Source organism: Roseateles sp. NT4 (assembly GCF_051857475.1).
Lineage (GTDB): Bacteria > Pseudomonadota > Gammaproteobacteria > Burkholderiales > Burkholderiaceae_C > Pelomonas.
Window position 1 is genome coordinate 727,053 of record NZ_JBPZGZ010000002.1, and the last position, 54,734, is coordinate 781,786.

At 70.2% G+C, this 54,734-nt stretch carries 57 protein-coding genes (2 of these 57 cut by a window edge); 35 read left to right on the forward strand and 22 right to left on the reverse strand.

Features of this window, described 5'->3' with window-relative positions; all coding sequences use genetic code 11:
* On the reverse strand, positions 1–109 hold the beginning of the coding sequence (locus ACS5PN_RS12940) for a hypothetical protein (protein WP_439464366.1). The gene continues 791 nt to the left of window position 1, outside the view; 109 of the gene's 900 nt are visible here — the first part of the coding sequence; it begins with the start codon at positions 107–109; the stop codon falls past the left edge of the window.
* A 65-nt stretch (positions 110–174) separates the two neighbouring features.
* Positions 175–3,732: a bifunctional proline dehydrogenase/L-glutamate gamma-semialdehyde dehydrogenase PutA gene (gene putA, locus ACS5PN_RS12945; protein WP_439464367.1), complete on the reverse strand. Its 3,558-nt coding sequence runs from the start codon at positions 3,730–3,732 to the stop codon at positions 175–177.
* Positions 3,733–3,820: 88 nt separating this feature from the next.
* On the opposite strand from putA, the gene ACS5PN_RS12950 reads away from it, so the two are divergent.
* Entirely contained in the window at positions 3,821–4,294 is a 474-nt protein-coding gene (locus tag ACS5PN_RS12950) for an Lrp/AsnC ligand binding domain-containing protein (protein WP_439464368.1), read from the forward strand.
* Positions 4,295–4,311: 17 nt separating this feature from the next.
* Here the strand turns inward: ACS5PN_RS12950 and ACS5PN_RS12955 are convergent, their stop codons facing one another.
* Positions 4,312–4,752, reverse strand: coding sequence for a GFA family protein (locus ACS5PN_RS12955; RefSeq protein WP_439464369.1), 441 nt, complete (start codon positions 4,750–4,752; stop codon positions 4,312–4,314).
* Between the two features lie 130 nt (positions 4,753–4,882).
* Between ACS5PN_RS12955 and ACS5PN_RS12960 the strand changes: the two genes are divergently transcribed.
* Positions 4,883–7,948, forward strand: coding sequence for a diguanylate cyclase (locus ACS5PN_RS12960; protein ID WP_439464370.1), 3,066 nt, complete (start codon positions 4,883–4,885; stop codon positions 7,946–7,948).
* A 24-nt stretch (positions 7,949–7,972) separates the two neighbouring features.
* On the forward strand, positions 7,973–8,503 hold the full coding sequence (locus tag ACS5PN_RS12965; protein ID WP_439464371.1) for a hypothetical protein: 531 nt from the start codon (positions 7,973–7,975) through the stop codon (positions 8,501–8,503).
* Here ACS5PN_RS12965 and ACS5PN_RS12970 read toward each other — a convergent pair.
* A complete protein-coding gene (locus tag ACS5PN_RS12970; RefSeq protein WP_439464372.1) occupies positions 8,481–9,086 on the reverse strand; it encodes a uracil-DNA glycosylase family protein in 606 nt (201 codons plus the stop codon). The genes ACS5PN_RS12965 and ACS5PN_RS12970 overlap by 23 nt on opposite strands.
* Positions 9,087–9,090: 4 nt before the next feature.
* Positions 9,091–9,786 carry a dienelactone hydrolase family protein gene (locus ACS5PN_RS12975; protein ID WP_439464373.1) on the reverse strand — a complete coding sequence of 232 codons (696 nt, stop codon included), beginning with the start codon at positions 9,784–9,786 and terminating at the stop codon, positions 9,091–9,093.
* A gap of 86 nt (positions 9,787–9,872) precedes the next feature.
* Here ACS5PN_RS12975 and ribA point away from each other — a divergent pair, with 86 nt between their 5' ends.
* Entirely contained in the window at positions 9,873–10,487 is a 615-nt protein-coding gene (gene ribA / locus ACS5PN_RS12980; RefSeq protein ID WP_439464374.1) for a GTP cyclohydrolase II, read from the forward strand.
* Between the two features lie 93 nt (positions 10,488–10,580).
* On the opposite strand, the gene ACS5PN_RS12985 is transcribed toward ribA, so the two are convergent.
* The gene (locus ACS5PN_RS12985; protein WP_439464375.1) at positions 10,581–10,817 is read right to left on the reverse strand and encodes a hypothetical protein; all 237 of its coding nucleotides are present in this window, start codon (positions 10,815–10,817) and stop codon (positions 10,581–10,583) included.
* A gap of 184 nt (positions 10,818–11,001) precedes the next feature.
* Positions 11,002–11,832 carry a helix-turn-helix domain-containing protein gene (locus ACS5PN_RS12990; RefSeq protein ID WP_439464376.1) on the reverse strand — a complete coding sequence of 277 codons (831 nt, stop codon included), beginning with the start codon at positions 11,830–11,832 and terminating at the stop codon, positions 11,002–11,004.
* Positions 11,833–11,932: 100 nt separating this feature from the next.
* On the opposite strand from ACS5PN_RS12990, the gene bglX reads away from it, so the two are divergent.
* From bglX to ACS5PN_RS13005, 3 genes are all read left to right on the forward strand, one after another.
* Positions 11,933–14,191: a beta-glucosidase BglX gene (gene bglX, locus ACS5PN_RS12995; protein WP_439464377.1), complete on the forward strand. Its 2,259-nt coding sequence runs from the start codon at positions 11,933–11,935 to the stop codon at positions 14,189–14,191.
* Positions 14,192–14,290: 99 nt separating this feature from the next.
* Entirely contained in the window at positions 14,291–16,021 is a 1,731-nt protein-coding gene (locus tag ACS5PN_RS13000) for an ABC transporter permease (RefSeq protein ID WP_439464378.1), read from the forward strand.
* Positions 16,022–16,189: 168 nt separating this feature from the next.
* Positions 16,190–17,488: an ABC transporter ATP-binding protein gene (locus ACS5PN_RS13005; RefSeq protein ID WP_439464379.1), complete on the forward strand. Its 1,299-nt coding sequence runs from the start codon at positions 16,190–16,192 to the stop codon at positions 17,486–17,488.
* Here the strand turns inward: ACS5PN_RS13005 and ACS5PN_RS13010 are convergent.
* The 3 genes from ACS5PN_RS13010 to ACS5PN_RS13020 form a co-directional block, all read right to left on the reverse strand.
* Positions 17,458–18,315 (reverse strand): alpha/beta fold hydrolase, encoded by an 858-nt coding sequence (locus tag ACS5PN_RS13010; protein ID WP_439464380.1) that lies wholly within the window; start codon positions 18,313–18,315, stop codon positions 17,458–17,460. The genes ACS5PN_RS13005 and ACS5PN_RS13010 overlap by 31 nt on opposite strands.
* Positions 18,316–18,397: 82 nt before the next feature.
* Entirely contained in the window at positions 18,398–18,682 is a 285-nt protein-coding gene (locus tag ACS5PN_RS13015) for a hypothetical protein (protein WP_439464381.1), read from the reverse strand.
* Positions 18,683–18,792: 110 nt separating this feature from the next.
* Positions 18,793–19,314 (reverse strand): DUF1697 domain-containing protein, encoded by a 522-nt coding sequence (locus tag ACS5PN_RS13020; RefSeq protein ID WP_439464382.1) that lies wholly within the window; start codon positions 19,312–19,314, stop codon positions 18,793–18,795.
* Positions 19,315–19,450: 136 nt separating this feature from the next.
* Between ACS5PN_RS13020 and ACS5PN_RS13025 the strand changes: the two genes are divergently transcribed.
* The 5 genes from ACS5PN_RS13025 to ACS5PN_RS13045 all read left to right on the forward strand — a co-directional run bounded on the left by ACS5PN_RS13025 (position 19,451) and on the right by ACS5PN_RS13045 (position 24,655).
* Positions 19,451–20,224: a DUF1521 domain-containing protein gene (locus ACS5PN_RS13025; protein WP_439464383.1), complete on the forward strand. Its 774-nt coding sequence runs from the start codon at positions 19,451–19,453 to the stop codon at positions 20,222–20,224.
* A 12-nt stretch (positions 20,225–20,236) separates the two neighbouring features.
* A complete protein-coding gene (locus tag ACS5PN_RS13030; protein ID WP_439464384.1) occupies positions 20,237–21,325 on the forward strand; it encodes a hypothetical protein in 1,089 nt (362 codons plus the stop codon).
* A gap of 61 nt (positions 21,326–21,386) precedes the next feature.
* On the forward strand, positions 21,387–22,040 hold the full coding sequence (locus tag ACS5PN_RS13035) for a hypothetical protein (protein WP_439464385.1): 654 nt from the start codon (positions 21,387–21,389) through the stop codon (positions 22,038–22,040).
* 157 nt (positions 22,041–22,197) lie between these two features.
* Positions 22,198–23,835 (forward strand): TIGR02594 family protein, encoded by a 1,638-nt coding sequence (locus ACS5PN_RS13040; protein WP_439464386.1) that lies wholly within the window; start codon positions 22,198–22,200, stop codon positions 23,833–23,835.
* A 40-nt stretch (positions 23,836–23,875) separates the two neighbouring features.
* Entirely contained in the window at positions 23,876–24,655 is a 780-nt protein-coding gene (locus tag ACS5PN_RS13045) for a hypothetical protein (protein ID WP_439464387.1), read from the forward strand.
* A 21-nt stretch (positions 24,656–24,676) separates the two neighbouring features.
* Here the strand turns inward: ACS5PN_RS13045 and ACS5PN_RS13050 are convergent, their stop codons facing one another.
* The 10 genes from ACS5PN_RS13050 to ACS5PN_RS13095 all read right to left on the reverse strand — a co-directional run bounded on the left by ACS5PN_RS13050 (position 24,677) and on the right by ACS5PN_RS13095 (position 33,981).
* Complete coding sequence (locus tag ACS5PN_RS13050) at positions 24,677–25,390, reverse strand: DUF6683 family protein (protein ID WP_439464388.1); 714 nt, start codon at positions 25,388–25,390, stop codon at positions 24,677–24,679.
* Positions 25,391–25,406: 16 nt separating this feature from the next.
* The gene (locus tag ACS5PN_RS13055) at positions 25,407–27,038 is read right to left on the reverse strand and encodes a hypothetical protein (RefSeq protein WP_439464389.1); all 1,632 of its coding nucleotides are present in this window, start codon (positions 27,036–27,038) and stop codon (positions 25,407–25,409) included.
* Between the two features lies 1 nt (position 27,039).
* Positions 27,040–28,029 carry a hypothetical protein gene (locus tag ACS5PN_RS13060; protein ID WP_439464390.1) on the reverse strand — a complete coding sequence of 330 codons (990 nt, stop codon included), beginning with the start codon at positions 28,027–28,029 and terminating at the stop codon, positions 27,040–27,042.
* The gene (locus tag ACS5PN_RS13065) at positions 28,026–29,063 is read right to left on the reverse strand and encodes a TolB family protein (RefSeq protein WP_439464391.1); all 1,038 of its coding nucleotides are present in this window, start codon (positions 29,061–29,063) and stop codon (positions 28,026–28,028) included. Before ACS5PN_RS13065 ends, ACS5PN_RS13060 begins: the two co-directional genes overlap by 4 nt.
* 49 nt (positions 29,064–29,112) lie before the next feature.
* Positions 29,113–30,087, reverse strand: coding sequence for a hypothetical protein (locus ACS5PN_RS13070; RefSeq protein WP_439464392.1), 975 nt, complete (start codon positions 30,085–30,087; stop codon positions 29,113–29,115).
* Positions 30,088–30,193: 106 nt separating this feature from the next.
* Positions 30,194–30,985, reverse strand: a complete 792-nt coding sequence (locus ACS5PN_RS13075; RefSeq protein ID WP_439464393.1) for a hypothetical protein — start codon at positions 30,983–30,985, stop codon at positions 30,194–30,196.
* Positions 30,986–31,144: 159 nt separating this feature from the next.
* Positions 31,145–31,840 carry a DUF6683 family protein gene (locus ACS5PN_RS13080; RefSeq protein WP_439464394.1) on the reverse strand — a complete coding sequence of 232 codons (696 nt, stop codon included), beginning with the start codon at positions 31,838–31,840 and terminating at the stop codon, positions 31,145–31,147.
* Positions 31,837–32,469, reverse strand: a complete 633-nt coding sequence (locus tag ACS5PN_RS13085; RefSeq protein ID WP_439464395.1) for a GNAT family N-acetyltransferase — start codon at positions 32,467–32,469, stop codon at positions 31,837–31,839. Before ACS5PN_RS13085 ends, ACS5PN_RS13080 begins: the two co-directional genes overlap by 4 nt.
* Complete coding sequence (locus ACS5PN_RS13090; RefSeq protein WP_439464396.1) at positions 32,466–32,759, reverse strand: FliO/MopB family protein; 294 nt, start codon at positions 32,757–32,759, stop codon at positions 32,466–32,468. Before ACS5PN_RS13090 ends, ACS5PN_RS13085 begins: the two co-directional genes overlap by 4 nt.
* A gap of 4 nt (positions 32,760–32,763) precedes the next feature.
* Positions 32,764–33,981, reverse strand: a complete 1,218-nt coding sequence (locus ACS5PN_RS13095) for an EscU/YscU/HrcU family type III secretion system export apparatus switch protein (protein ID WP_439464397.1) — start codon at positions 33,979–33,981, stop codon at positions 32,764–32,766.
* A gap of 308 nt (positions 33,982–34,289) precedes the next feature.
* On the opposite strand from ACS5PN_RS13095, the gene ACS5PN_RS13100 reads away from it, so the two are divergent.
* The 22 genes from ACS5PN_RS13100 to truD all read left to right on the forward strand — a co-directional run bounded on the left by ACS5PN_RS13100 (position 34,290) and on the right by truD (position 52,173).
* Entirely contained in the window at positions 34,290–35,039 is a 750-nt protein-coding gene (locus ACS5PN_RS13100) for a lytic transglycosylase domain-containing protein (RefSeq protein ID WP_439464398.1), read from the forward strand.
* Positions 35,036–37,015 carry an FHIPEP family type III secretion protein gene (locus tag ACS5PN_RS13105; protein WP_439464399.1) on the forward strand — a complete coding sequence of 660 codons (1,980 nt, stop codon included), beginning with the start codon at positions 35,036–35,038 and terminating at the stop codon, positions 37,013–37,015. The genes ACS5PN_RS13100 and ACS5PN_RS13105 overlap by 4 nt, the downstream gene beginning before the upstream one ends.
* The gene (sctC, locus tag ACS5PN_RS13110) at positions 37,012–38,814 is read left to right on the forward strand and encodes a type III secretion system outer membrane ring subunit SctC (RefSeq protein WP_439464400.1); all 1,803 of its coding nucleotides are present in this window, start codon (positions 37,012–37,014) and stop codon (positions 38,812–38,814) included. Before ACS5PN_RS13105 ends, sctC begins: the two co-directional genes overlap by 4 nt.
* 6 nt (positions 38,815–38,820) lie before the next feature.
* Positions 38,821–39,807 (forward strand): SctD/MshK family protein, encoded by a 987-nt coding sequence (locus tag ACS5PN_RS13115; protein ID WP_439464401.1) that lies wholly within the window; start codon positions 38,821–38,823, stop codon positions 39,805–39,807.
* A 35-nt stretch (positions 39,808–39,842) separates the two neighbouring features.
* Complete coding sequence (locus ACS5PN_RS13120; RefSeq protein ID WP_439464402.1) at positions 39,843–40,145, forward strand: hypothetical protein; 303 nt, start codon at positions 39,843–39,845, stop codon at positions 40,143–40,145.
* Positions 40,142–40,540, forward strand: coding sequence for a hypothetical protein (locus ACS5PN_RS13125; RefSeq protein WP_439464403.1), 399 nt, complete (start codon positions 40,142–40,144; stop codon positions 40,538–40,540). The genes ACS5PN_RS13120 and ACS5PN_RS13125 overlap by 4 nt, the downstream gene beginning before the upstream one ends.
* Positions 40,537–41,268, forward strand: coding sequence for a type III secretion system inner membrane ring lipoprotein SctJ (gene sctJ, locus ACS5PN_RS13130; RefSeq protein WP_439464404.1), 732 nt, complete (start codon positions 40,537–40,539; stop codon positions 41,266–41,268). The genes ACS5PN_RS13125 and sctJ overlap by 4 nt, the downstream gene beginning before the upstream one ends.
* On the forward strand, positions 41,261–41,779 hold the full coding sequence (locus ACS5PN_RS13135; protein WP_439464405.1) for a hypothetical protein: 519 nt from the start codon (positions 41,261–41,263) through the stop codon (positions 41,777–41,779). Before sctJ ends, ACS5PN_RS13135 begins: the two co-directional genes overlap by 8 nt.
* A complete protein-coding gene (locus tag ACS5PN_RS13140) occupies positions 41,776–42,417 on the forward strand; it encodes a FliH/SctL family protein (RefSeq protein ID WP_439464406.1) in 642 nt (213 codons plus the stop codon). Before ACS5PN_RS13135 ends, ACS5PN_RS13140 begins: the two co-directional genes overlap by 4 nt.
* Positions 42,414–43,742, forward strand: a complete 1,329-nt coding sequence (locus tag ACS5PN_RS13145) for a FliI/YscN family ATPase (protein ID WP_439464407.1) — start codon at positions 42,414–42,416, stop codon at positions 43,740–43,742. Before ACS5PN_RS13140 ends, ACS5PN_RS13145 begins: the two co-directional genes overlap by 4 nt.
* Positions 43,739–44,209, forward strand: a complete 471-nt coding sequence (locus ACS5PN_RS13150; protein WP_439464408.1) for a hypothetical protein — start codon at positions 43,739–43,741, stop codon at positions 44,207–44,209. The genes ACS5PN_RS13145 and ACS5PN_RS13150 overlap by 4 nt, the downstream gene beginning before the upstream one ends.
* Before the next feature lie 9 nt (positions 44,210–44,218).
* Positions 44,219–44,986: a hypothetical protein gene (locus tag ACS5PN_RS13155; RefSeq protein ID WP_439464409.1), complete on the forward strand. Its 768-nt coding sequence runs from the start codon at positions 44,219–44,221 to the stop codon at positions 44,984–44,986.
* Positions 44,983–45,873: a hypothetical protein gene (locus tag ACS5PN_RS13160; protein WP_439464410.1), complete on the forward strand. Its 891-nt coding sequence runs from the start codon at positions 44,983–44,985 to the stop codon at positions 45,871–45,873. Before ACS5PN_RS13155 ends, ACS5PN_RS13160 begins: the two co-directional genes overlap by 4 nt.
* The gene (locus ACS5PN_RS13165; protein WP_439464411.1) at positions 45,870–46,931 is read left to right on the forward strand and encodes a sensor histidine kinase; all 1,062 of its coding nucleotides are present in this window, start codon (positions 45,870–45,872) and stop codon (positions 46,929–46,931) included. Before ACS5PN_RS13160 ends, ACS5PN_RS13165 begins: the two co-directional genes overlap by 4 nt.
* The gene (locus ACS5PN_RS13170) at positions 46,928–47,569 is read left to right on the forward strand and encodes a response regulator transcription factor (RefSeq protein ID WP_439464412.1); all 642 of its coding nucleotides are present in this window, start codon (positions 46,928–46,930) and stop codon (positions 47,567–47,569) included. Before ACS5PN_RS13165 ends, ACS5PN_RS13170 begins: the two co-directional genes overlap by 4 nt.
* Positions 47,566–48,246, forward strand: a complete 681-nt coding sequence (locus tag ACS5PN_RS13175; protein WP_439464413.1) for a hypothetical protein — start codon at positions 47,566–47,568, stop codon at positions 48,244–48,246. The genes ACS5PN_RS13170 and ACS5PN_RS13175 overlap by 4 nt, the downstream gene beginning before the upstream one ends.
* Before the next feature lie 3 nt (positions 48,247–48,249).
* Positions 48,250–48,909, forward strand: coding sequence for a type III secretion system export apparatus subunit SctR (sctR, locus tag ACS5PN_RS13180; RefSeq protein WP_439464414.1), 660 nt, complete (start codon positions 48,250–48,252; stop codon positions 48,907–48,909).
* On the forward strand, positions 48,906–49,181 hold the full coding sequence (sctS, locus tag ACS5PN_RS13185) for a type III secretion system export apparatus subunit SctS (protein ID WP_439464415.1): 276 nt from the start codon (positions 48,906–48,908) through the stop codon (positions 49,179–49,181). Before sctR ends, sctS begins: the two co-directional genes overlap by 4 nt.
* Before the next feature lie 166 nt (positions 49,182–49,347).
* The gene (sctT, locus tag ACS5PN_RS13190; RefSeq protein ID WP_439464416.1) at positions 49,348–50,130 is read left to right on the forward strand and encodes a type III secretion system export apparatus subunit SctT; all 783 of its coding nucleotides are present in this window, start codon (positions 49,348–49,350) and stop codon (positions 50,128–50,130) included.
* A gap of 89 nt (positions 50,131–50,219) precedes the next feature.
* Positions 50,220–50,444 (forward strand): hypothetical protein, encoded by a 225-nt coding sequence (locus tag ACS5PN_RS13195; protein WP_439464417.1) that lies wholly within the window; start codon positions 50,220–50,222, stop codon positions 50,442–50,444.
* Positions 50,437–51,039: a hypothetical protein gene (locus tag ACS5PN_RS13200; protein WP_439464418.1), complete on the forward strand. Its 603-nt coding sequence runs from the start codon at positions 50,437–50,439 to the stop codon at positions 51,037–51,039. Before ACS5PN_RS13195 ends, ACS5PN_RS13200 begins: the two co-directional genes overlap by 8 nt.
* 120 nt (positions 51,040–51,159) lie before the next feature.
* Complete coding sequence (gene truD / locus ACS5PN_RS13205; protein WP_439464419.1) at positions 51,160–52,173, forward strand: tRNA pseudouridine(13) synthase TruD; 1,014 nt, start codon at positions 51,160–51,162, stop codon at positions 52,171–52,173.
* A gap of 92 nt (positions 52,174–52,265) precedes the next feature.
* Here the strand turns inward: truD and ACS5PN_RS13210 are convergent, their stop codons facing one another.
* Together ACS5PN_RS13210 and ACS5PN_RS13215 are read right to left on the reverse strand one after the other, a co-directional pair.
* Complete coding sequence (locus ACS5PN_RS13210; protein WP_439464420.1) at positions 52,266–52,484, reverse strand: hypothetical protein; 219 nt, start codon at positions 52,482–52,484, stop codon at positions 52,266–52,268.
* Positions 52,485–52,671: 187 nt separating this feature from the next.
* Positions 52,672–53,814 carry an SRPBCC family protein gene (locus ACS5PN_RS13215; RefSeq protein ID WP_439464421.1) on the reverse strand — a complete coding sequence of 381 codons (1,143 nt, stop codon included), beginning with the start codon at positions 53,812–53,814 and terminating at the stop codon, positions 52,672–52,674.
* Between the two features lie 78 nt (positions 53,815–53,892).
* Here ACS5PN_RS13215 and bsrA point away from each other — a divergent pair, with 78 nt between their 5' ends.
* A protein-coding gene (gene bsrA / locus ACS5PN_RS13220) for a LysR family transcriptional regulator BsrA (RefSeq protein ID WP_439464422.1) crosses the window boundary here: on the forward strand, positions 53,893–54,734 show its 5' portion. 88 nt of this gene lie beyond the right edge of the window; 842 of the gene's 930 nt are visible here — the first part of the coding sequence; it begins with the start codon at positions 53,893–53,895; its stop codon lies off the right edge, out of view.

Here is a 54,734-nt window from a genome sequence, read left to right on the forward strand (position 1 = left end):
CGGCCGCCCAGGTCGGCAACAGACTCCCGGCCGCCAGGCCCAGCAGACCCCGGCGCCCGAGATGGGTCGTGTCAAACAGGCAATCAGCGATGGCGGACGGGGCGCTCAAGGGCGGGCCTCTTCTCTCGGGGCATGTTTGCCACCGAGGATACGCCCGCCACGCTCATTCGCGGCTCAGTGAACGCCCGCCAACAACGCGGCGTTGCCCCCTGCTGCTGCGGTATTGACGGTCAGCGTCTGCTCGGCCGTGAAGCGGTAGAGCTGGCGCACATGGCCGGCCGCCGTGACCAGCGGCAGGATGGCGCCGGGGCGGGCGGCCAGGGCCTGTGCCAGCACATGGGCCGCCGCCGTGTCTGACGAGGCCAGCGCCACACCGGCGAGCTGAGGCGCGGCGAGCAGGCCCGGCAGCGTGGCGTCGGGCAGCAGCGTCAGGGCGCTGGTGGGCAGGCCGGCACGCAGCAGGGCCTGGCGGGCGCGTTCGTCGCCGCCCAGCCAGATGGCGCTGTTGCCGGCCAGCAGGGCGCTGACGACGGCAGCCAGACCAGCCTCGCCACGGCCGAGCACGGCAAAGACGCCGCGGGCGTGGTGGCGCAGGGTGTTGCTCTCACCGGTGGGGCCGGGCAGGACCAGATCGGCGAGCTGCGTCTGCGCGGCGGTGAAGAGGCCGCGCAGCGTCAGCGATGCGGGCGCATCCAGCGTGTCGGCAGCACGGCGCAGCGTGGCGATGCGGTCGGCCAGCGGCGTGTCGCGCCAGCCGGCGTCGGCGCCGACGGCCAGGGCCTCGCTGCCGCCATTCATGGCCAGCGTGGGCAGCGGTGCGTCGAGCTGCGGCTCGGCGCAGAAGCGACGCAGATAGTCGGGGCCGCCGGCCTTGGGGCCGGTGCCGGACAGGCCTTCGCCGCCAAAGGGCTGTACGCCCACCACCGCGCCGATGATGTTGCGGTTGACGTAGACATTGCCGATGCGGGCCTCGTCGGCCAGGCGCTGGGCGCGGCTGTCGATGCGGGTCTGGATGCCCAGGGTCAGGCCATAGCCCAGGGCGTTGATCTCCTGGATGACGTCGTCGACCGAGTCCTCGAAGCGCACGACGTGCAGCACCGGGCCGAAGATCTCCTCGCCGAGGTGGGCGATGCGCGGCAGCTCGAAGGCGACCGGGCGGATCTGGCGCGGCATGGGCTCGGCCACCGGCGCCTCGGCCAGCAGCTTGGCCTCGCGCTTCAGGCGCTCGACATGCTTGCTGATGTTGGCGTGGGCCTCATCGTCGATGACGGGGCCGACGTCGGTGGCCAGGTGGGCCGGCTGGCCGACGTGCAGCTGCGACAGCGCGCCCTTGAGCATCTCGATGACGCCTTCGGCGATGCTGGACTGCACGCACAGCAGGCGCAGGGCCGAGCAGCGCTGGCCGGCCGAGCGGAAGGCCGATTGCACGACGGCATCGATGACCTGCTCGGGCAGGGCCGTCGAGTCGACCACCATGGCATTCAAGCCACCGGTCTCGGCGATCAGCGGGATGGGCGAATTGGGTTTCTTGGCCAGCGCCTTGTTGATGATCTGGGCGACCATCGTCGAGCCGGTGAAGCAGACACCGGCCGTGTGGGCATGGGCGACGAGGCCGGCGCCAACGGTTTCGCCGGGGCCATGCAGCAGGGCCAGCGCGTCGGCCGGCACGCCGGCGGCATGCAGCAACTCGACCATCTTCAGCGCGACATAGGGCGTCTGCTCGGCCGGCTTGGCGGCGACGCTGTTGCCCACCACCAGCGCGGCGACGACCTGGCCGGCAAAGATGGCCAGCGGGAAGTTCCAGGGGCTGATGCAGACGAAAACGCCGCGGCCTTGCATCAGCGCGGGCTCGGCTTCGGCCTGGTCGGCGTAGTAGCGCAGGAAGTCGACGGCCTCGCGCACCTCGGCAACGCAGTCGGCCTGGGTCTTGAAGGCTTCCTTGACCAGCAGGGCGCAGAACTCGGCCAGGCGGGCGTCGAGGTCGTCAGCGGCGCGGCGCAGGATGGCGGCGCGCTGGGCGACAGGCGTGGCGTTCCACGCACTGAAGCCGGCGTGCAGACGCGTCATCGCGGCGTCGACATCGGCGGCCGAAGCCTCGGGCACGGCACGCACGGGCGTGGTCTCCAGCGCCAGCTGCAGCGGCGCGCGCTGGGCCGGGGCCGTCAGGTCGGCGCCGGTGGAGTTGGCGCGGCCACGGCCCTCGGCGTCGCGGTACAGGTCGGGCGGCAGGGGCAGGGCGCTGCGGGCGCGCACCTCGGTCAGCGGAGAGCCCAGCAGCTCGGGCACCTGCACCGTCGGGTCGGCCAGCTGATGCACGAAGGAGGAGTTGGCGCCGTTCTCGAGCAGGCGGCGCACCAGGTAGGCCAGCAGGTCGCGGTGCTCACCCACCGGGGCGTAGACGCGGCAAGGGATGGAGCCGTCCTTCAGCACCTCACGGTAGACGCCTTCACCCATGCCGTGCAGGCGCTGCATCTCGAAGGGGGCGCCGGTGGCGCGGGCCATCTGCACGATGGCGGCGATGGTGCCGGCGTTGTGGCTGGCGAACTGCGGGTAGATGACGTCGGCGTGCTGGATCAGCGCGCGGGCACAGGCCAGATAGCTCACGTCGGTGTGCTGCTTGTGCGTGAACACCGGGTAGGCGTTCAGGCCCAGCTCCTGGGCGCGCTTGATCTCGCCGTCCCAGTAGGCGCCCTTGACCAGGCGCACCATGAAGCGCAGGCCGTGCTTGCGGGCGATGGCCGCCACTTCGTCGATGACGGCCAGGGCGCGGGTCTGGTAGGCCTGAACGGCCAGGCCGAAGCCGCGCCACTGCGGGTAGGCGACCGCGATCTTGGCGGCCAGCACATCCAGCACGTCCAGCGACAGCTCCAGGCGGTCGACCTCTTCCGCGTCGATGGTCAGGTTGATGTTGGCGCTGGCGGCCAGCTCGATGAGCTGCCACACGCGCGGCAGCAGCTCGGCGAAGACGCGCTCGCGCTGCAGCACCTCGTAGCGGCTGAACAGCGCGCTGAGCTTGATGGAGATGCCGTCGGAAGCCTCCGGCGAGTTCGCGCGCTGGCCGGCGGCGATGGCCTTGATGGCGCCGACATAGGCAGCCTGGTAGCGGCGCGCGTCGTCTTCGGTGCGGGCGCCTTCGCCCAGCATGTCGTAGCTGAAGCGCAATTGCTTCTGCGCCTTGCGGGCGCTGTCGGCCTCGCTCATGGCTTCCTGGATATTGCGGCCCAGCACGAACTGCCGGCCCAGCAGCTGGATGGCACGCACGGTGGCGGCCACCACGGTCTGGGCGCCCAGGCGCTTGAACAGGCCGTTGTCGTCTTCGGCGCCCGGCAGGAAACGCTTGGACATGGAAATGGCCGAGGCCGACAGCGCGGCCAGCATCTTGTGCGGGCTGCCTTCGCTGGCACCGTCGAAGTCGGCGCGGCCCAGTTGGTCAGCCGTCAGCGCAATGGCCGTCGGCGCGTCCGGCACGCGCAGCAGGGCTTCGGCCAGGCGCATCAGGGCCAGGCCCTCGGCGCTGGTGATGGGGTATTCGCGCAGCAGCGATTCCATGGCCCAGAAAGGCGCCGGGTTCTTGCGCACCTGCTCGACCCAGGGGCTGGCCATGGCGATGACGCCGGGCCAGTCCAATGCACCGCCGACGCGTTCGGCCAGGGCCTGCACGACCCCATGCTCGGGCCGGTAGGGATCGGGCAGGCGCGGTTGCTCGGTCGGGGCGGCGAAGGGCGTGGGCATGCGGGTCTCCTGGTGAGGTTTCGCACTCTATCGGCGTGTCACTTGGATTAAATTCCAAGGATTGACGTCGACGCAGAGAAAAATCCAGATGAGCGATGAAGCAGCCAGACTCGACAAGATCGACGAACGCATCTTGCGCGTGTTGCAGGCGGATGGGCGGATTTCCAATCTCAAGCTGGCGGAAACGGTGCATCTGTCGCCGACTGCCGTGCTGGAACGGGTCAAGCGCCTGACGCGCGACGGCTTCATCCTCGGCTACGAGGCGCGGCTGAACCCGGCCAAGCTGGGCGCTGCCATGCTGGTCTTCATCGAGGTGCACCTGGACCGCACGGTGATGGACGTCATGGACAACTTCAAGGCTGCCGTCCAGGCCCGCGCCGAGATCCTGGAATGCCACCTCGTGGCCGGCGGCTTCGACTACCTGCTCAAGACCCGGGTGCGCGACATGGGCGCCTACCGCGAGTTCATCGGCAGCGTGATCTGGACGCTGCCGGGGGTGCGGGAGACGCGCACCTATGCGGTGATGGAAGAGGTCAAGTCGACCAACGCGCTGCCAATCTGACGGCGCGGGCCACCCGCCTACGAACCTTCACCCGGCGACCGGCTGAACAACTGGCTGCCCGCATTGGGCGTCACCCATGCCAGCTTGCTCTCGCAAAAGATGTTCATCCTGGGCTCGTAGCGCTTCGGGTCCTCGGTCGTTCCAACGTAGAGCATGGCCAGGCCTTGATAGGTGGCCGGGTTGGCATTGAAGACCGGTGTGCCGCAGGAGCCGCAGAAATGCTTGGTGGTGCGGTCGGTGGCCTGATAGCGGCTGGTTGCTCCGGCGGTCAGGCGAAAGTCTTTCTCCCGCACCACGACATAGACGCAGAACGGGCCGCCGCTCATGCGCTTGCAGAGGTCGCAGTGGCAGGCCACGACCTGCAGGGGGCGTCCGGCGACTTCATAGCGAAGCTGGCTGCAGGCGCAGCTGCCGCGAAATGCGTTCAGGTGATCGGAGGCTGAGGCGGGTGAAGTCATGGGTCAATCTAGCAGCTGGTGCGGAATGGCCCCCCAGGACGGCCGCGTCGGCGTTTTGAGGGCGGGTAAACATGGCGCGGGCGCCCCGGGTCTGGCTCGGAGAATGCGCGTTTTCAGGACCGTGTCGCCCATGATCCCCCGCATCCCTGCGCTGGTCGCCTGCCTGCTGGCCGTCCTGGCCGGGGCGGCCATGGCACAGCCGGCGTCCAGCGCTCTGGAGCCCCAGTTCGCCACCGTCGCCGTGCCGCGCGACGTGGTGGGCAGCCTGGCCCAGGACCGCCAGGGCCTGATCTGGGCTGGCACCAGCGACGGTCTGGCGCGCTTTGACGGCTACCGGCTGCGCCCCATCGAGCGCGAAGGCGCCACAGCCGTGCAGCGCAACCTCGGCTGGGTGCGCTCGCTGGCGCCAGCCGCCGACGGTGGCATGTGGATAGGCACCGAGGTCAACGGCCTGGCCCGCTACGAGCCCGCCTTCGACCGCGTGCGCATGCTGGGCAGCGGCAGCGAACACCCGACGCCCATCCGCGCCCTCGCCGAGGACGGTGCCGGCCGCGTCTGGGTGGGCACCCTGGGCCAGGGCCTGCTGCGCTACGAGCCCAAGGCGGGTCGTTTCGAAACCGAAGCCCTGCTCGTCGACGGCGAGGCCGAGCGGCGCGTGCTGGCCCTGACCGTCGGCCGCGACGGCTCGCTGTGGGCCGGCCACTGGCGCGGCCTTGCCCACCGGGGCGCCGACGGCCATTGGACGGTCCTGCCGCTGCCCGACGGCCCGATCGGCATCAGCACCCTGCTGGAGGATCGCGACGGCCGGCTCTGGTTCGGCAGCGTGGACGGCCGCGTCGGCCGCATTGACGCCGGCGGCGAACCGCATTGGCTGGCGGCGCGCTTCAAGGGCGGCGCCCAGGCCCTCGCCCAGGGCCAGGACGGCATGGTCTGGGCCGGCCTGACCGACGGCATCGCCTGGCTGGACGGCGCCAGCGGCACCCTGTTGCGCCAGCTGCGCCACAACCCCCATCTGCCCGGCGGCCTGGCCGGCAACGACGTCAATGTGCTGCTGCGCGACCAGACCGGCGCCATGTGGGTGGGCGGCTATGGCGTCGGCCTGCAGCGCCATCAGCAGCACCCGGCCCTGGCCGTGCGCGGCCCCGATGCCGACCCGAACAGCCCGCTGGCCAGCAGCGACCTGCGCGGCCTGCTGCCCCGCCGCGACGGCCTGCTGATGGTGGCCACCCACAGCGGCCCGGTGGCCCTGCTGGACGAGCAGCTGCGCACCGTCGGCCGCTGGCCGCGCGAGGCCGACACGCCGGTGGACAACCTCGCCGAAGGGCCGGACGGCAGCGTCTGGCTGGTGGCCAACGGCCGCCTGGAGCGCCGCGAGCCGCGCACTGCCCGCCTGCTTGCCGGCTGGACGCTGGAAGGCGGGCGGGCCCATCGCGTGCTGGCCTTGCCGGGTGGCGAGGTCTGGGTCGGCATGCAGGACGGCCTCTACCGCCTGGCCTCGCCCCAGGCTTCACGCGTCGAACGCATGCGCCGTGACGATGGCGAGCCGCTGCGCGGCGGCGTGCATGCGCTGCGGGTGGACCCGCGCAACGGCCAGCTCTGGGTGGGCGCCCTGGCCGGCCTGTTCCGCTGGGATGGCCAGCACCTGGCCGAAGTGCACAGCGCGCCGGGCGAGGCCCTGGGCTTCCCCGCCGTGCTGGGCCTGCTGCTGACGCGCGACGGCAGCCTCTATGTGGACACTGCCGTCAGCGGCCTGCACCGCCTCAAGGGCTATGACGAGCAGGGCCGCGCGCGCTTCGAGCGCATCAGCGAGCGCATGGGCGCGCCCGGCCGACCCTTCGGCGTCAACCTGCACGAAGACAGCAAGGGCCGGGTGTGGAGCCAGCAGTCCGTCTACGACCCCATCGCCAACCGCCTGGACGAGCTCAGCGGCTCCGAAGGGCCGCCCATGGGCACGCCGCGCTTCTTCGCCGACGCTGCCCTGCCCGACGGCCGCCTGCTCTTCAGCGGCAGCCGCGGCCTGCTCGTCATCGAGCCGCTGGCCTTCATGCCCTCGCGCTACGCGCCGCCGGTCGTCGTCAGCAGCCTGCGCCGCAACGGCCAGCTCTTCCAGCCCGAGCAGGACCTGCAAAAGGGCTTGCAGCTGCCGGCGGGCACGCGCAGCTTCGCCGTCGAATTCGCCGCCCTGGACTACATCGACCCGGCCAAGCTGCGCTACATGATGCGGCTGGAAGGCTGGGACTCGGAATGGACCTTCACCGATGCCAGCGCCCGCTTTGCAAGCTACGGCGGCCTGCAGCCGGGCCGCTACCGGCTGGAGGTCTATGCCACCAACCACCACGGCATGTGGGGCGACCGCCCGCTGCTGCTCGACATCGAACTGCTGCCGGCCTGGTGGCAGATGCGCTGGGCCCAGGCCGCGGTGCTGCTGGCGTTGGCTGCCCTGGCCTGGCTGCTGCTGCGCTGGGGCGTGGCGCGGCGCACCTTGCAGCTGAGCCGCCGCGAGGCCGACCTGCAGGCCCTGGTGGACCAGCGCACCGCCGAGCTGCGCGAGGCCAGCACCACCGACCCGCTGACCGGCCTGCGCAACCGCCGCTACCTGGACTCGCGCGTCGCCTCCGACCTGCAGCTGTCCCTGCGCCACTACACCGAGCCGCGCCACAACAGCCGCGACGACGAGGCCGACCTCCTCGTCATGCTGATGGACCTCGATCACTTCAAGCGCATCAACGACCGCCATGGCCACGCGGCGGGCGACCAGGTGCTGGTCGAGTTCGCGCGCCGCCTGCGCACGGTCTTCCGCGAGAGCGACGTGCTGGTGCGCTGGGGCGGCGAGGAGTTCCTGGCCCTGGCCCGCGGCGGCGCGCGCGACGGCGCCGCCGAGCTCGCGGCACGCTTCTGCGCCACCGTGCGCGAGCAGCCCTTCACCCTGCCCGACGGCAGCACCCTGCCTGTCACCGTGTCCATCGGCTTCGCGGTCTTCCCCCTCGACCCCGATGCGCCGCGGGCCTGGGACTGGGATGCCACGCTGAGCCTGGCCGACGCCGCCCTCTACGCGGCCAAGGCTCAGGGTCGCGACGGCTTTGTGGGCACGCTGCGCGCCGAGGGCCTGCGACCCGACGAGCTGGGCGCCGACACCGAAACCTGGTTGAACGAGAGGCGGCTGCAGGTGAGGCGCGGCACGGCCGAGACCGTCTGACCGCTGCGCCGAGAATGCGCAGCCATGAAGAACACCCGTCTCCTTGCGCTGGCCGCCTGCCTGCTGGCCAGCTCCGCCGCGCAGGCGGCATCCCTCACCGCCCAACTCACCGCGCGGTCGGCCCTGATCGGCCTGCAGATCGCCGCCAAGAAACGCGAGGCCAAGGGCGTGCTGCCGGCGGTTCAGAACGCCTGCATCCAGGCCCTGCAGCCCGACGAGCTGTACCCGACCACGGAGAAGGTCGTCGCCGAGTCCCTGAGCGCCGACGAGCTGGCCGCGGCCGAGCAGTTCTTCAACGCGGTTTCCGGGCGCAAATACGCCCTGCACGGCCTGCTGGGCATCTACACGACGCTGGGCGAGCAGCCGCCCGAGCCCTATCCCGCCATCACGGCCGAGGATGGCAAGGCCATCGAGGCCTTCACCGCCTCACCGGCCGGCCAGGCCCTGCTCAAGCGCCAGGTGCTGCAGGCACCGGCGGCCCAGCTGGCCTATGAGGCCCGCATCCAGGAGCTGGTCAAGCGCTGCCAGGCCATCAAGCCGGAGCGCGCGGACTAGGGCCTGTCAAAGCCTGAGCCACGGCCAGGCGCAGCGCCGGCAGCACCTCGGCCTCGAACCAGGGCCTTCGCTTCAGCCAGTTCTGGTTGCGCGGGCTGGGATGGGGCAGGGGCAGCAGGCCACGCGCCAGGCCTTCGCGCCAGCCGGTGACCGCCTCGTCCACCGAGGCCTTGCGCTGCAGATGCCAGGACAGGGCGTACTGCCCGATGGCCAATGTCAGCCGGATGTGGGGCAGGGCATCCAGCACCTGCCGTCGCCACAGCGGCGCACATTCAGGCCGCGGCGGCAGGTCGCCCGAAGCGGCCTTGCCGGGGAAGCACAGGCCCATGGGGAAGATGGCAAAGCAGGCGGGGTCGTAGAAGGTCTCTCGCGACACGCCCAGCCAGGCGCGCAGGCGGTCGCCGCTGGCGTCGTCGAAGGGCCGGCCCTTTTCATGAGCGATGCGGCCCGGTGCCTGGCTGGCAATCAGGATGGGTGCACGGTGGTCGAGCTGGAAGATGGGCTTGGCGCCCAGCGGCAGTGCCGGTTCGCAATGCGTGCAGGCGCGCAGTTCAGGCAGCAGGCGCGCGAGCGACGTCGCCACCCGTTCAGGCCAGGTGCTGCCCGAAGAAACGCATCGCCCGGTCCCAGGCCTGCCGGGCCCAGGCGGCGTCGTACTGGGTCTTGGCGATGCGGCCCGGCCCCTGGGCCTCCTCGTTGGCAAAACCGTGATGGGCCAGGTAGCGGTGGGCCTCGTAGCGCACGCCGGACTCGGCCAGCTTGGCCTCGAGGGCGTCCACGCCGGCGATGGGGAAGAACTCGTCCTGGGTCGCCCAATGGGCCTGCAGGGGCAGCTTGATCTTGCTGGCGTCCACATACTCGACCGGCGGCATGCCGTACCAGACGACGGCCGCGTCGGCCTCGGGCACGAGGGTGGAAGACAGCACCGTCAGGGCGCCACCCATGCAATAGCCGGTGATGCCGACCTTGCCGCTGCCGAGCCCGAGGCTCTTCAGATGGGCGACGGCGCCCCGCACGTCCTGCGAGGCAGCGTCGCCGAAGTTCAGGCCCGTCATCAGGTGGTGGGCCTCTTCCTCCTCGACGGTGTGCTTGCCGCGGTAGAGGTCGGGCACCAGGGCCGTGAAGCCGGCCGAGGCGAAACGCTCGGCGACGCCACGGATCTGGTCGTTCAGGCCCCACCACTCCTGGATGACGACCACGGCGCCCAGGGGCTGGGCGGCCTCGGCCAGATAACCGGACACGCTGGCGCCATCGGGGCGCTGGAACTGGATCGTCTGGGCCATGCAAACCTCCTGGAAGCCGGTTGGGGGCGACAGCCTAACCCGGGCGACAGCGGGTTTTCCCCGCGAGGGGGACAATGGCACCCGTCATGAAGATCGAACGCATCGTTTCCACCCGCCTGCCGACGCCCTATGGCGAGTTCGCCATCCACGGTTTCCGTGAGGACGACACCGGCCAGGAGCATGTCGTGCTGAGCATGGGCGACCTGACGGGCCAGCCCGGCGACGAGCCGCCGCTGGTGCGCGTGCACTCCGAATGCATGACGGGCGAGGTCTTCGGCTCGCTGCGTTGCGACTGCCGGCCCCAGCTGGAAAGCGCCATGAAGCGCATCGCCGCCCAGGGTCGTGGCGCCATCATCTACATGCGCGGCCACGAGGGCCGGGGCATCGGCCTGGTGCAGAAGCTGCGCGCCTACGCCGAACAGGACGCCGGTGCCGACACCATCGAGGCCAATGCCCAGCTCGGCCTGCCCATCGACGCGCGCCGCTACGACGCCGCCGCCTGCATGCTGCGCTCCCTGGGCGTGCAGCGCATCCGCCTGCTGACCAACAACCCGCTGAAGATGGCCGCCCTGGCCGAATTCGGCATCGACGTGGTGGAGCGCGAAGCCTCGCTGACGCGGCCCAGCCCCGAGAACGAGAAATACCTGCGCACCAAGGCCGAGTCCATGGGCCACCACGACCTCGGTCATCTCTTCGAATAAAAGGCCAAGGCCGCGCGAAAGCGGCCCTGGCCTGTGGCTCGGCTAGACCGGGCTTGGCATCTCGCGACGCTTCACCCGCAAGCCCTTGCGCAGTCAGCGGTTCTTGGAGCCCTGCTGCTGGCCGGACTGACCTGACTTGTCGCGCTGCTGGTCCTGCTGGCTGTCACGGCCAATGGACTGGCCACTCTGACCGCCTTGCTGAGGCGAATTGCTGCCCGAACCCTGCTGGTTCTGTTGGCCGGGGCTCTGATCGCGCTGCTGACCGCCTTGCTGGACGTTCTGTCCGCCCTGGGACTGTTGCTTGTCGCTGGATTGACGTTGGTTGGCCATGTCGTTTCCTTCAGAAGATCGGCGGCACACCGTGCACCGCCGTCTTCACTACCTTAGGCTTCTGACGTTCCATGCCTGTAGGAGAAGACGCCGGATACAACCGTGAAGCGCAAGCTGGGGAGACGAGTTGTGCCGTTAGGCGACGAGACGGCCACGAGCCACAAGAACTGCAACGAGTCGTTGTTCAGCTGCGTTTGTGCTGGCCGCGATAGCCACTCGGGCTCAGGCCATGGCGGCGGCGAAAGCGCTGCGTGAAATAGAAGGGGCTGGCAAAGCCCACCATCTCGGCGATTTCGGCCACGGGCTGGCCGGTGGTGCGCAGATAGTGGGCCGCCATTTCCAGGCGCCGGTCTTCCATATAGGCCTGGGGCGAACGGCCGGTGCCGCGGCGGAACAGCAGGCAGAACTGCGAGCGCGACAGGCCCGCGATCTCGGCCAGCTGGTCGACATTCACCGAGGTGGCCAGATCGCAGTGGAAGTATTCCAGCACGCGCTCGATGCGGGGGTCTACCGGGCTGGCGCCGCTCGGGCTGGTGGCTGCTGACGCCACCCGCAGCACAAAGGCTTCGAGCAATGCCTCGACGATGGCTTCACGCTGAGGCAGGTCGGGTTCGGTGAGATTGAAGCGATGCGCCGCCTCCAGCTGCGAGGCCAGCTCGACACGCAGCGACACGTTCGTCACGCCGTGGGACTGCCAGGGCCGCGAGGGCTCGAACCAGTCCAGCTGCTCGCCCAGCCGGGGCGTCATCCGAAAATGCAGCCAGTAGAACTCCCAGCCCATGCGTGGGTCGGGGATGCGGTAGTTGCGCCGGTGGCCGGGCGCGAGCAGCAGCAGCTCGCCGACGCTGGTCTGCACCGTCTCGTTGGCGAAGCGGACCTCGCCTTTCCCTCTGAGCGTGAAGTAGCCGTTCCAGTGCGCGAGATTGCCTTCCACCCACTGGCGCGGCTCGGAGCGGCTGTTGAAATAGCCCGTCATGGGCATCATGGGCCCGGTCGATCCGATCACACCTCGCATCGGCCGATGTTATAGGTGGATCGCCCGCGCGGCGATTCACGCCCGTCCCGGCCGTCCCTAGAGTCGCCGTCGCTCACAACGACAACAACGGAGACTCCCGATGGCCCGACTTCTCCCGCTCGCAGCCGCGATCAGCCTGCTGGCCGGCACCGCGTTCGCCGCGCCGCCCGATCCCGTGGCCCAACGTGCCCAGGCCCTGCTGGCACGCATGACGCTGGAAGAGAAGATCGGCCAGCTGACCCAGCTGGGCGCCGAAGTGCCCGGCCCAAACCAGGAGAAGCCCGAGGAGCTCATCCGTGCCGGCAAGGCGGGTTCGGTGCTGTGGACCATTGACTCCGACCTCATCGCCCGACTGCAGCGCGTGGCGGTCCAGGAGAGCCGCCTGGGCATCCCGCTGCTGTTCGGCTACGACGTCATCCACGGCTACAAGAATGTCTTTCCCGTGCCGCTGGGCATGGCCGCGACGTGGGACCCGGCGCTGGTGGAACGCTCGCAGGCCATCGCGGCCAGGGAGTCGTGGACGGCCGGCATCAACTGGACCTTCACGCCCATGGTCGACATCGCCCGCGATGCGCGCTGGGGCCGCATCGTGGAAGGTGCGGGTGAAGACACTTTTCTGGGCATCGCCATGGCGCGCGCCCAGGTGCGTGGCCTGCAGGGGCCGGCGCTGGGCACGCCCGAGCGGGTGCTGACCAGCGTCAAGCATTTCGCGGCCTATGGCGCGGCCGACGGCGGGCGCGACTACGACTCGGTCTATGTGCCCGAGGTGCTGCTGCAGAACGTCTACTTCCCGCCCTTCCGCGCCGCTGTCGAGGCCGGTGCCGGCACCGTCATGTCGGCCTACATGACGCTGAACGACGTGCCCGCCTCGGGCAACCGCTGGCTGCTGCGCGACGTGCTGCGCCAGGACATGGGCTTCAAGGGCTTTGTCATCAGCGACGCCTTCGCCGTGCAGTCGTTGGAGAACCATGGCTATGCGGCCGACAACGCCGATGCCGCCGCCCGCGGCCTGCAGGCCGGCGTCAACATGGACATGGCCAGCAACAGCTATATGCGCCAGCTGCCGGCCCTGGTGAAGGCCGGCAAGCTGCCGCAGCGCGTGGTGGATGACGCCGTGCGCGATGTGCTGACGGTCAAGCTGCGCATGGGCCTGTTCGAGAAGCCCTACGGCGACCCGGCCCGCAAGGAAGCCGTCTTCAACGACCCCGCCCACCGCGCCGCCACGCGCGAGGCCGCACAGCGCTCCATCGTGCTGCTGCGCAACGAGGGCCGCGCCTTGCCCCTCGCGGCTGCGCTGAAGCGCATCGCCGTCATCGGCCCATTGGGCGACAGCGGCGAAGACATCAAGGGCTCGTGGACGGTCGAGAAGGGCGCGGGCGTCACGGTGCTGGAAGGCATCAAGGCGCGCTGGCCCCAGGCCGAGGTGACGTTCTCGCGCGGCGGTGACATGCAGCGTGCCTACGCCCTGCCCTGGGACGCCAACGACGGCAAGCCCGCTCCGGCCCTGATGCCCGCTGCCGAACAGCAGGCCGAACTGGCCCAGGCCGTGGAGGCCGCGCGCCAGGCCGACACAGTGGTCATGGTGCTGGGCGAGCGCGCCAACATGAGCGGCGAGGCCGCCTCGGTGGCGTCCCTGGCCCTGCAGGGCAACCAGCAGGCCCTGCTGCAAGCGGTGGTCGCCACGGGCAAGCCGGTGGTGCTGGTGCTGTTGAACGGCAGGCCGCTGGACATCGCCTGGGCCGACGCCCATGTGCCGGCCATCGTCGAGGCCTGGTTCCCGGGCAGCGAAGGTGGCCATGCGATTGCCGACGTTCTCAGCGGCGCCGTCAACCCGGGCGGCAAGCTGCCGGTGAGCTGGCCGCGCAGCACCGGCCATGTGCCGGCCTACTACAACCACAACCTCACCCACGCCAACGAGGCCGACCGCAATTTCACGTCGCGCTATTCGACCGACGCGCCCTCCTCGCCCCTGTACCCCTTTGGCCATGGCCTGAGCTACACGACGTTTGCCTATGGCGCGCCCACGCTGGACCGCACGACGGCCCGCGCGGGCGAACCCGTGAAGGTCAGCGTCAAGGTGCGCAACACCGGCGCGGTCGCCGGCGACGAGGTGGTGCAGCTCTACATCCACCAGCGCGCCGGCAGCGCCGCGCGGCCGCAGCGCGAGCTCAAGGGCTTCCAGCGCGTGAACCTGCAACCGGGCGCCGAGCAGACCGTGAGCTTCACGCTGGGCCGCGAAGAGCTGAAGTTCTGGAGCCCGGCCACCATGGCCTGGGGCGTCGAGCCTGGCGCCTTCGATGTCTGGGTGGGTGGCAGCTCGACCGCCCAGGCCCACGCAGAGTTCCGCTTGACGCGCTGATCGGCTGCACTGCAAGCTGGGCGCAAGCCCCGGCACTGCAGGCTTCACACCCGGCTAACGAAGCCGGGCTAGGCTGCGCGGTTCCGCTCCGCTGCAGCCATGACCGAACGCCGCTTCTTCTTCACCCGTACCGCCGTCGAGGCGGGCATCAACCGCTGGGACTGGGCCTTGCTGCCCCTGGTCCTGGCGGTGCTGGTGCTGCTCGCCATGGCCGCGGCGGCCATGGCCCGGCCCTTCCATCTCGGCCAGCCCCTGCCGCTGAGCCTGGACGTCGCCTACCTGCCCTACTACCTGCTGCGCACCACGCTGCGCATGTTCCTGGCCCTGGCGGCCTCGGTCGTGTTCGCCTGCGTGTTCGCGGTACTGGCGGCCAAGGTGAGGGCGGCCGAGAAGGTGCTGGTGCCGCTGCTGGACATCCTGCAGTCCATCCCCATCCTGGGCTTCCAGGCCATTGCCGTCGCGCCCTTCATTGCCCTCTTCCCGGGCAACCTGCTCGGCGTCGAGCTGGCCGCGCTGTTCGCCATCTTCACGTCCCAGGCCTGGAACATGGCCTTCAGCCTCTACCAGTCGCTGCGCACCGTGCCGGGCGAGCTGCAGGAAGCGGCGCGCATCTTCCAGCTGTCGGGCTGGCAGCGCTTCTGGCGGCTGGAGCTGCCCTTTGCCATGCCAAATCTGCTGTGGAACATGATGATGAGCATGAGCGGCGGCTGGTTCTTCGTCGTTGCGTCCGAAGCCATCTCGGTGGCCGGCCAGGACATCAAGCTGCCGGGCGTGGGCTCCTACATCGCCGTCGCCATCGAGGCCCGCGACCTGGGCGCCATCGGCTGGGCCATCCTGGGCATGCTGGTGGGCATCCTGCTCTACGACCAGCTGTTCTTCCGGCCGCTGCTGGCCTGGGCCGACAAGTTCCGCTTCGAGGGCGCCAGCAGCGACAACGCACCGCAGTCCTGGCTGCTGACCTGGCTGCGCCGCACCCAGCTGCTGCAGAAGTTCGGCGAGTGGCCGGGGCGCTGGATCACGGCCAGCTTCGCGCCGCTGAAGAAGAGCTACGACGGCCGCTCCATCCGTGCCAAGCCCCAGCCGCCCAACCCGCTGTGGGCGCGTGCCTGGGATGCGCTGATCGCAGCCCTGGTGCTGTTCGCCATCTGGCGCCTGGTCAGCTTCATCCACACCGAGGTGGGCTGGGGCGAGGCGGCCCATGTCTTCCAGCTGGGCCTGTACACCCTGGCCCGCGTGCTGGTGCTGATCGCCGTCGCGTCGCTGATCTGGGTGCCGGTGGGCGTGTGGATAGGCCTGAATCCGCGCATCGCCGGCCGCGTGCAGGCCATCGCGCAATTCCTCGCCGCCTTCCCATCCAACCTGGTGTTTCCGGTCGCCGTCCTCGTCATCGTCAAGTACAAGCTCAACCCCGACCTGTGGCTGTCGCCGCTGATCATCCTCGGCACGCAGTGGTACATCCTCTTCAACGTCGTGGCCGGCGCCTCCACCATCCCGACCGAGCTGCGCCTGGCCGCCCAGAACCTGGGACTGAAGGGCTGGCTGGCCTGGAAGCGCTATCTGCTGCCGGCCATCTTCCCCAGCTTTGTCACCGGTGCCATCACGGCCAGCGGCGGCTCCTGGAACGCCAGCATCGTGGCCGAGTACGTGACCTGGGGCGACACCCAACTGCAGGCTGCGGGGCTGGGCAGCTACATCCAGCAGATGACGACGGCGGGCGACTTCCCGCGCATCGCGCTGGGCATCGGCGTCATGTGCGTCTTCGTCATGGCGATGAACCACTGGGTCTGGCGGCGGCTGTATCGCATCGCTGAAGAAAGGATGCATTTCTGATGACTGTCTGCCCCTCGCCCAGTCCCGCCGCGCTGAACGCCGGCGTGCCCGGTCGGTCCCCCGCGGGGACGGCGATGCTTGCCGTATCGACCGGTAAGCACATCGCCAGAGCGGGCCGGCTAGGGAGCGGCCCGTCGCTCGGCCCGCAAAACACGAGGTTCAACTGACATGACCACACTCATCGAATTGAAAGACGTGGCCAAGGGCTTCAAGTCCTCCGACGGCAGCCTGCGCTCGGTGCTGGAGGACGTGGACTTCACCCTCGCCAAGGGCGAGATCGTCGCGCTGCTGGGCCAGTCGGGCTCGGGCAAGAGCACGCTGCTGCGCATCATGGCCGGCCTGATCCCGGCCGATGCCGGCGACGTGCACTACCGCGGCCAGCCGCTGTTCGGGCCGGCGGCCGGCATCGCCATGGTGTTCCAGAGCTTCGCCCTCTTCCCCTGGCTGACGGTGCAGCAGAACGTCGAGCTGGGCCTGGAGGCGGCCGGCGTGGCCGCAGCCGAGCGGGCCCAGCGTGCCGAGGCAGCCATCGAGCTGATCGGCCTCGCCGGCTTCGAGGGCGCCCTGCCGCGCGAGCTGTCGGGCGGCATGCGCCAGCGCGTCGGCATGGCGCGGGCCCTGGTCATGCAGCCGGCCGTGCTGCTGATGGACGAGGCCTTCTCGGCCCTGGACGTGCTGACCGGCGAGCGCCTGCGCAACGAGATCCTGGAGCTGTGGGACGGCGGCCAGATGCCCACGCAGGCCATGCTGGTGGTCTCGCACAACATCGAGGAGGCCGTCATGATGGCCGACCGCGTGCTGATCTTCGCCAGCAACCCGGGCCGTGTGCGCGCCGAGCTGCCCATCACGCTGCCGCGGCCGCGCCGCGCCGACAGCGCCGAGGTGCGTCTGCTCATCGACGAGGTCTACAAGCTCATGACCAGTGCCGCACCGACAGCGGGCGCTGCCGAGGAGCCGGCCAAGCCGCATCTGTCCGACCGCCTGCCCGAGGCCGACGTGGGCCGCATGGAAAGCCTGTTGGAGCTGCTGGTGGCCGACCCCTTCCGCGGCCGCGCCGACCTGCCGCAGCTGGTCGAGGAGAGCGAGCTCACCGACGAGGAGGTGCTGCCCCTGGCCGACGCCCTGCACCGCCTGGGCCTGGCCCAGCTCAGCGGCGGCGACCTGCTGATGACGCCGCTGGGCCACCGTTATGTCGACGGCAGCCACGACTTCCGCCGCCAGCTCTTCGGCCAGCAATTGCTCGAGCATGTGCCGCTGGCCGCCTTCATCCGCCACAGCCTGGAGCAGGAGGCCGACGGCGAGCTGAAGGAAGAGCCCTTCCTGAAGCTGCTGATGGACAGCATGGACGCCGCCGAGGCCGAGCGCGTGCTGCGCGTGGCCATCGAATGGGCGCGCTACGGCGAGGTCTTCGAGTACGACTTCCACACCGGCCTGATTCACCTCCCCGAATCGGACGAGCCGGCCTGAGATCGCAGCGCCAGCGCTTCGCGGATGGCCGCGACGACGAGCTCGGGCTTGTCGGTCTGGATCTGGTGGTCGGAGTCGACGATGTGCTTGCGGGCGCGCGGGTAGAGGCCTTTCACGAAGGCCACCGTCGCCGGGCTGTCGTCGACGACGCCGAAGTCCACGGCCACGGCCGTCTTGTCCTTGGGCACGTTGAAGAGCTGCACGATGCGGGAGTCGTCGAAGGCCGGCAGGGCCAGCACGGCCTCGCCGGTGGCGTGGATCTGGTCGACCTCGTCCGAGACGGCGCGCGACATCAGCAGGCGCTTGCCCCAGCGCGCATACCAGGGGAAGTCCTCGGGCTTCTTGATGATGCGCGGGTAGACGGCGTCCACCAGCACCAGGGCCTGCACCTCCTGCGGGTAGCGGCGCGCAAACCACTGCATGTACAGGCCGCCGAGGGAGTGGCCCACCAGCACATAGGGCGGCTTCAGCCCCTGGGCCGCAAGCAGGGCACGCAGCTCCTCGACGACGGCCTCGCCGCTGCGCGGCCCTTCGGCCGGCTCGCTCTGGCCATAGCCCGGGCGGTTGTGCGTGAGGACGGTTGCGTCGCGCGACAGCGTCTCGACGACGGCGGTCCAGCTGTCCAGCGTCATGCGCGCACCATTCTCGAAGACGACGACGGGTGCGCCCTTGGGCGGCCCGGCCTTCAGGAATTCGACGCGATGGCCCTGCACGGACTCCAGGGCGGCGGTGGGTGAAGCCGCCAGCGCAGGCGCGAGGCTCAGGCACAAGGCCAGGCCGGCCAGGGTGCGGCGAAGGACGGGGGAAGGGGTGGAGGGTTTGAGCATCCGGCCATGCTCAATGGCCGGGTCCAGCGATTCAACGGCGATGCGACAGGCTGCACGCCGGAAGGAACAGGCCGTCCAGCCCTCAGTGCTGGGACAGCAGATGGCTCACGCCCGCCCGGGCGTAGACGGCCAGCACCGCGTCGCTCACCACGCGGGCACCGCCGGGCGCGGTGCCGAGCACCCGCTCACCCCGCTCGACGATCTCGCGCAGCTCGTGCGCCCGGGCGATCTGCTCGGCGCGGGTGTGCGCGGGGTCGGCGAAGGCGTCCAGCAGCGGGAATGTTTCGGCCCACCACGGTGCCGGATACCAGCTCGCGTCACCGGCCTGCAGCCAGAACCTGGGCTTGAAACGGATGGCGCTCGTCATGGTCCTGCTCCCTTCGACAACTCTGGCTGCCATTCTGGCCAGCCGGGGGCGTCCGGGCAGGTGAAGAAGAACGTCGCGCCCCCCGCAAATGGGGAGTTCCGCCCCGCGCTTCAGGCGTGGGCGCAGCGGGTCACCGTGTCCACCGTGCGCGTCGTGATGGCCTTGCCGAAGGTCTTCTCCAGCAGGTGCATGAAAACCGGCCCCTTGGCCTCGGGCACATAGCTGCACAGCACCTCGCCGCCGTTGACGGCCAGGATGCGCGCCTCGCCGCAGAGGGCCGGCAACTCGACGGGGCTGGCATCCAGCGGCTCGGGCAGGAAGGTGATGACGCGCTTGGAGCCGGCCGGCAGCTTGAAGCCGCCAAAGGGGTCGCTGTCCAGCAAGGCCTGCAGATAGGCCGTGGAGCGCACCAGGGTCATAAAGCTGTGGCCCTGGCCGTCCCGCATGGCTTTCTCGCAGCGTTTGCGCAGCGTCGGGAGAGATGCCGAGCGAGCTGTCGAGAACACGACATTGCCGCTGCTCAGCAGCGTCTTCACGTCGGTGAAGCCGGCTTCCTCGAAGCAGCGCTTGAGTTCCGGCATCTTGGCGTTCATCGGGCTGACGCCACGCAGCAGGGCGACATAACGGGGCATGGGGGCGAAGTATGGCTGCGCTTGCGGCCAACCCTAGCTGCGGCTGCCCCGAATTGCGGGTGGCCGCAGCTAGCGACTTCGGGCCAGTCCGCATGCAATGGCCACGCGACTGAAAAACCCCTCCGAGGAGAACCCCATGACCAGCATCCAGACGGCCGGCACCACGTCGCTGACCGCCACCTCCGCTCTGCCGAGCACCAACCCCACGCACGCCAGCACCTCGATGCAGGGCGGCCGGGCGGTGTTCGAGAACGACAACTATCGCATCACCGCCGGCGACGACAACACCGTCAACATCTTCAACAAGAAGACCGGCGAGAACTACAACATCTGGGGTGACCCGCACGTCAACATCGACGGCGCGCACGCCTTCGACTTCTGGGGCACCACGACCTTTGCGCTCGAGGACGGCACCAAGGTCACCATCGAGACCACGCCCTGGAACGCCGGCAACGGCATGACCCTCGCCAGCAAGGTCGCCATCACGAATGGCGACTACGGTGTCGAGATCAGCGGCGTGGATACCAACACCGTCGGCGACCTCAAGATCAACGAGGCCGCCGGCTGGGGCAGCACGCTGGACTGGACGCATGCCGATGGCAATGTGCTTCAGGAAAACCCGGCAGGCAAAGGCTTCCTGGCGGTGGATGGCAACGGCCAGATCCAGAAGGTCGACCAGAGCTACATCAACAAGACCGACCTTCAGAAGAACCCGGGCCTGGACCCCAGCACGCAAAAGCAGGCGGTCAACTTCCTGCACCAGGTCTTCAACGCCTTCTCGGGCCTGCTGTCGGCCTCGCTGAGCGGCGCCTTCCTGCATGCCCTGGGCAACCACGGCGGCGAGAACCGCGAGCCCGCCACGCGCGACGCTCACCGTTTCTCGCTGACCGTGGCGCGCCTGGAGTTCTGAGCGGAGGCCGCCATGCTTGCCGCTGTTGATTCAGTCTCGGGCAGCCGTTCGGCGCCCCCGCCCGCCGGCAACCCGGCGGCGGACGTCGTCGGCCGCGCCACCGACCCGCGCACCGGCGTCGTCGACACCCAGCGCCTCTCGCACTGGGTCGTGGACGCGCGCCGCAGCGACCCGCAGGGCGCCGAGACGGCCCATGCCGCCATCGAGCAGCACCTGCTGGCCTCGGGCCATCCCGGCGACGTCGCCCACTACCACCAGGACCTGCTTCAGGCGGCCCGTGAAGCCGTTCCCGGCGGCCTCTGGGCCGCCGGCCAGGCCTGGACCCGCCAGGGCAGCCAGCTGCTGATCGACAACCCCATCCTGACCAAGCGCTGGGAGGCGACCACCAGCGCCTGGACGGGCAAGGGCGGCTTCACGCGCGGGCTGACCGAGCTGCTGCAGAGCAACGGCATCGACGTGGGCCAGGCGGTGCATCCCTCGCCGCCGGGTTCGCTGACGCGCAGCTCGGGCGTGCCCTCGGCCGTCGCCAACAACACCAACGGCGCCCTGGCGCGCGATGCCATCGCCGACCGCTTCCGCGCGGCCGGCGTGCCGGCGCGCACCGAGGTGACTGTGCAGGGCGGCGCGCGGCGCGTGGACGTGGTGGCCGAGCCGGCCGCCACCGACCGGCGCATGCGCCAGCGCATCGACGTGGAGTCCAAGGTCGGCCGCACCGGCCTGGACAGCGAGATCCGCGGCCAGGTGGCCCGCGACGCGGAGGCCCTGAGCGCCAACCGCATGCTGCGCGGCTCCGGCCGCGTGCTGGAAGGTGTGGGCAAGGTCGCGCGGCCGGTCGGCCTCGTGCTCGACGCCATCTCGCTGGGCCAGGCCTACCACGCCGACGGCGGCCGCATCGGCGAGAACACCGGCCGCACGGCCTCGGGCATCACGGGCGGCGCCCTGGGTGGCTGGGGCGGCGCGGCAGCGGGTGCGGCCATCGGTACGGCCATCTTCCCGGGCGTCGGCACGGTGGTGGGCGGCATCATCGGTGGCATCGGCGGCGCCCTGGCCGGTGATGCGGCGGGCCGCGGCGTCTTCGATACGGTAAAAGGCTGGTTCTGAGATTGGCCTGTTGCCAAGGGCGGCCTCTCGGGGCCGCCCATCTTCATTTGCGCGAGTGACCATGCTGAACCTGATCCAGCGCTGGCTGGGCGGCAGCGCAGCCGCCCCCTGGGACCTGAGCGACTACCCCGCCTGGGAGCTGCCCCATGCCGGGTCGGGACGTGCGCTGAGCGAGAGCCAGGCCGAGGCCAACCTGGACTGGTTCCAGGCCACGCTGGACGAGCGCCAGCGGCGGCTGCGCGACTGGCTGCTCGCCCATCAAGGCCCCGATTCGCAGGCCCTGCACGGCACCGCCTATGCCAAGGCCTTGAACACCTGGGCCAAGGCGCACTGGCCGCAGCTGCCGGCCTTCAACCGCCTGCCCCGCCACAAGCCCTGGCCCGACTGCCCGCGCAGCGGCCCCTTCATCGTCAACAGCCTGCTCGGCGACCTGGGCACCAGCCTGGGCGAGGCCATCCGCCACGCCAACGGCGACTGGCACTGGGGCCTGAACCTGGATGCCGGCGACCTCGCCGACGACATGCACACGTCGCGCCGCGTCGTGCTGCTGGCCGAGCTCAAGCACCCGACGCCCGAGACGCATCAAGCCGTGCTGGACCCCGAGGCCCTGCTGTTCGGCGCCCACCGCTTCCCGGACTCGGTGGATTTCGTCCATCTCGACACCTGGACCCGCATGGTCGCCGACGCCGTCTCCGGTGGCTACCACGCCAACTGAGCGTGGCGGACTCGATCTTCAATCGCTGCAGCCCGAGGCGTTGCGGCCGACCCTAGCTGCGGCTGCCCCGAATTGCGGCCAGCCGCAGCTGGCGCGATGCGCGGCTTGCGTCTGAAATGGAAGTCAGCCCGCCAGGCTTGGCGGAGAAGGACATTTCATGACCGCCCTGCAGAACTACCGCGTCCAGAACGGCGACACCCTCACCGGCATCGCCCACCGCCTCGGCATCTCGCCTGAGGCCCTGATGCGCGCCAATCACATGGACGTGGCCCAGGCCGACGGCCGCATGGGCCGCGGCAGCCACGACCCCGACAAGCTGCAGGTCGGCCAGCAGCTGGTCATCCCCGTCGCCACGCCGGGCCTGGAGCGCGAGCACCACGTCGTCGCCGGCGAGACCCTGGCCGGCATCGCCGACCGCTGGGGCATCAGCGTCAAGGAGCTGCTGGCCGCCAACCCGCAGTTCGACGCCGGCAAGCTCGGCGCCCACGCCGGCCACGGTCGCGGCCAGGATCCCGACCTGCTGCATGTCGGCGACCTCATCCATCGCCCCACGCATGCCGCCACGCCAGCTCCCGCCGGAACGGGCGAGGCTGCGGTGCGCTCCGGCCTGCGCACGGCCCAGGGTGCGGCCATCCAGCAGGCGGCAGCGCCACTGGCCGGCCAACGCGCCCCCTCGCTGGACCTGCAGCGCTTCACCGATCCGGCCCTGGGCTCCAACGCGCCGGCAGCCATCGTCATCGGCAGCGCCGAAGGCACGCGCCGCCCCGACGGCAGCTTCACCGCGGCCTATGGCGGCCACACCGACCCCGGCAACGCGGCCCACAACCGCGGCTCTTTTTCCTATCAGCACGCCGCCACCAGCGCGACGGATGCCGACAGCCGCCAGCTGCAGAAATTGAGCGGCCAGCTGCCCGCCTACGAAGCCGCCGCGCGCCGTGCCGGCCTGGACCCCAACAACGCCCGCCTGGCCTCGGCCTATCTCGACCTGTTCAACCAGTCGGAGTCGGCGGCCGGTCGCTTCCTCGACCAGCTCGGCACGCTGCGCGGCCAGCCCATCGACACGGCGCATCTGACGCAGCTGCGTGTCAACAGCTTCGTCGATGCGTCCACCGGCGAGCGCTTCCCGCTGCAGCGCGGCGGCCTGGCCGGCAGCGGCTTCGCCACCATCGCCCAGAACCAGCTGCACGGCCGCACGCCCACCGAGGCCCAGGTGCAGGCCGTCATCCGGGCTGACCAGCTGCGCCGCAGCAACGCCCTCGAAGCTGCCCTGCAGCGCCAGGGCCTGCTGGCACCCGCTGTCGCCACGGCCGCCCCGGCGGCGGCACCGAACGCCGGCATACCGCGCCACCTGCAGATCGCCCGCGCCGAGATCGGCACGCACGAGATCGCCGGCAGCGGCGACAACCCGCGCATCGTCGAGTACCACCAGGCCACGACGCTGAAGGCCCGGGACGACGAGACCTCCTGGTGCTCCTCCTTCGTCAACTGGACGATGCAGCAGGCGGGCGTGCAGGGCACCCGCAGTGCCGCCGCGCGCAGCTGGTTGAACTGGGGCCAGGCCGTGCCCCGGGACGCCCAACATGTGAAGCCGGGCGACGTCATCGTCTTCCCGCGCGGCAACAACCCGGCGCAAGGCCATGTCGCCATCGTGTCGGAGGTGCTGGACGGCGGCCGTGTGCGCGTCGTCGGCGGCAACCAGCGTGGCGAGGTCCTGGCCGACGGCACGCGGCCCGATGCGGTGACCGAGTCTGTCCGCCGTTTGAGTGACGCGATCGGCGTGCGCCGCGCGCCCTGACTGCGGATACTGCCAGGCCCCCGGCCTCCCATTCGCGCCCATGCTGCTGCGTCCCCTTGCCGCCCTCCTGATGCTCGCCGGCCTGTCCGTCGCAGCGCGGGCAGATCTGCCGACCCTGCTGGCCTGCGCGCCCGACGACATCCATCGTGCCGCGCTGACGCTGGACGAGCAGGGCGCGCCGCTGGGCGCCAGCGTGTCGATCGCGGCGGGCACCCGCGAATGCGACCTGTCCACCGAGGGTGCACCCATCCAGCAGCCCGACGGCAGCTGGCGCTTCACGTGGCGCGACCGCAGCGAAGGCGGCGACCACGCCCTGCGTGTCAGCCGCTCGGCGGCGGGCTATGCCGTGACGCTGCAACCGGCCGCCTGCGGGGCCCTGGTCCTGCCGTCGACCTTCATGCTGGCTGCGGCAGGCAAGGGCTGCCAATCCAGCGTGGACAGGCATGCGGCCTTCGTGCAGTTCTGGCGCAGCCTGCGCGAGGCCATCGCCCGCGATGACGGCGCGGCCCTGGAGAAGCTGTCACTGCCGCAACTGCTGTTTGTCGAGGGGCCGGACGATGTGAAAGCGCCCGCCAGCGTCATGCGCCACGCGGCACGCTGCCTGCCCGACGTTCCCGCGCCGGTGCAGCGCACCGACCTGCGCGCCATCCTGATGGCCACCGACAGCCCGCGGCTGGACATGCCGCCGCTGAGCAACCGCCGCAACCAGTGGGTCAGCTTCGCGGGAGCGATGACGGCGGCGTGGACGCCTCAGGGCTGGCGCATCGAGGGCTTCAACGCCTCACCCTCCGTCATGCGCGACTGCAAGGCCGGGCGCTGAGCACCCGCACCAAGCCAGGCCTCAGCGCGCGACCAGCCCCTGCCGGCCGATCTGGATGCGCTCCACCGGCAGCCCCAGCGCCACTTCCAGATTCGCCTTGGCGGCGTTGCGGAAGTTGATCTCCTCGTTGGCGCTGGGCTGGCGGTTGAGGTGCTCACGGTAGACGACCATGAAGGTGCCCACCATGGCCAGCTGCTCGAACATCGCGCGCTTGGCAGCCGGGCTGCTCTGCGTGAAGCCGGCATTGCGAGACAGCATGCCCTGCATCTGCAGCACCAGGGACTTGAAGTCCTCGTCCGGCACCTGCTGCTGCATGAAGGCGCTGTAGTTGCCGGCGATGAAGGCGGCCACGCCGGCGGCGACGTCGTTGGGCGTCAGGCCGAGCTGCGTCTCGAGCTTCTGCCAGAACACGAAGGATTCCTCATAGGCCTTGGTCATGGCGCCACGATGCTGGGCCGGGAAGCGCAGCGCCAGCTCGGTCGCGGACTGGCGGACCTGGGCCGGGCCGTTGACGACCAGGGGCGCGTTGAGGGCCGCCAGCGCGCTGGCCGACGTGACCGCAGGCGCGGGGCTGAAGACCGGCGCGGTCGGTGCAGCGGCGGTCGCCGTGGCCGGCGGCTTGCTCAGCATGCCGCGCATCTGCTCGGCCAGGCTGAGGGAAGGGGCGACTTGGGCGAAGACCGGCGCGGCGGCGCAGGCGACTGCAAGAACGAGGGTGCGGGAAAGTCGTTTCACGGTTGACTCCTGAAGTTCATTTGTCGAGGCTGAGGCTGCCGTTGCCCACATAGACGGTCTTGTTGTCGTCGTGCACGGGGAAGCTGAGCAGGCGCTCCTGGTGGCCGTCGTCGTAGTCCAGCAGCAGCACATAGCCGCTGAGCTGGTAGCGGCCGCGGCGGCTGGCGCCGTCGTCCTGCTTGCGCGAGCTCACGGCGCCGGCCGTGCCGAAGGGACCGCCGACGGTGCCGCCACCGCTGCTGCTGCTGCCTTTGCCGTCGCCATGGGACGAGGCGGCGATGTTGACGTTGTTCATCGTGGCGGCCAGCGTGCCGGAGCCGGAGAACGAGCTGTAGCTGCGCTCGAAACGGCCGTCGCGCGTGAAGCGGAAGCTGCGCGTGGCCGAGGTGCCGCCCAGCGCCAGGCTGCCGCTGAAGCTGCCACGGCTGAAAGACCCCTCCAGCCGCGCGCCCTGGGGCCAGGGCTTGACGGCGTAATGCTTCTCGGCCTTCCAGTCGTCCTTGGGCCGGCCGTTGTCGTCCTGGGCCTGCATCTCGTAGCTCCTGCCACTGGCGCGCCAGCGGCCCCAGCGCTGCGGCTCGAGCTGGCGCGAGGCGGCGACATTGAGCTGGTCGGGCGGCATCTCGGTGCGCCGGTATGCCGTGCCGTCGCGCAGCAGGAAACGCACGTCCTCGTCCCAATGCGTGCCGTTGTTGAAGTTGCTCTCGCCGTGGATGACGACGGCGGCGAGCTCCTTGTCGGGCAGGCCCTGTCCGGGTGCCTTCAACACCCGCTGCAGCAGCACCTCCTTGCGCTCCAGTGCCGCCTGCGGCAGTGGGGAGGGCGTCAGGCCCGAGGGGTCGCCGACCACGGCGGCGGCCGACAGCTTCACGTAGCCGGCGCTGAGCGATGTGACCAGGCCGCGCATGACGACCTCGCGGCCGACCCAGGGTTCGGCATCGATGCCCAGGGTGACACTGAGCCGGGCGCGCCGCTCGCCCTGCTCCTGCACGAGCTGGAAGCGGTCCCCGTCCGCGCCCCAGCGCTCGACGCGGCCCTTGATGTAGACAAAGCCCAGCGTGCGTTGGGCTTCCTCGTCGGAGATGGCGCTCCAGGTGTGCTTCTGTTGCGCCGCCAGCGCCGCCATCTGGCTGGGCAGAAAGACCTGGCCGCGCACGGCGCCGGGCGCAAGCGCGGGCATCTCCGGCGCAGACACCATCTTGGCCCTCACCAGCGTCATGGCCGCGGCACGCGCCTGAGGGAACTGGGCCGAGGCATCCATACCTGCGCCCTGCCAGTCGTTGATGAGGCCGGCACAGACCTTGTCGGGCGCCGGATCGGCCAGCACGCGCTGGCGCATGGGCTCGGTGATGGTCGTCCACGGCGGCACGCTGCTGCCCTGGCGGCGCTTCAGCTCCATGACCACCATGCGCAACGGCGCGATCTGGTGCTTGTCGCGCCAGGCCACCCAGGCGCTGCGCATCTGCGGCGTGGACGCCGCACCGATGTCGTCGCAGGCTTCGAGAGCGGCCTCGGACATCACGTCCAGGCTGACGGCGTTGACGAGTTCTGTCAGGGCTGCAGCATTGGCTGCCAGGTCAGCGGGCGGGGTTGCGGCCGCGGCCAGACCGGCACTGCAGGCGAAGGCGGCGACAGCGGCGGCCTTCATGTCAGGGCGTCCACGCCAGCACATGGCAGTTGAGTTCATGGGGCTGGCCGCTCCGGTTGCTGACCTGGAAGGCCTCGGCGCCCGGCGTGCCCTTGAAGCCCCTGACCTTGCGCAGGCCGACGGGCGTGTACCACTGGTCGCAGCTGCCCACGCAGTAGCCGCCCCCGGCGCCAATGCCGCAGAAATGCCCGGTGTCGACGGTGTAGGCCACATAGCGGCCGTCCGGCGACCACAGCGCGGAGCCGATCGCCCGTGCTTGCGTCAGCTGCTCGAAGCGCGAGCCGTCGATGCTGCCTATCCACAGGTCGGCCTCCTTGGGCACGGCGTTGCGCAGCGGCAGCTTCATGATGAATTCGCGGCCCGTCGGGCTGATGGCGAACTCACCCATCCGACGCTCGGGCGGGATGTCCAGGCGACCGACCAGCGTCTCGGGACCACCGTCCAGGCTCGCGATGCGCATGCGGCCGGTCTTGATGCTGATGAGCATGAAGCGGCCGTCGGGCATCCAGGAGAAATGGTCATCGTCCGCGATGCGGTAGCGCGATTTCAGCGTGGCCAAGTCCAGCACATGCTCTTCGAAGGCGGTCAGCGAAGTCTCGCTCAGGCGCGCCTTGGCCAGGCGCCGGTCGGTGGGCGAAGGCGACAGATCGCTGACATGGCCGTCGAGCGTGCCGCTGTAGACCGCCTTGCCGGTCGCGGGGTTCATGACCACGAACGTGGTGGTGCGGTCGCGCGCGTCATAGCGCGTCGCGGCCACCTGGCGACCGTCCGGCCAGACGGCAATGTCCATGTCCTTGTTGTTCGTGATGGCGACGGACGGGCGGCCATCCAGCGGCGACGCCTGCACGCCGCGGTGATAGTCCAGCGTGTAGCTGTCGTGCCAGAGCATGCCGGCGGGGCGGTCGTCGCGCGCGAAGGCAGCGCCGCCCCAGAACGCCAGCAGCGACAGCAGGGCGAAGCGGCGGTGGTATCGCCGAGAACCCAGCTTCACGGCGTCCAGGCCAGCACCGAGCAACCCAGGCGCGTCGTTCCGCCGGAACGGCTGCGCACGGTGAAGATGTCGCTGCCAGGCGTGCCCACCATGCCCTTCACCTTGCGCTGGTCGACCGCCGAGTACCACTGCTCGCACACGCCCTGGCAGGTGCCGGCGCCGCAGGAAATGCCGGTGTCGGTGACGTAGGCAACATAGCGCCCGTCCGGCGACCACGCCGCCCCAGCGAACACCTTGGTGTCGGTGAACTGCTCGAAGCCCGTGCCGTCGATGTTGCCGATCCACAGGTCGGTCTCGTTGGTGGCGCTGCCGCGGCGGGTCAGCGGCATCAGGAAACGCTTGCCATCCGGGCTGACGCCGAACTGGCCCGTGCGCCGGTCCGCCGGTACCTGCAGTTGTCCGGCGACCGTCTCGCCGGTACCGCCGAGGCTGGCGACGCGCATGCTGCCGGTGCCCAGGCTGATCAGCATGTAGCGCCCATCGGGCATCCACGCAAACCAGTCGCTGTCGGCAATGGCCAGACGCGATTGCATGGTGGAGAGGTCAAGCACATGCTCTTCGAAGGGGGAGGCCGAGTTCTCGCCCTGGCGCACCTTGACAAGGCGCTTGTCGGTGGGCGAGGGCTCGACGCCGCGCAGATAGCCGGTCGCCTGGCCCTGGTAGACGGCATTGCCGGTGGCGCGGTCGATCACCGTGATGTCGGTGACACCCCGCGCAATGTCGCGGCGCGTGACGATGTACTGCTTGCCATCGGGCCAGACGGCAATGTCGCTGTCGGTCTGGTTGGTGATCTGCGTCGGCGCGTCGCCATTCAGCGGCGACAGCTGCACGCCGTTGCGCAGATCCAGCGCGAAGTCGTTGTGCCACAGCGAACCGGTCGGTCCGGTGGGCTGCGTCGGCGGGTCGACGGGCGTGGTGGGCGGCGTGGTCGGCGTCGTGGGCGTGTCGCCACCGGAGGAGCCGCCGCCGCCGCATGCGGTCAGCAGGGCGGTCAGGGCAGAGCAGAGAAGGAATGCGGCGAAGCGTGGTTTCACGGTTGGTCCTCGAGTCGGAAATCAAAATCCCATTGGCGGGTGGCAGCCATCAGCGCTCCCATCCAACGACTTTGCAGATGCGAGACGCCGACGCTCCCTCGGCGCTCACGAGAAATTCGGTGGCCACCGGGTGGACCTGCTGGGAAGCGATGCCGGACACACCGGTCGCTTCGGCCGGGACATGCCAATAGCCGCACTGCCCCGTCAATCCACCGCCTTGCAGCCCCGCGCCGACCATGCTGGAGCGGGTGTCGACCTGGAAGGCGATCCGGCGGTCGTCGGGCGACCAGAGGGGGAACTTCATGTCCCATTGGTTGGTCAGGCGGTACTGGCCGCTGCCGTCGATCCGAGCCACCCAGATGTCGGACCGGTAGACGCCGATGCGATCCACCCTGCCGTAGGAGATGGCCAGCTTGTCGCCTGCATGGCTGAGCTTCCAGGTGCCGATCTTCAGCTCCGACGGTGGCCGCAGCATGCCGATCTCGCGCCATTCGCCGTCGGCGCCCGCCACGGCGATGCGGCCCGTCTTGCCGTTGATGCGGTAGATGCGGCCGTCGGGCAGCACCTCGATCGCATCCGGCGTGCCCTGTGTCGTGAGGGTGCCCAGCAGCGCGCCGGTGCGCAGATTGACGACGAATGCCTTGCCGTTGTCGGTGGCACCGACGAAGGTCCGCAGCAGAAAGGTGTCGGGATCGCCGAACAAGGGCCCGGCAATGTCCGTGTGCGCCGGCACATCCTGCGAATACTGCAGACGCGCCGTTGCCATGTCGTAGACGGCGACAGTGTCCAGGCGCGACGACTTGGCTTGGAACACGGCGTATTGACGGCCGGCGGCAAGCACCGCGATCCGCACCTTGTCATCCAGCCGGGAAGACAGGACGCCGGCACTCCGGCCGTCCGGTGTGCTTCTGACCAAGGCGCCCTGGGCGTCCCGGAACAACACATATCCGGAGGCGGCATCCGAGACCGGTTGCGCCGACGCCGCCACGCCGCTCAGGAGGCTGAGCGTCAGCAGCGCGGACAAGGCCGAAATTCGCATCGCGGGTTGAGGGCCGATCGGGACGGGTTTCCAAAATGAGGAAACCGCGCGGCCGCAAAAAGCAGCCGCGCGGCCCTCGCAGAGGGAAGGATTACTGCTTGCGTGCCATCGAAGACAGCGATTCGCCCAGAGCCTTGATGGCCGTGGAGAACACGTTGTTCAGCATGCTGTATTCCTGGCTGGTGGCCTGGAACTGGGTCATGGCCATGTTGAAGTCACGGGCGTTCTGCTGGTCCTTGCTTTGTGCACCTTGCAGGGCCGCGCTGCTCTGGGCATCGTCGTTCTTGACGTTCGCCGCTGCGGTCTTGACGGCGTCGCTGCCGGTCTTGGCCTGGGCATTCAGCGTCGTCATCTGCTCGGACAGCGACACCATCTGGGCAGCCTTGTCGCCCAGGGCCTGGCCCATGGCGGCAGCGATGGCCTGCAGCCAGCCACCACCGGCAGTCTTGCCACCCTTGCCGCCGACGGCGCCCGTCGAGCCTTCTTCGCCACCGGCCGCCTTCTTGCCCAGGGCTTGCAGGATCAGCGAGCTCAGGTCGTTGGCGAAGTTGTGGGCCAGTTCGTTGATGGCCGGGCCGAAGTGGTCCTTGGCCGCCTGGGTGGCTTCGTTGGGAATGCCGCCGTGCATCAGGCCGCCCAGGGTTTCACCGGCCTTGGCCTTGACCTCGTCGCCCAGGAACTTGGGCATGCCGTGGTTGCTGACCATGTCGTCGACGACGTTGTTGAAGGCCTTGCCGAGGGCGTCGTTGAGCAGGTTGCCGACGGCCTGGCCGATCATCGAGCCGATCGGGCCGCCGAAGATGCCACCGACGATGCCGCCCACGGCACCCAGGATGCCACCGGCGCCGCCGCCACCGAAAACGCTGCTAATTGCTGATCCCATGTCGATCTCCAAAATTTGAGGGGTCTTGCGGCAGACCCTGCCGCAGTGGTTGGTTGAGTGCGAGGCATCTGGATCCGGTGGCGACTGAAAAACACCGAATCCGCTGCGTGTCTTGTCGCTAAGGTTTCGAACCAAACTCTGCGGCGTTGACAGGTTTCATTAAACGGGGTCCCGCTTGGCTTGCCTATATGCGGCTGCTCCTATTTCTGCATGGGCAGCGCTAGGGTTGGCCGCAGTCGCGCCGTCCAGCTGGCGCAGCACCGCGCACAGGGCCGGCAGGTCCAGGCCCAGCTGACGCGCCAGGCTGTTGCGGGCCATCCAGGTGGCCGACGCCTGCTGGGCGCTGCCCTGGCGGCTGGCCTGCACCGTCCATTCGCCTAACGCCACGGTCAGTACGGCAAAGCGTTCGAAGCAGTCCTGGCGCTGCGCCAGGGGAGCGTCGTCCCAGGGCAGCTCGTCGATGACCCAGGCCTTGACCCATTGCGTGATGGCCTGCCAGCGCTGCGGCGTCAGCGCTTCGTGGTCGAAGGCCTGGCGGCAGGCGCCCAGATAGGCGGCCAAGGCGACGCCCAGGTCGTCCTCGGCGCGGCCCTGGGCCAGCTGGTTGCGGTAATGCTGCAGGCAGTGCGTGGCGAGGCCGGCCTGGGCGGACATGCCCAGCATCTCGTTCAGCACGGCCGCGGCCACGGCGGGCTCGGCGACGCGGGAGGGCAGGCGCCAGCGCGTGGCGTCGGCCTCGTGAGCCGGGGCGCCATCGGCCTGAGGCGCATGCGCGAAGCGTGACTGCTCCAGGGCTTGTGCCAGGCGTTGGCCGAGGGCGGCCTGCCAGCGGTTGGGGGAGGCGGTTGAGGTCATGACGAGGGCGGGGCTGGGGCCGGGGCGGCACGCCGGGTCTGGCGCAGTCGTTCACGGCGGCTGAGGGTCCGGACGGCCGACCAGGTGGCGGCGTCCAGGGCGTGGAAATCGGAGGGTTGGCCTTCGTAGAAGGAGCGGCCGCGCGGCGTGAAGCCCAGGGCTTCGAGGCAGACACGGGCGCCGCGGTTGTCGGGGTGGCAGATGCCCCAGACCGTGCCGAGGGCCAGCGTCTCGAAGGCATGGCGCAGCAACACTTCGCCGCCGCTGAGGCTGATGCCGCTACCCCAGTACTCAGGCCTGAGGCGGCTGCCCAGCTCGGCATCGCCCATCCCGACTTCGATGCCAGGACTGGCCTGCATGGGCATGAGGCTGAACCAGCCGGCGAACTGCCCGGTCGCGTCGTCCAGCGGCACGTCGCAGCGCCAGATGCCCAGGCCGGGATGGCGGCGGTAGAAGCCGGACAGGCAGGCGGTGAAGGCCTCGGCCCACGGCGCCTCGTGCAGGGGCTGTTCGTCGGGCAGCAGGGCGCGTACACGCGAGTCGGCGTGCAGGCGCTGGATGTCGGCGGCGTCGCCTTGGACGAACTCGCGCAGGCGCAGCTTTTCGCCGTGATGTGAGAAGGCCATCATGGCTGCCGCTCCGCCGCGGTCTCGCCCTGGGGCCAGCGCGCCAGCAGGCTGATGCCACCGGCCGTGACGCCCAGCATCCAGCGCTCGCCGGCATGGTCGAGCAGCACGACGCGCTCGCGGGCGCCGACCGGCAAGGCACGCACGAAACGCAGCGCGTCGCCGTCGTTCGCCGGGCTGCGCCCGCCCAGGGTCTGCAGACGCCGCCAGCCGCGGATCAGCACCCAGGCCAGCAGCAGCACGAAGGCCAGGGCCACGACGGTGCTGGCGAGGTTGAGCATCAGGTCCTGCATGGCTTCAATGGGCTGCGACGGGGACGACCCGGGGGTCCACGTCGGGATGGCGGGTCAGGTCTTCACCCGGCGCGGGACGGGCGCGCGGTGGTTCGGCGGGAACCTCGTTGCGGCGATGCGGGTCGGCGCGGTCGGCCTCCCACTTGAGCTGCTCGCGCACGCCCTCGGCCCAGAGGATGACCTCGGCCAGCACGTCGAACAGGTCGGGCGGAACGACCTCGCCCTCCTCGCAGCGCGCCAGCAGCTCACGCGCCAGCGGCACATTGCGCACGATGGGCACGCCGGCCTCCTCGGCGGCCTCGCGCATGGCGCGGGCGACATGGTCCTCGCCCTTGGCGCTGACGGTGGGCACGGGGCAGCGGCCAGGCTCGAAGTCGATGGCGATGGCCACATGGGTCGGATTGACGACCAGGGCGTTGGCGCCGCGTGCCGCGGCCTGCTGGTTGCGCTGGCTCCATTCGGCATGGGCCTGCTTGCGCTGCTGCTTCAGATGCGGATCGCCTTCGCTCTCCTTCATCTCCTGCTTGATGTCGCGCATGCTCATGCGCATCTTCTTGGTGAAGCGATGCCGGGTCCACAGCGTGTCGAGAAAGGCAACGCCGAAGAACACGCCCACCGTCCAGGCCAGGGTCTTGACGGTAGCCTCCCAGACCAGGCCACCGAAGTGCTGGGCCGGGCGGTCGGCGCCAGAGGCCAGCCTCATCGCATCGGGCAGCACCAGCTTCGCCACCGCCCAGCCGATGCCGACCAGCAGGGCCGTCTTCAGGATGCCCTTGATCAGCTCGACCAGGTTGTCCAGAGAAAACATGCGCTTCAGGCCTTCGGCCGGATTCAGGTGCTCGAGCTTGGGCGCCACCTTCTCGAAAGCCAGCACGGGCCCGGCCTGCAGGAACTCCACCAGCGTGCCCAGGGCCGCCACCGGGATGACCAGCAGGGCCACCATCAGCAGGGCCAGCTCCACGCTCTGCCAGCCCAGCAGGGCCGCGACATGGCCGAAGCCTTCCTCGCGCCAGCCCACTGACACGCGCGCGAACAGGCCCTCGCACAGGGCCGCGACACGCTCGCAGCCCATGCGCAGGCATAACGCGCCCATCACCAGCCAGACCAGCAGCGTTGCCGTGCTCGTCAGCTCCTTGCCCTTGGCGATATCGCCCTTCTTGCGGGCGTCCTGCAGGCGCTTGTGTGTGGGCTGTTCGGTCTTGTCGCCGCTGTCCTCGGCCATGGCTCCCTAACACCTATTTCTAGGGGGTGCAAACGGGGTTTGTGAAAACTTGTTTGCAGCGCCGCCCTATTTCTAGGGGGCTGAGCGACCCACTGGTATGGGCGCAGGGCGCTGCGGATGTGAACGATGCCCGGTCCGAGAGGGGCGCGACGCAGCAAATGTTTCCACGCGTAAACGTGGGGGGAGGTGGACTGCATACAAAGGAGCAATGTCTACTGGTCAGTCAGTTACGTCTACTTGCAACCGTCAACCTCTCGGAGGACCTTGCCCCCATAGTCCGCCCGTCCAAAAAGCAGGGAAGACAAAAGGTGTTCGGACTCCAACGGATCTGCCAGGTCATGGCGACCGGTGCATTAGGTGGCGTGCTGCTCGGCGCGCAGGCCGGCGCACCGAACTGCCCATCGCCGTCCGCGGAAGCCCTGCTGGACGCCAACCCGGCCGCCGGCGCCAGTGGCTTTGCGCTGACCGAGAAGCTCTGCGGGGCCACCCTGGTCAGGAGCCGCTCGGCACCGATGGAAATGCCGGCCGAACCCGAGCTCCTGCCGGTGGACGTGCAGCCGGCCGCACCTGTCGTTACGACTTCGCCTCCCGTCTCGGTCCAGCCGCTGTCAACACGTGACCCCGCCGGCCAGGCCCGCATCCGCTCGCTGGCCCCGCTGATGGCCCAGGTGGCCCAGCGCCACGACATCGACCCGCTGCTGCTGCATGCCCTGGCCCACATCGAGTCGCGCCACCAGAGCCAGGCCATCTCACCGGCCGGGGCGCGCGGCCTGATGCAGCTCATGCCGGCCACCGGCCGCGGCCTGGGCGTGGCCAATGCCGAGCGCGAACTGCTGAGCCCCGAAGCCAATCTCGACGCCTCGGCCCGCTATCTCAAGCAATTGCAGGCCCGCTTCGGCAACGACCTGCGCCTGGTGCTGGCCGCCTACAACGCCGGCGAGGGCGCCGTCGAACGCCACGGCCGCCGCGTGCCGCCGTTTGCCGAGACCCAGGCCTATGTGCGCGACGTGATGGCGGTCTACGCCGAACTGCGTCGCCGCTTTGGAGCGCATGCATGAGCGCCAAGGAAGGCCTCTCGGGCTACTTCGCCGCGGCCGACCGGCCGCGCGAGGGCCTGATCGCGCGCTTCAGCGACCTCTTCCTGGTCGCCGGCATCGTCGCCATCGTGGCGTTGATGGTGCTGCCGCTGCCGCTGTGGCTGATCGACCTGCTGGTGGCCGTCAACATCGCCTCGGGACTGGTGCTGATCCTGATCGCCGTCTACGTGGCCGGGCCGCTGGAGTTCTCGGTCTTCCCCAGCGTGCTGTTGATGACGACGCTGTTCCGCCTGGCCCTGTCCATCGCGACGACGCGCCTCATCCTGCTGCATGCCGACGGCGGCCACATCATCGCCACCTTCGGCAAGCTGGTGGCCGGCGGCAACCTGGTGGTGGGCCTGGTGGTCTTCCTCATCATCACGGTGGTGCAGTTCATCGTCATCGCCAAGGGCGCCGAGCGCATCGCCGAGGTGGCGGCGCGCTTCTCGCTGGACGCCATGCCGGGCAAGCAGCTGTCCATCGACTCCGACCTGCGCTCCGGCCTCATCGACAAGGACGAGGCCAAGCGCCGCCGCCGCACGCTGGAGCTGGAGAGCAAGCTGCACGGCAGCCTCGACGGCGCGATGAAGTTCGTCAAGGGCGACGCCATCGCCGGCATCGTCATCATCCTCATCAACCTGCTCGGCGGCCTGGCCATCGGCGTGCTGCAGCAGGACCTCAGCATGGCCGACGCCGTGCACCGCTACTCCATCCTGTCCATCGGCGAAGGCATGGTGGCGCAGATCCCGGCCCTGCTCGGCGCCATGGCCGCCGGCCTGCTGGTCACGCGCATCAACGACGACGAGAACGACCGCCACCTCGGCGACGCCATCCGCAAGCAGCTCGGCGCCAAGCCGCGCGTGCACATGATGGCGGCGGGCATCTGCGTGCTGCTGGCGGCGGTGCCGGGCTTCCCGCCGCTGGTCTTCGGCCTGCTGGCAATCGTCTTCGGCGCCGCCGGCGTGCTGCTGACGCCCTGGGGCCGCGACTGGATGGCCCAGCACATGCCCGACTTCGGCACCAGCCGTCGCCAGCCCGAGCCCAGCGCCTTGAAGACGGCCCAGCCGCGCGTGCGGCCTTCCGTGCCGCTGCTGCTGGAACTGCCCCAGCCCCTGCTCGGCGACGGCGGCATCGCCGTGACGCGCGCCATCGAGGCCATGCTGGACGAGCTGCAGCTCGACCAGGGCCTGCCGCTGCCGCGCGTGGCCCTGCATGGCCGCCTGGGCCGCGAAGGCTGGCGCCTGCTGGCGCATGAAGTGCCGCTGTCCGAGGGCGAGCAGGCCGGGCAGGACCCGCAGCTGCTCGCGGAGCAGGTGCGCCAGGCCCTGCGCCGCCAGGCCGGCCTCTTCATCGGCATCCAGGAAACCAGCGAGCTGCTGACGCGCGCCCAGGCCGAGCTGGCCGACGTCGTCAAGGAGGTGTTGCGCGCCCTGCCGGTGCAGAAGGTCACCGAGGTGCTGCGCCGCCTGGTGTCCGAGGAAGTCTCCATCCGCAATCTGCGCGACATCCTCGAGGCCCTGGCCGAGGCCAGCCAGCGCGAGAAGGACGTGCAGGCGCTGACGGAGATGACGCGCATCGCGCTGCGCCGCCAGACCCACCACCGCATCTGCCCGAACGGCGAGCTGCAGGCCCTGATGCTGTCGCCGGAGCTGGAGCAGCTGATGCGCCAGAACCTGCATGTCAGCGGCGGCGTCACTCAACTCGCCATCTCGCCCGACGTGGCCCGCCAGTTCGCGGCCGAGGTTCAGGCCCAGGTTCAGGCGCTGCGGCCGCAGGCCATCGTCTGCGCCATCGACCTGCGCTGGCATCTGCGCAAGCTCATCGAGAACGAGTGCTTCGACACCCCGGTGCTGTCCTTCCACGAACTGCTGCCCACGCTGCGGCTGACGCCGCTGCACCACCTGCCCCCACCCCGTCTGGACGCGCCTTCACCGCAAGCCGCGCTGCTCGCCGCATGACCTCCAAACTCAAGATCGCGGCAGCCGCCACGCTGCTGCTGGCCCAAGCTCTGCCCCTCGCGGCTGCTCCGCTGCCGGAGGGCCTGCGCGCCGTCAAGCTGGAGGCCCGCGACCAGCCCCTCGAGCAGTTCCTGCAAGGGCTGTTCTCGGGCAGCGACATTCCCGTCGTCGCCAGCGGCGTGCAGGGCCAGGTCAACGGCCGCTTCGAAGGCACGCCCGCCAAATTGCTGCGCGACCTGGGCCGCGCCTACAACCTGCTGAGCTATTACGACGGCGGCGTGCTCTATATCGCGCCGGCCGGCGAGACCCAGACACGCAGCTATCTGCTGACGCCCGCCGCTGCCGCCCAGGTGCAGCGCGCCGCCCAGGCTCTGCAGCTGCCCGATGCCCGCAACACGCTGAAGTTCGGCGAGGACGGCGCCCTGCTGGCCGTGGGCGCCAAGCGCTTCGTGCAGCAGGTCGACGAGCTGGTGCGCCAGGTGCGCCCCGGCACGACGGGCGCGGCCATGAAGTCCTGGGCGCCGCAACAGCAGCAGCCCCTGCCCGACTACCGCATCTTCTACCTGCGCTACGCCTGGGCCCAGGACGTGCCGATGAGCTTCGGCGGCCAGCAGACGACGCTGCCCGGCGTGGCCAGCATCCTGCGTTCCCTGGTGGGCCAGCCGAAGCAGGCCCGCGCCGCCGCCGTGACCACCGACCCTTCGCGCGCCCAGGGCAGCCAGCGCGTGCGCAGTGCGTCCGCGCGCAACACGACCACGCTGGGCCTGGTCGATGAGGCGGCACCGAGCGTGCGCGGCACCGACACCCTGGTGGCGGCTCTCACCCAGGTCGGCTATGGCCAGCCCGAAGCGGCCGAGCCCGCGACGCCTCCCGACTTCGCGCCGCGCATCGAGGCCGACCCGCGCCTGAACGCCATCATCGTGCGCGACCTGCCCGAGCGGCTGGACCGTTATGCCGCCCTCATCAAGTCGCTGGACGTCGAGCCCCAGTCGCTGGAGATCGAGGCCACCATCATCGACATCAACACCGACCGCATGCGCGAGCTCGGCATCAACTGGCGCTACAACCACGGCCTGAACAGCCTGATGTTCGGCAACGGCACGGCCAGCGACCTGCGTCTGAACGGCCAGCAGGACCCGACGCCCGCGGCGAAGGGCGGCGTCATCTCCGCCGTCATCGGCGACCGCTTCCCTTTCGTGGCCCGCATCACGGCCCTGCAGAGCGACGGCGCGGCCAAGGTCGTCAGCAGCCCCCAGGTCGTCACCCTGTCCAACGTCGAGGCGGTGTTCGACAACAGCTCGACCTACTACGTGCGCGTCGCCGGCCGCGAGGACGTTGACCTCTTCAACGTCACCGCCGGCACGCGGTTGCGCGTGACACCTCACGTCTTCAAGGAAGGCGAGGAACCCGCGCGCATCAAGCTGCTGGTGCAGATCGAAGACGGCGGCCTGACCGGCCAGAGCGTGGACAACCTGCCCATCGTCGAGCGCTCGGGCATCAACACCCAGGCCCTGATCTCCGAGGGCGAAAGCCTGCTGATCGGCGGCATGGTGCGCGACAGCTCGACGGCCGGCGTCGACAAGGTGCCGGTTCTCGGCGACATCCCCCTCCTCGGCAACCTCTTCAAGACGCAGCGCAAGGGCGGCCAGCGCGTCGAACGCATGTTCCTCATCACGCCCCGCCTGGCCAACAGCAAGGCCACGGCCGATGTGATGGAAAGAGCCCGCCAGCCGCTCGCCAATCCGGCCGCTCCGTCGGGCTCTGGCGGCGGCGGCGAAGGCGCCGCCCAGCAGGAGTAAACCGCCATGAAGTCCCTCCTCCCTGCTTCCGTCCTCGAACTGCGTGTGCTCGCGGGCCGGCAGGCTGGCGCCCGCGCGCGACTCGATGCGCAGCAGGACCTGCTGGTCTGCGGCGTCAACGCGTCCAACCAGGGCGACACCCAATTCGCCGACATCCTGCTCGCCAGCGATGGCGACTTCCAGCTGCGCGTGGTGCCCACGGGCATCGGCCGCGTCGGCCTGCAGCTGATCGCCGGCCACGCCGTGCTGGCCGAACGCCCGCTCGATCCCAGCGACGCCATCCAGGCCTGGGCGCCGGGCCAGCCGCTGCGCCTGGGCGACACCGTGGTGGCCTATGGACCAGCCGACCAGGACGAGTGGCCCGAGCCCGTCATGCACGACGGCCCCGAGGCGCCGGAACCCCGGCGCGCCCTCGCGCCCCAGCCCGCATCGCGCTCCATGCTCGAAGGCGTGCTGACGGCCCTGGGCCTGGTGATGGTCATCGGCGGTGCATCGCTGGCCTGGCGTGGCGGCACCTTGCGCGAGGCCGGCCAGGTCGTCGCCAAGGTCGTGCCGCCTGCCCAGGCGGCCACACCGGCCACGACGCCGGATCTGCTGGCCAGCACCGTCGAGGTCTTCCGCCTCCACGGCATCGCGGCCCAGGCCAGCTGGTCGCCCGAGGGCGAGCTGGTGCTGCGCACCCAGGAGCGCGATGCCGCCAAGGTGCAGACAGCCGCCGCGGCCGCGAGGCGCGACATCGCCCGCCTGCCCGCGCTGCGCCTGGACAACCAGCCACCGGCCACCGCCGTCGCCGCGGCCGCACCGCCGGCGGAAGACCCCGCCAAGCGCCTGGTCGCCGTCATCGACAACGCCGACAGCCCCTACTTCATCACCGCCGATGGCAGCCGCTACTTCAGCGGCGCCCTGCTGCCCAGCGGCCATCGCGTCGTCGAGATCGCCGGGCGTGCCGTCGTCGTCGAACGCGACGGCCAGCGCACGCGGTTGACGCTCTGAACCTGCTCCCCCAACCCTCCCTCAAGGAGATTCCCATGTCCAACACGCTTCTCAACACCCTCGCCGCAGCACCCGTAAACGGTTCCACGGGCGGCAAGACCAACAGCAGCGGCGGCTCCTGGTTCGAAGCCATGGCCGACGCCTGGGGCAAGGCCCTGGACAAGCAGGCCGGCGACATCGAGACCGCCTCGGCTGCGATGAACAACGGTGGTGACACGCCGGCCGCCGTGACCGAGCTGACCGCCATGTCGCTGAAGATGAGCTTCCTGGCCAGCAGCTCGCACACGGCCGTGTCCACGGTCGGCTCCGCCCTCGAAACGATGGCTCGCAAGCAGTGACACCCGGCATCGCCCTCGCGGCGCCCGTGCAGGACGTGCAGCTCGGCGCGGGCGCCTCGCTGTCCAGCCTGGGCCAGCTCTCGCCCGCCGCCGATGTGGCGGGCTTCGAGCGCGCCATGGCGGGCGCGGTCCAGCGCCTGGACGCGAGCTCGACGTCCGCTCATGCCCTGGGCATGCAGCGCTTCGTGCAGCCGCTGGACCACATCAACGCCGAAGCCGCCTCCCTCGGGCAGGACGCCCGCGCGGCGGCGGCCTCGGGCCAGGAGCTGACACCGGGCGAGCTGGTCAACCTGACCGTGCGCTGCCAGGAGTTCATGTTCCATTGCCAGCTGACGTCCAACATCGCGAACCGGACTTCAGAAGGCCTTCAACAACTGTTCCGCCAACAGTCATGAAGCAGCTTCGAAGCCTTCTCCCGCTCGCCATGGCCGTGCTGCTCGCCGGCTGTGGCGACCAGACCCTCTATGCCAAGCTCGACGAGCGCCAGGCCAACGACATGGTCTCGGCCCTGCGCCTGGCCGGCGTGCCGGCGCAGAAGGCCTCGCGCGAGGACGGCTTCGAGGTGGTCGCGCCCGAGGCCGACTTCGCCCGCGCGGTGCAGATCCTGAAGGCCCAAGGCCTGCCGCGCGAGGACTTCGACAGCCTGGGCAAGGTCTTCAAGCGCGAGGGCTTCGTGTCCACGCCGGTCGAGGAGCGCGCCCGCCTCATGCATGCGCTGTCGCAGGAGCTGTCGCACACGTTGACCAGCATCGACGGCGTGCTGCAGGCCCGCGTGACCCTGGTCGTGCCGGAGCGCCATCCGCTGTCCGACAAGGTCCAGCCCTCGTCGGCCTCGGTGATGATCAAGCACCGCCCCGGCCTCAACGTCGACACGCTGCTGCCCAAGGTGCGCGCCCTGGTCGTCAACAGCGTCGAAGGCCTGCCCTACGAAAGCGTCTCGGTCGTCGCCTTCGCGGCCGAGCCCACGCCCACCCTCACGCCGGTGCCCGAGAGCCAGCCCGGCGCCGTCTTCGCCCTGGCCATCGCCCTCGGTGGTGCCAGCCTGGGCGCGGCTGGCTGGCTGGCCTGGCGCCGCCGCCGGGCCACGGCCCAGCTCGCACTGGAAGGCGGTCGCCATGACTGAACGCCGACTGCGCGCCCAGGTCGCCCGCCGACTGCTGGCCGAGGCCCCCGCCGAAGCACGCACGCTGAGCTGGGCCCAGCTCGACGCCGCCCCGGCCTGGCTGGCCCTGGAGCGCGATGAATTGCTGACTCTGGCGCGCCGCTGCGGCTCCGTGCTCGCCGCACCGGCCCTGCGCCTGTGGATCGCCGGCCCGCTGCGCGACCTGGCGCGCAGTGCCCTGGGTGCGCCATGGTGGCGCGCCTTGCGCAGCACGCAGGATTGGCCGGCGCTTCCTGCCGGCCTGCCGGCGTCCTTGAGCGACTGGCCCGAGGTGACGACGCCCGAGGCCCTGAGCCAGCGCTTCACCGAGGCCGGGGCCGCCGTGCTGCTGGCCGGCCTGCCGCATGGCTCGCTGCGCCATGCCGCCAGCCGCCGCCTCGGTCCCGTGGCCGCCTGGGTCATGCCGCAGGCGACGGCCCTGGCGGTGCTGCGCGAGACCCTGACCCTGCAGGACCAGGTGGTGTCGGCATGAGCAGCAACAGCTTCATGCTCTGGCACCGCGAGCCCGAGGCGCGCCTGGGCATCGCGTCGGACCGGCGCGTGCTGCGCGCCGCCGAGGTACCCGCCTTGCAGGACGCGCACCAGGTCCTCGGCGAACTGCGTGCGCTGTTCGAGCAGGAGCAGGTGCGCGTCGAGGCGGCCTGCTCTCGGGCAAGCGAGGAAGGCCTGCGCGAGGGGCTGGCCCAGGCCGAGAGCCAGGCGCGCGCCCAGGTGGCCGACACCCTGGCCCGGCTGACCCACGCCTTCGAGGCGCAATGCCAGCGCCAGCAGCGCGATGTGGCGCGACTGGCCCTGGAGGTGTTCCAGAAGCTGCTCGGCCCGCTGCCGGCCGACGAAGGCCTGGCGCGCCTGGCCACCCAGGCGGCGCGCGAGCTGCTGCCGGCCCGCACCTGGCGGCTGCACGTCCACCCGCACCAGATCGACGACCTGCGCGCCGCGCTGGGCGTCATCGATCCCGACGACAAGGCCGGCCTCGCCAGCGCCGAGATCGTGGCCGATGCCGAGCTGGCCGAAGGCGACTGCCGCCTGACGACGGAGTTCGGCACGGCCGACGCCAGCCTCGCCACGCAGGTGCAGAGGCTGGCCCGTGCCTGGGGTCTTGCGGCATGACCTTGAGCCTGGACGCCGAGACCGACACGCTGCGCCGCAGCCTGCAGCGCGCCCGCACCGTGGCCACGCTGGGCCGCGTCGTGCAGGCGGGCGGCACGCTGATGCGCGCCACCGGCGTGCAGGCCCGCGTCGGCCAGAGCTGCCGCGTCTTCGATCCTTCGCGTCCGCTGGACGACGGCCTGCTGGCCGAGGTCATCGGCTTTCAGGGCCACGAGGCCGTGCTGGCGCCACTGGGTTCGCTGCAGGGCCTGCCCGTCGGCGCCGCCGTCGAGGTGCTGAACGAAGCCGCCAACCTGCCCAGCGGCCCCGGCCTGCTCGGCCGCGTCATCGACGCCTTCGGCCAGCCGCTGGACGGTGGGCCGCCGCTGGACCAGCTGCCGCGCGTGCCGCTCTACCGCGACGCGCCGCCGCCGCTGCAACGCCGCCCGGTGCATGAACCCCTGGTCTGCGGCGTGCGTGCCATCGACACCCTGCTGACCGTTGGCGAAGGCCAGCGCGTCGGCATCTTCGCGATGGCCGGCGGCGGCAAATCGACGCTGCTGGGCATGCTGGCGCGCAGCACGCGGGCCGAAGTGAATGTCATCGGCCTCATCGGCGAACGCGGCCGCGAGGTGCGGGAGTTTCTGGAAGACAGCCTGGGCGCCGAGGGCCTGGCACGCTCCGTCGTCGTCGTGTCGACCTCGGACCGGCCGGCCCTGGAGCGCGTGCGCGCGGCCTATGCGGCGACGGCCATCGCCGAGGGCTTCCGGGCCGAGGGCGCGCGTGTCGTGCTGATGATGGACTCGGTGACCCGCTTCGCGCGCGGCCTGCGCGAGATCGGCCTGGCGGCCAACGAGCCGGCCGTGCGGCGCGGCTATCCGCCCTCGGTGTTTGCCGAGCTGCCGCGGCTGTTCGAGCGGGCCGGCAACGATGCCCACGGCAGCATCACCGCCTTCTACACGGTGCTGGCCGAAGACGAGGACGGCAACGACCCCGTGGCCGAGGAAGTGCGCTCCATCCTCGACGGCCACATGGTGCTGTCGCGCGCCCTCGCCCAGGCCCAGCACTACCCGGCCATCGACGTGCTGGCCAGCGCCAGCCGCGTCTTCACCCGCGTGACTTCGCCCGAGCAGCAGCGCGACGCTGCCCAGGTGCGCGCGCTGATGGCCCGCCACCAGGAGGTCGAGTTCCTGCTGCGCGTCGGCGAATACCAGGCCGGCAGCGACCCCCTGGCCGACCAGGCCATCGAGCGCATGCCGCAGATCAAGGCCCTGCTGCAACAGGCCACCCACGAGCCCAGCGACTGGGACGGCGGCCTGCAGCATCTGCGGGAGATCGTCACGTGAGCCTCTCTACCGCCGAAGGCCGCCAGTGGCTGCGCCTGCGCCAGCTGCGCGTGCGCCGCGCCCTCCAGGCCCTGCAGCAGGCCCAGTCCCGGGAGATGCAAGCCCGGCTGGCCGTCGACATCCGCGAGGCCGCCATCGACTTCGGGCGCACCCGTCTGGCCGAACTGGCCCAGCACTGGGGTGGCCCCGGCAGCGTCGACATGCCGCGCTGGGGCGAGCAGCTGAAGATCCACCGCGAGGTGCTGGCCGATCGGCTGGAGCGTGACGAATACGCCCTGCTCGAAGAGCAGGAGACGCTGGAGCAGGCCCAGACCGAGGTGGCTCGCTGCCGCACCGACCTGGCCCGCGCCCAGGCTCGCGAGGACGCCGTCGACGCCACGCTGAAGGACCAGCGCCGCCAGGACCTGCAGGCCCGCGAGCAGCAGGCCGAGCTGGACGCCGAGGACGCCCGCCGGGCCCTGCACTAAGCCGCCATCGTGAAGCTGTTGCTGCCCCTGCTCCTGACCCCGCTGGCTGCGCTGCAACGCGCGCGCCTGGTCGCGGCCGAGCCCTCGCTGGTTGGTCAAGACCCTGTGCCTTCGGACTGGAGCCACGCCTATCAACGTCTGCGCGACCAGACCTTGGGCGAGGCCAGGCCCTCCGTGGGCGGCGAGGCCGAGCCCGTTGCTGTCGACGCCGCGCCGCCCGGCCCGGTTTCCCCATCGCTGCAAGGCACGCGTCGAATGGTGGAGGAATCCCCGGCCACGGCCGAGGCGCTGCCGATTCCGCAAGAAAGCGGGGCCTGGGGCTGGCGCAACGCCGGCTCCGGGCTGCGCAACGAAAGCGAGACCGCCGCGATCGAGCCCACACCGCCCGCAACCGTGGGCCTCCTGCCCACCCCAGGCATGCCGGAACCCGCGCTCACGCACATCGCCCCGCTGTCACCGACGGCCCTGCGGGTGATCGAAGCGGTGCAGCAGGTCGCCGAGCCGGCACCGGCGTCGACACCGCTGGCGCGGGTCTGGCAGGTTGAGCTGCCGTCCACGGGTCCTGCTTGGCAGCTGCGTGTCGAGCAGGCCCAGCCTCAGGCGCCGCTGCAATTGGAGCTGCGCGTGCCTCCGGTCGTGCAGGCCCAGGCCCGCCAGCAGCTGACCGACCTGGACAAGCGCCTGCGCGACGCCGGCCACGAGGTGTTGCGGCTGCGCCTGAAGCAGGCGTCGCGATCGGGCAAGTCGCGCGGGCCGCTTGACGAGGTGACGTCATGAGCGGCATCAGCGCCATCCAGGCCCTGAACCCCGGCGAGGCCTGGCAGGCCTTCCTGCAGGCCGCTGTGAACGAAGCCGAGGCGCCACCCGTGGCGCAGTCGGAGGCCACGGCCGAAGCGCCCCAGGCCGCTGCGCCCCTGCCCGCACAGGCCGCGCCGCAGACGCGCCCCGCGGACATGCCCGCCAGCCTCATGCAGCGCAGCGAAGCGGCCGCCGTGGTCATTCCTGCGGCCCCCGTGCTGATGCAGCCACTGAGCCTGCAGAACGGCCCGGAGCTGCGCTGGCGCGTGCAGGATGCGCCGGCCTGGCGCCAGCTCTTCGACGAGGCCGGCAGCGATGCTCAGGAGGAGAGCGAAGCCGAGGCCGCGCCGCCACCCGCCTTTGCTACCGCCGAGGAGATCCCGGCCTGGGCGCGCGCCCTGTTGGCCCAACTGCGCGAGGCGGCTGCCGACGCGCCGTCCTCGGCCGCGCTGCGGCCCGCCCTGCAGGCCTGGCGCCTGGGGCTGCCGGTGCTGCTGGCCAGTCCCGTCGGCCTCGCCAGCCTGCAGCCCAGCCGCGACGCCACGACCTGGTTGTGGCGGCGCTGGCCGGCGCATTGGCGCACCGCCCGCCCCACCGTGGACGAACGCTGGTGGGCCGTGCGCGTGGGCCTCAGCGCCCAGGGCCGGCCGCGCACGCTGCGTGAACTGGCCGGCAGCACCCGCCTCGCACCCGGCCAGGTCAGCTGCGAGCTGCGCCTGGACGACGTGGCGCCGGGCATCTCGCAATGGGCCGAGGTGCTTGTCCAGGCCCAGGCCAGCACCAGCCTGCGCGCGCTGCTGGGCGCGCGCAACTCCCTGACCTGGCTGCTGTGCAGCGAACCCCTGTGGCCGAAGGAGGGCCCATGAACCGTGTCGACGCCGACCTGCTGCACGCCCTGGGTGAACTGGGCGAGGCCCTGGCCATCCTCGACGGCGACTTCCTCGTCGCGTTGAACGCCCCCATGCAGGCGCTGCTGCCCGGCGAGGTCGGTGGCCTTGCCGAGGACTGGGCGCAGCCCCTGCACGGCCTCGCCAGCGCCCTGCTGGCGCCGCTGGGTGCACGCACGCGCTGTGGCGTCAGCGGTGAGTACACGGCCCAGCGCGTGGCCCTGGATGCCCGCCATGTGCTGCTGCGCCTGGACGACGAGCGCGAGCGCCTGCACCATCTGCAGCGCCAGCTCGACGACCGCGAGGGCCTGCTGTTCACGTCGCGCTCGCTGACCGTCAGCGAGATGGGCAGCGTGCTGGCCCACGAGCTCAACCAGCCCATCGGCGCGACGGCCAACCTGCTGCGCGGCCTCAAGCTGCGCCTGGCGCGCCGCCATCCCGACAGCACCGACGAGCTCGCCGCCCTGGACAAGGCGGTGCAGCAGGTCACCTATGCCAGCCAGATCATCGGCCGGGTGCGCGAGTACACGCAGTCGCGCCAGCCCAAGACCGAGACCCTGGACCTGGTGGAGCTGGTGCACCAGAGCCTGGCCCTGCTGGACTGGGACCTGCAGCGCGAGGCCGTGCACCTGGCGCTGCGCCTGCCACGGCAGGTCGTGCCCGTACAGGGCGATGCCGTCATGCTGCAGCAGGTGCTGATCAACCTGCTGCGCAATGCGCTGGACGCGCTGCGCCTGGACCGGCCGGCCGAGCCGCTGATCGAACTCGAACTGATCGTCGACGGCAACCGCGCCGAGCTGCGTGTCAGCGACAACGGTCCCGGCATCACGCCGCAGACCGAGGCCCGACTCTTCCTGCCCTTCAGCTCCACCAAGCCCAACGGCATGGGCCTGGGGCTGTCCATCTGCCGCTCGCTGATCGAGATGCACCAGGGCCGGCTCTGGTTCACGCGGCGCGACGCGGGCGGCTGCTGCTTTCACTTCGCACTGCCGGTCATGGCAGCCACGACCCAACCCATGCTGGAGAAGACGACATGACGCCCAGACAGATCTATGTGGTGGACGACAACCACGAATTCCGCGACTCGCTGCGCTTCTGGCTGGAGGGCTTCGGCTGCCAGGTGCGTGACTGGGGCGACCCGCGCGACGCGCTGCAGTCCCTGGCCCGCGTGGCCGTGGGCACGACCTGGCCCGAGGCCACCTGCCTGATGCTGGACGTGCGCATGCCCGAGCTGTCCGGCCTGGACCTGCACGACGCGCTGCGCGAGCGCGGCATCCACCTGCCCGTCATCTACATGAGCGGCCATGCCGATGTGCCGCTGGCCGTGGCCGCGATGCAAAAGCGCGGTGCCGTGTCGCTGCTGGAAAAGCCTCTGGACGACGTGGCCCTCAGCGCGGCCCTGGACCGCGCCTTTGCGCCGACCGATGTGGACAGCGGCATGGACACCGAGGTGGAGGGCTCGCGCGAGGAGTTCGAGCGCCGCTCCCAGACCCTGTCGCCGCGCGAGCGCCAGGTGCTGTCCCTGGTCGTCAAGGGCCTGATGAACAAGAACATCGCCGACGAGATCAAGCTGTCGCTGAAGAGCGTGGAGCTGTACCGCTCGCGCGGCATGCGCAAGATGAAGTGTCGTTCAGTCACCGAGCTGACCCGCATCATGGTGAGCCGCCGCGCATGAGCTTCATTCCCCAGCCCCTGACCCAGGCGCTGAGCTGGCACTATCTGTGCGGCCCCGCCCGCCTGAGCCTCAGCACCGACGACTTCGAGCTCGGCGAGTTGACGCCCTGCGCCGCCGAGGCCGCCGTCGTGCTGGACTTGGCGGGCGAGCTGCTGGACGGCCTGGCGGCAGCAGGGCTCGTGGCCGCCGCAGACTGGCAATGGGTCGCGCAGTCGGGCGGCATCGGCACAGGCCTGGCCCAGGCCCATTGGCGCGGTGCCGAAGTGCAGGCATGCCTCTCCCTGCCCTGGCCGGCCCTGCGCGCGCTCGGCAGAGCCGCCGAGGTGCCGGGCCTGCAATGGCAGGCCACGGCCGCGGAATCCGTGCTGGCGCAATGGCGCCTCGCCGACGAGGAGCTGGCGGCGCTGGAGCCGGGCGGCGTGCTGCTGCTGGAAGCGCCCGTCACCCACCACTTGCGGGCGCGCAGCGAGGCGGCGGCGGGCGACAGGCCCTGGCAGCTGGTCGCCCGCTGGGAATCGGCACTGCCCGTGGAAGTCGTCATGGGCTGGAGCGATACCGTTCCAACCCTGCCCGTGCAATGCCAGCTCATCGACGTCACGCGCCCCGATCAGGTGCGCGCCCGCGGCCGGCTGATTCCCTGGGGCATGGGCCAGGCCTTTCGAATCGATGCGATCTGAGCGATGGACCTGAGCACCTTCACGCCGGCCTCGGCCCTCATCACCGTCATCCTGCTGGCCCTGGCGCCCTTCGTGGCCGTCATGGTCACGTCCTTCACCAAGCTGGTCGTCGTGCTCAGCCTGCTGCGCAATGCCATGGGCCTGCAGCAGGTGCCGCCCAATGTCGTCATGAACGGCCTGGCCCTGGTGCTGAGCATCTACGTCATGTACCCGGTGGGCGTGGAGATGCAGGAGAGCCTTGCCGCCGCACCCACCACCGCCAAGGCCTCCACCAGCCAGATGCTGGCCGCGGCCGACACCGCCAAGGAGCCGCTGCGCGAATTCCTCATCAAGCACAGCCGACCGCTGGAGCGCGCCTTCTTCCTGAAGACGGCCCAGCGCAGCCTCAAGCCCGAGCAGGCCAAGGAGCTCAGCGAGCGCGACTTCCTCGTCATCGTGCCGGCCTTCACGGTCAGCGAACTGACGGTGGCCTTCGAGATCGGCTTCCTGATCTTTCTGCCCTTCCTTGTCATCGACCTCGTCATCTCCAACATCCTGATGGCCATGGGCATGCAGATGCTGTCGCCCACCACTGTGTCGCTGCCCTTCAAGCTGCTGCTCTTCGTGCTGATCGACGGCTGGGTGAAATTGACCCACGGCTTGGTCTTGACTTACCAGACATGAACAGCGAAGTCATCCAGCTCACCCAGCAGGCCCTGTGGCTGGTGCTGCTGCTGTCGGCGCCGCCCATCCTCGTGGCGGCCATCGTCGGCCTGCTGATCGCCTTCATCCAGGCAGCCACCCAGCTGCAGGAGCAGACGGTGCAATACGTGGCCAAGTTCTTCGCCATCGTCGTCACCATCTTCATCACCGCCTCGCTCTTGGGCGGCAGCCTCTACCGCCTCGGTGACAAGGTCTTCAGCGAGTTCCCCGGCTTGGTCAAGATAGAACGGTGAAACCCCTCGTCCAAGGATTGCCTTGGCCGGTCCCCCGAGGGGACGGCGATGCTTGCGGCGTCGAGCCGCAAGCACATCGCCATGGCGGGCCGGCTAGGGAGCGGCCCGTCGCTCGGCCCGCAAACATTCACGAGCCGCGCAACGCGCGGTGGACCGGCTGCGCATGATGGAGTTCTGGATCGGTCACCCGACCGATGCGGCCCTGCTGCTCGGCCTGTCCACCATGCGGGTGGCGGTGGCCTTCCTGCTGGTGCCGCTGTTCACCCAGGACCTGATCCCGGGGCTGATCCGCAACGCGCTCTTCCTGGCCCTAGCTCTGCTGGGCCTGCTGGTGCAGGAGACCCGGCCGCTGCAGATGAGCGGCTGGCAATGGGCCGTGCTCTATGGCCGCGAGGCCCTGCTGGGCGCGGCCCTGGGCTTTCTGTTCGCCGGGCTGATGTGGTCCTTCGAGATGGCCGGCCAGCTCATCGACACCAAGGTGGGCTCGTCCCAGGCCCAAGTGATGGACCCGCTGTCGGGCCACCAGACGTCCCTCACCGGCGCCTTCCTGGCGCGGCTGGCCAGCTGGGTCTTCATGGCCTCGGGCGGCTTCATGCTGTTCGCGGCCCTGCTGCTGGACAGCTTCGCGCTGTGGCCCATCCACGGCGGCTGGCAGCTGCTGCCGGCCGGCAAGCTGGCGATGGAGGCCGAGTTCGGCCGCATGCTGCGCCTGGCCCTGCTGGTGGCCGCGCCATCGCTGGTGCTGCTCTATCTGGTGGACGGCGTGCTCGGCCTGATCAACCGCTACGCCCAGCAGCTCAATGTGTTCAGCCTGTCCATGTCCATCAAGGCCGTGGTGGGGCATCTGGTGTTGCTGCTGCAACTCGGCAGCCTGGTAGCGCTGATGAACGAGGAGATGCTGGTGCGGGCCAGCGTGGTCAAGGACCTGCTGAAACATCTGTTTGCCTGACGACTGACGAATTAGGGGCAGCCGCAGTCGCCTTGCCGGCCCGACGCCGTTAGGCTGACAGCCATCCTTCATCCCTCACCGCCATTGCCATGATCGGCGCCCCGCTGTCCTCCCCCGCCTCGCTGTTCACCACGGCGGCCTCGCTGCGTCCCCTGGGCGCGCCCTCGGCGCCGGCGCCTGGTGGCGGACCAGCCTGGCTGGACGGCCTGGGCGCGGGCGGCGCGGCCACGCTGCGAGCGGACGTGGCGATCGACCAGCGCGGCCTGTCGGTCCAGCAGCACGCCGAACGCGTGCTCACGGCCCTGCTTGGCTGAGCTGCTCGCCCAGCCGCGCTGGGTCGATGCGGCCCAGGCCCTGATCGGCGGCTGCGTCGACCTCGGCCCGCGCCAGGACGGCGCCGTCGCGCTGATGGAGACCGTCTGCACCGGCCTGGGCGACCAGCTCTACCCCGCCTTTCTGCGCGTGCTGGCCGAGGTCAACCTGCGCGGCGAATACGCGGCCCGCGCCGCGGTGGCCCAGACCCTGGCCCAGGCCCTCAGCCAGGGCCGCCTGCCCAGCGGCTCGCGCGCCGCCTGGGGCTCGCAGCAACCACGCGCGCAGCGGCGCAGCCTTGGCCCCATTGAATACCTCTGCCTGGCCGCCTGGCCGCAGCAACGGCCGGCCGAGCTGTCGCCCGAGCAGTTCCAGACCCTGGCCAGCGCGGTGATGGAGCTGCTGGACTGCGATGCCGAGGCCCGCCTGCTCTACGCCGACCATCTGTCTGCCGTGGCCGACGACCCGCTGGACGGCACCATGCCCCGCGAGATGCGGGCTGCACTGCGCACGCTGGCCCAGAGCTGGCGCAGCGATCCGGACGCCAGCCGGGCCTGCTCGGCCTTTGTGGCCGGCCTGGGGCGAGCGACGCGCTGACCGGACGCGACGCCTGAGAGGCGTCTCGCAGATGCGGGCCGGGAGAGAATCGCTGTCCGGACCGCCCCGGGTCGGCTGGACAGTCTGTCCCGATCTCCAGCGGGTGCCGTCAGACCGCCCATGACCGACGCTCAATACACGACCTTGCCGCAGTGGCCCAACGCTTATCCGGCCACCGGTGCCAGCGCCACCCTGAAATTCCTCAACGAGGATTTCATCGTGACCGAACTGCCGCTGCAGCCGCCCTCAGGTGCGGGCGAACACATCTGGCTGGACGTCCAGAAGAACGGTGCCAACACCGCCTTCGTCGCCCAGCAGCTGGCCGAGGCCGCTGGCGTCAATGAATGGGACGTGGGCTATGCCGGCCTCAAGGACCGCTACGCCATCACCCGTCAGTGGTTCAGTATTTATCTGCCCAAGGGCGAGACGCCCGACCTGACCGGTCTGCAGCACCCGGAATTCAAGGTGCTGAGCCAGAGCCGCCACGTGAAGAAGCTGCGCCCCGGTGATCTGCAGGGCAACCGATTCCGCATCGTGCTGCGTGACGTGAGCGGCGACCGCGACGCCATCGAGGCCAATCTCCAGGCCATCGCGTCACAGGGCGTGCCCAACTACTTCGGCGCCCAGCGTTTCGGCTTCGAGGGCGGCAATGTCGAGCAGGGCCGGGCCATGCTGGCGCGCGAAATCCGCGTGCGCAATCCGAAGAAGAAAGGCATCTACCTGTCGGCGGTGCGCTCCTTCGTCTTCAATGAAGTGCTGGCGCTGCGAATTCAGCAGGGGCTCTGGGGCCAGACTCTGCCCGGCGACGTGATGGACGAGGCGGGCCGGCCCACCGGACCGATGTGGGGACGGGGCCGCGTGGTCACCACCGATCAAGCCCGGGCCCTGGAAAACGGCGTGGCTGCACTTCACGCCACCTTGTGCGACGGCATGGAACACGCCGGCCTGGATCAGGAGCGCCGCGCGCTGGTGGCGTGCCCGGTGGACATGTCATGGGAATGGCCGCAAGCCCAGCAGCTGGTGCTCACGTTCTCTTTGCCCGCCGGGAACTACGCCACTTCCGTGCTGAACGAGATCCTCCGCACCACGGAGCCCGACCGGCACACGGAAAACGAGTCCGCGGCTGTCGAATGACGGTGGCCGCCGCGGCGATCTGTCCTTCAAGCTTCAGGGCAACCGGGCGGCCGTGACATTCGCCGGCGCAGCCACTGCTCCTCGCGGCTCTGCTAGAGCTTGCTGACCGCCTCGTAGCGGGCTGCGCCCACGACACCGAAGACGGCCCGCGTGGACTGGCCGCCGAGGCTGGTCACGGTGATGGCCTGCTGCATGGACATTTGGCTGATGACGGGCTTGGAGCCCATAGCGGCCCGGCGCGAGGCCTGGACTTCGGCAAGTTCAATGGAGCGGACGACAGCGTCCGTCGCCACGACGGAGGGGAGTTTCATCAGAAAAGGAGGGCGTCTGCATGCCGCGGCATCTTTGCCGCGGCAGGGTCGGCGAGGCTTTCGTGGCTGAAGCCGTCGCGACCTGACCGCATATCGTAGGCAAGGGAGATGCCTGGTCCGACCAAGACGCGGCATCGCATGAGGCGAATTGCCGTTTGGCGCAGAAATCGTGCCGGGACGCGTCTCGTCAGCCGCCCGCGCGCGACTCGAACGCCCGCTTCAACCTCACCATCGACTCCACCGACTCCTGCTCCACACGCCGCCTCCCGATGAGGCGGTTGTAGAACCCCCAGATCAGGCCCGGCAGCGTGTAGACCAGCCGGCGCTCGAAGTGCGTGCCGCCGGCGCAGGCCTCGACGAAGTAGTCCACCCGCAGCCACAGCCGGTGCGGACCCTGCGCTTCGGCCTGCCAATGCCGGCCCGGCTCATGGGCAGTGACCCGCCAGCGCAGATGCCCCGGGCGGCCGCCGGCGTGGATGTCTTCCTCGAAGCAGGTCGCCGGCCCCTGCACGCCCGGGCCGACCTGCACGCCGCGCGAGGACGGGTGCCAGTCGGGCCAGTGGCTGGGTGAGCCGGCATAGGCCAGCACCGCCTCGGGCGTGCCGCGGATCTGCACCGAGTGCGTCATCGCGGTCTGCCCCTCAATCTCGTCATGGGGCTCCCAATGCAGGCTGCCGTGCAGCCAGTCCATCAGCGGCATGACGATGTTGAGATTGCGCTCGGCCATCAGGCTGCGGCGGTGGTGCAGCTGGTGCAGGCGGCGCATCTGGCGGATCCAGGGCAGCGATGCCAGCGCATGGCCGTCGGGCAGATGCTCGCAGGCGTGCATGAACTCGTAGAGCAGATAGCCGGCGATGACGGTGCCGCCAAACAGCGCCGCAGCGTTGGGGCTCCAGTGCTTCAGCAGCCACCAGGCCGGCAGGGCCAGCGTCAGCGTGAACACGACGATGAGCCAGGGCGGGAACAGGATGACGCGCCAGTCTCGAGCGCCCTCCGCATGCATATGCCCTTCGGCGAAGAAGCTGTGGTGGTCACCCGTGTGGCGCTGGTAGAAGAGCTTGCCCAGCCGCGTCTTGGTGTGGCCCAGGCCCCGGTGGATGCGGTACTCGCCCCAGTTGCAGAACAGCAGGGCCGCCGGCACCGCCAGCCACTCCAGCAGGCTGGGGCTGGCCACCTGGCGCCAGAAGAACGCCAGCGTGGCCAGTCCCCAGGCCAGCACGAAGCCGCCATGCAGCCAGGCGTTGTAGCGCGGCGAGATGGCGGCGCGGTAGCGGGCGCGAAACGGGGCGACGTCGTGGACGGGAAGGGCAGGCTGGCGTACGGGAATCATGGGGATGTCTCCTGATTGCCGCCAGCCTAGGGACCGCCGCATCATCTTTCCAATGGATATTGGTGGGGCACGTCATTCATGAATCCGATATGGCACCGGCTGGACCTGAACCTGCTGCGCGTCTTCGACGCCCTGATGCAGGAGGGCCACCTCACGCGGGCCGCCGAGCGCCTGCACCTCAGCCAGCCGGCCGTCAGCAATGCGCTGGCCCGGCTGCGTGAGCAGCTCGGTGCGCCGCTGTTCGTGCGCAATGCCCGCGGCATGACGCCGACCGCCCAGGCCGAGGCCCTGCACGGCCCCGTGCGCGCCGCGCTGCGTCTGCTGCAGGACGGCCTCGCGCCTGAGGCCGCTTTCGACCCCCAACAAGCCGAACAGCGCTTTCATCTGTCCATGAACGACTACGCCCAGTTCGCTCTGCTGCCTGCGTTGCTGGCGCGGGTGCGCGAGCAGGCGCCGCGGGTCGTGCTGCAGGTCGAGCCCGACGCCGCCGACACCCTGCCCATGCGTCTGGCTTCCGGCACCCTGGACCTGGCGCTGGACTATCTGCACTTCGAAGCGCCCGAGCTTTGCTACCAGCCCCTGCACCAGGAAGAGCTGGTCGTCATCGCCCGCCAAGGCCACCCCGCGCTGTCGCCCTCCGGGCGCAGCATCAGCCTGGCGCGCTACGAGGCCGCCCAGCACGTCACCATCCCGCCGCGCGCCGGCCGTGGCTCACCGCTGGAGATCGTTCTCGGCTCCGCCAAGGTGCGCCGCCAGATGGGCCTCTTCGTGCCCGGCTATATGACCATTCCCGGCGTCGTCGCCGCGACCGATCTGCTGGGCACCATTCCGCGTCGCCTGGCCGATGCCTGCGCCGCGGCGCTGCCGCTGGCGATGCTGCCGCTGCCCTTCGCCATGCCGCCGGTGCAGGTCAGCCTGAT

Excerpts from the sequence above, each read along its gene's own strand:
- ACS5PN_RS13175 (WP_439464413.1), top strand. The coding sequence starts at position 47,566 with ATGAGCTTCATTCCCCAGCCCCTGACCCAGGCGCTGAGCTGGCACTAT.
- sctJ (WP_439464404.1), top strand. The coding sequence starts at position 40,537 with ATGAAGCAGCTTCGAAGCCTTCTCCCGCTCGCCATGGCCGTGCTGCTC.
- ACS5PN_RS13000 (WP_439464378.1), top strand. The coding sequence starts at position 14,291 with ATGACCGAACGCCGCTTCTTCTTCACCCGTACCGCCGTCGAGGCGGGC.
- ACS5PN_RS12955 (WP_439464369.1), bottom strand. The coding sequence starts at position 4,752 with ATGACTTCACCCGCCTCAGCCTCCGATCACCTGAACGCATTTCGCGGC.
- ACS5PN_RS13145 (WP_439464407.1), top strand. The coding sequence starts at position 42,414 with ATGACCTTGAGCCTGGACGCCGAGACCGACACGCTGCGCCGCAGCCTG.
- ACS5PN_RS13120 (WP_439464402.1), top strand. The coding sequence starts at position 39,843 with ATGTCCAACACGCTTCTCAACACCCTCGCCGCAGCACCCGTAAACGGT.
- ACS5PN_RS13115 (WP_439464401.1), top strand. The coding sequence starts at position 38,821 with ATGAAGTCCCTCCTCCCTGCTTCCGTCCTCGAACTGCGTGTGCTCGCG.
- ACS5PN_RS13095 (WP_439464397.1), bottom strand. The coding sequence starts at position 33,981 with ATGGCCGAGGACAGCGGCGACAAGACCGAACAGCCCACACACAAGCGC.
- ACS5PN_RS13020 (WP_439464382.1), bottom strand. The coding sequence starts at position 19,314 with ATGCCCCGTTATGTCGCCCTGCTGCGTGGCGTCAGCCCGATGAACGCC.
- putA (WP_439464367.1), bottom strand. The coding sequence starts at position 3,732 with ATGCCCACGCCCTTCGCCGCCCCGACCGAGCAACCGCGCCTGCCCGAT.
- sctS (WP_439464415.1), top strand. The coding sequence starts at position 48,906 with ATGAACAGCGAAGTCATCCAGCTCACCCAGCAGGCCCTGTGGCTGGTG.
- ACS5PN_RS13195 (WP_439464417.1), top strand. The coding sequence starts at position 50,220 with ATGATCGGCGCCCCGCTGTCCTCCCCCGCCTCGCTGTTCACCACGGCG.
- ACS5PN_RS12950 (WP_439464368.1), top strand. The coding sequence starts at position 3,821 with ATGAGCGATGAAGCAGCCAGACTCGACAAGATCGACGAACGCATCTTG.
- ACS5PN_RS13045 (WP_439464387.1), top strand. The coding sequence starts at position 23,876 with ATGCTGCTGCGTCCCCTTGCCGCCCTCCTGATGCTCGCCGGCCTGTCC.
- truD (WP_439464419.1), top strand. The coding sequence starts at position 51,160 with ATGACCGACGCTCAATACACGACCTTGCCGCAGTGGCCCAACGCTTAT.
- ACS5PN_RS13035 (WP_439464385.1), top strand. The coding sequence starts at position 21,387 with ATGCTGAACCTGATCCAGCGCTGGCTGGGCGGCAGCGCAGCCGCCCCC.
- ACS5PN_RS13005 (WP_439464379.1), top strand. The coding sequence starts at position 16,190 with ATGACCACACTCATCGAATTGAAAGACGTGGCCAAGGGCTTCAAGTCC.
- sctR (WP_439464414.1), top strand. The coding sequence starts at position 48,250 with ATGGACCTGAGCACCTTCACGCCGGCCTCGGCCCTCATCACCGTCATC.
- ACS5PN_RS13140 (WP_439464406.1), top strand. The coding sequence starts at position 41,776 with ATGAGCAGCAACAGCTTCATGCTCTGGCACCGCGAGCCCGAGGCGCGC.
- ACS5PN_RS13165 (WP_439464411.1), top strand. The coding sequence starts at position 45,870 with ATGAACCGTGTCGACGCCGACCTGCTGCACGCCCTGGGTGAACTGGGC.
- sctC (WP_439464400.1), top strand. The coding sequence starts at position 37,012 with ATGACCTCCAAACTCAAGATCGCGGCAGCCGCCACGCTGCTGCTGGCC.
- ACS5PN_RS12965 (WP_439464371.1), top strand. The coding sequence starts at position 7,973 with ATGAAGAACACCCGTCTCCTTGCGCTGGCCGCCTGCCTGCTGGCCAGC.
- ACS5PN_RS12960 (WP_439464370.1), top strand. The coding sequence starts at position 4,883 with ATGATCCCCCGCATCCCTGCGCTGGTCGCCTGCCTGCTGGCCGTCCTG.
- ACS5PN_RS12990 (WP_439464376.1), bottom strand. The coding sequence starts at position 11,832 with ATGCGAGGTGTGATCGGATCGACCGGGCCCATGATGCCCATGACGGGC.
- ACS5PN_RS13085 (WP_439464395.1), bottom strand. The coding sequence starts at position 32,469 with ATGATGGCCTTCTCACATCACGGCGAAAAGCTGCGCCTGCGCGAGTTC.
- ACS5PN_RS12985 (WP_439464375.1), bottom strand. The coding sequence starts at position 10,817 with ATGGCCAACCAACGTCAATCCAGCGACAAGCAACAGTCCCAGGGCGGA.
- ACS5PN_RS13170 (WP_439464412.1), top strand. The coding sequence starts at position 46,928 with ATGACGCCCAGACAGATCTATGTGGTGGACGACAACCACGAATTCCGC.
- ACS5PN_RS13030 (WP_439464384.1), top strand. The coding sequence starts at position 20,237 with ATGCTTGCCGCTGTTGATTCAGTCTCGGGCAGCCGTTCGGCGCCCCCG.
- ACS5PN_RS13080 (WP_439464394.1), bottom strand. The coding sequence starts at position 31,840 with ATGACCTCAACCGCCTCCCCCAACCGCTGGCAGGCCGCCCTCGGCCAA.
- ACS5PN_RS13075 (WP_439464393.1), bottom strand. The coding sequence starts at position 30,985 with ATGGGATCAGCAATTAGCAGCGTTTTCGGTGGCGGCGGCGCCGGTGGC.
- ACS5PN_RS13160 (WP_439464410.1), top strand. The coding sequence starts at position 44,983 with ATGAGCGGCATCAGCGCCATCCAGGCCCTGAACCCCGGCGAGGCCTGG.
- ribA (WP_439464374.1), top strand. The coding sequence starts at position 9,873 with ATGAAGATCGAACGCATCGTTTCCACCCGCCTGCCGACGCCCTATGGC.
- ACS5PN_RS13010 (WP_439464380.1), bottom strand. The coding sequence starts at position 18,315 with ATGCTCAAACCCTCCACCCCTTCCCCCGTCCTTCGCCGCACCCTGGCC.
- ACS5PN_RS13025 (WP_439464383.1), top strand. The coding sequence starts at position 19,451 with ATGACCAGCATCCAGACGGCCGGCACCACGTCGCTGACCGCCACCTCC.
- ACS5PN_RS13040 (WP_439464386.1), top strand. The coding sequence starts at position 22,198 with ATGACCGCCCTGCAGAACTACCGCGTCCAGAACGGCGACACCCTCACC.
- ACS5PN_RS13105 (WP_439464399.1), top strand. The coding sequence starts at position 35,036 with ATGAGCGCCAAGGAAGGCCTCTCGGGCTACTTCGCCGCGGCCGACCGG.
- ACS5PN_RS13135 (WP_439464405.1), top strand. The coding sequence starts at position 41,261 with ATGACTGAACGCCGACTGCGCGCCCAGGTCGCCCGCCGACTGCTGGCC.
- ACS5PN_RS12975 (WP_439464373.1), bottom strand. The coding sequence starts at position 9,786 with ATGGCCCAGACGATCCAGTTCCAGCGCCCCGATGGCGCCAGCGTGTCC.
- ACS5PN_RS13210 (WP_439464420.1), bottom strand. The coding sequence starts at position 52,484 with ATGAAACTCCCCTCCGTCGTGGCGACGGACGCTGTCGTCCGCTCCATT.
- ACS5PN_RS13055 (WP_439464389.1), bottom strand. The coding sequence starts at position 27,038 with ATGAAGGCCGCCGCTGTCGCCGCCTTCGCCTGCAGTGCCGGTCTGGCC.
- ACS5PN_RS13090 (WP_439464396.1), bottom strand. The coding sequence starts at position 32,759 with ATGCAGGACCTGATGCTCAACCTCGCCAGCACCGTCGTGGCCCTGGCC.
- bglX (WP_439464377.1), top strand. The coding sequence starts at position 11,933 with ATGGCCCGACTTCTCCCGCTCGCAGCCGCGATCAGCCTGCTGGCCGGC.
- ACS5PN_RS13015 (WP_439464381.1), bottom strand. The coding sequence starts at position 18,682 with ATGACGAGCGCCATCCGTTTCAAGCCCAGGTTCTGGCTGCAGGCCGGT.
- sctT (WP_439464416.1), top strand. The coding sequence starts at position 49,348 with ATGGAGTTCTGGATCGGTCACCCGACCGATGCGGCCCTGCTGCTCGGC.
- ACS5PN_RS13215 (WP_439464421.1), bottom strand. The coding sequence starts at position 53,814 with ATGATTCCCGTACGCCAGCCTGCCCTTCCCGTCCACGACGTCGCCCCG.